The 55,441-nt window shown below is 66.8% G+C and carries 54 protein-coding genes (1 of these 54 cut by a window edge); 26 read left to right on the top strand and 28 right to left on the bottom strand.

The features are described 5' to 3' along the window. The 10 genes from B2W22_RS06310 to B2W22_RS06355 form a co-directional block, all read right to left on the bottom strand. The coding region (locus B2W22_RS06310; protein WP_286936660.1) for an amino acid ABC transporter ATP-binding protein at positions 1–590 on the bottom strand (590 nt) is incomplete at its 3' end. Positions 591–602: 12 nt separating this feature from the next. Further along, positions 603–1,292, bottom strand: coding sequence for an amino acid ABC transporter permease (locus B2W22_RS06315; protein WP_175122014.1), 690 nt, complete (start codon positions 1,290–1,292; stop codon positions 603–605). Continuing rightward, positions 1,285–1,974 (bottom strand): amino acid ABC transporter permease, encoded by a 690-nt coding sequence (locus tag B2W22_RS06320; RefSeq protein WP_286936661.1) that lies wholly within the window; start codon positions 1,972–1,974, stop codon positions 1,285–1,287. Before B2W22_RS06320 ends, B2W22_RS06315 begins: the two co-directional genes overlap by 8 nt. A gap of 123 nt (positions 1,975–2,097) precedes the next feature. Further along, a complete protein-coding gene (locus B2W22_RS06325; RefSeq protein ID WP_175121789.1) occupies positions 2,098–2,919 on the bottom strand; it encodes an ABC transporter substrate-binding protein in 822 nt (273 codons plus the stop codon). A 74-nt stretch (positions 2,920–2,993) separates the two neighbouring features. Then, on the bottom strand, positions 2,994–4,196 hold the full coding sequence (locus B2W22_RS06330; RefSeq protein ID WP_286936664.1) for an aminotransferase class I/II-fold pyridoxal phosphate-dependent enzyme: 1,203 nt from the start codon (positions 4,194–4,196) through the stop codon (positions 2,994–2,996). Beyond that, the gene (locus tag B2W22_RS06335) at positions 4,193–4,873 is read right to left on the bottom strand and encodes an RraA family protein (protein ID WP_175136690.1); all 681 of its coding nucleotides are present in this window, start codon (positions 4,871–4,873) and stop codon (positions 4,193–4,195) included. Before B2W22_RS06335 ends, B2W22_RS06330 begins: the two co-directional genes overlap by 4 nt. Before the next feature lie 157 nt (positions 4,874–5,030). Continuing rightward, entirely contained in the window at positions 5,031–5,966 is a 936-nt protein-coding gene (locus tag B2W22_RS06340) for a hypothetical protein (RefSeq protein ID WP_175121792.1), read from the bottom strand. A 27-nt stretch (positions 5,967–5,993) separates the two neighbouring features. After that, the gene (locus B2W22_RS06345) at positions 5,994–6,605 is read right to left on the bottom strand and encodes an LON peptidase substrate-binding domain-containing protein (RefSeq protein ID WP_175121793.1); all 612 of its coding nucleotides are present in this window, start codon (positions 6,603–6,605) and stop codon (positions 5,994–5,996) included. 13 nt (positions 6,606–6,618) lie between these two features. Beyond that, positions 6,619–7,026 (bottom strand): carboxymuconolactone decarboxylase family protein, encoded by a 408-nt coding sequence (locus tag B2W22_RS06350; RefSeq protein ID WP_175121794.1) that lies wholly within the window; start codon positions 7,024–7,026, stop codon positions 6,619–6,621. A gap of 85 nt (positions 7,027–7,111) precedes the next feature. Beyond that, complete coding sequence (locus B2W22_RS06355) at positions 7,112–7,456, bottom strand: GFA family protein (RefSeq protein ID WP_175121795.1); 345 nt, start codon at positions 7,454–7,456, stop codon at positions 7,112–7,114. A 121-nt stretch (positions 7,457–7,577) separates the two neighbouring features. Between B2W22_RS06355 and B2W22_RS06360 the strand changes: the two genes are divergently transcribed. Continuing rightward, complete coding sequence (locus B2W22_RS06360; RefSeq protein ID WP_175121796.1) at positions 7,578–8,006, top strand: VOC family protein; 429 nt, start codon at positions 7,578–7,580, stop codon at positions 8,004–8,006. A 16-nt stretch (positions 8,007–8,022) separates the two neighbouring features. Here B2W22_RS06360 and B2W22_RS06365 read toward each other — a convergent pair whose 3' ends face one another. Beyond that, positions 8,023–8,877, bottom strand: coding sequence for an IclR family transcriptional regulator (locus tag B2W22_RS06365; protein WP_175185415.1), 855 nt, complete (start codon positions 8,875–8,877; stop codon positions 8,023–8,025). A 135-nt stretch (positions 8,878–9,012) separates the two neighbouring features. Here B2W22_RS06365 and B2W22_RS06370 point away from each other — a divergent pair, with 135 nt between their 5' ends. Together B2W22_RS06370 and B2W22_RS06375 are read left to right on the top strand one after the other, a co-directional pair. Then, on the top strand, positions 9,013–10,674 hold the full coding sequence (locus tag B2W22_RS06370; protein ID WP_286936667.1) for a GMC family oxidoreductase: 1,662 nt from the start codon (positions 9,013–9,015) through the stop codon (positions 10,672–10,674). A 73-nt stretch (positions 10,675–10,747) separates the two neighbouring features. After that, complete coding sequence (locus tag B2W22_RS06375) at positions 10,748–12,088, top strand: MFS transporter (RefSeq protein ID WP_175121799.1); 1,341 nt, start codon at positions 10,748–10,750, stop codon at positions 12,086–12,088. 78 nt (positions 12,089–12,166) lie between these two features. Here B2W22_RS06375 and B2W22_RS06380 read toward each other — a convergent pair whose 3' ends face one another. Genes B2W22_RS06380 through B2W22_RS06390 form a run of 3 tightly spaced genes read right to left on the bottom strand, consistent with a single transcriptional unit; the run spans position 12,167 to position 17,986 of the window. Next, positions 12,167–13,603, bottom strand: coding sequence for an efflux transporter outer membrane subunit (locus B2W22_RS06380; RefSeq protein WP_218343635.1), 1,437 nt, complete (start codon positions 13,601–13,603; stop codon positions 12,167–12,169). A 3-nt stretch (positions 13,604–13,606) separates the two neighbouring features. Continuing rightward, positions 13,607–16,768, bottom strand: coding sequence for an efflux RND transporter permease subunit (locus B2W22_RS06385; protein ID WP_175185418.1), 3,162 nt, complete (start codon positions 16,766–16,768; stop codon positions 13,607–13,609). A gap of 39 nt (positions 16,769–16,807) precedes the next feature. After that, on the bottom strand, positions 16,808–17,986 hold the full coding sequence (locus B2W22_RS06390) for an efflux RND transporter periplasmic adaptor subunit (protein WP_175121802.1): 1,179 nt from the start codon (positions 17,984–17,986) through the stop codon (positions 16,808–16,810). 211 nt (positions 17,987–18,197) lie between these two features. On the opposite strand from B2W22_RS06390, the gene B2W22_RS06395 reads away from it, so the two are divergent. Continuing rightward, positions 18,198–18,749 (top strand): TetR/AcrR family transcriptional regulator, encoded by a 552-nt coding sequence (locus B2W22_RS06395; RefSeq protein WP_175121803.1) that lies wholly within the window; start codon positions 18,198–18,200, stop codon positions 18,747–18,749. Positions 18,750–18,794: 45 nt separating this feature from the next. On the opposite strand, the gene B2W22_RS06400 is transcribed toward B2W22_RS06395, so the two are convergent. The 3 genes from B2W22_RS06400 to B2W22_RS06410 form a co-directional block, all read right to left on the bottom strand. Further along, positions 18,795–19,805 carry an aldo/keto reductase gene (locus B2W22_RS06400; RefSeq protein ID WP_175136701.1) on the bottom strand — a complete coding sequence of 337 codons (1,011 nt, stop codon included), beginning with the start codon at positions 19,803–19,805 and terminating at the stop codon, positions 18,795–18,797. A 176-nt stretch (positions 19,806–19,981) separates the two neighbouring features. After that, entirely contained in the window at positions 19,982–21,034 is a 1,053-nt protein-coding gene (locus tag B2W22_RS06405; protein ID WP_286936669.1) for a serine hydrolase domain-containing protein, read from the bottom strand. A gap of 22 nt (positions 21,035–21,056) precedes the next feature. Further along, on the bottom strand, positions 21,057–22,253 hold the full coding sequence (locus tag B2W22_RS06410; RefSeq protein WP_286936670.1) for a pyridoxal-phosphate-dependent aminotransferase family protein: 1,197 nt from the start codon (positions 22,251–22,253) through the stop codon (positions 21,057–21,059). A 200-nt stretch (positions 22,254–22,453) separates the two neighbouring features. Here B2W22_RS06410 and B2W22_RS06415 point away from each other — a divergent pair, with 200 nt between their 5' ends. From B2W22_RS06415 to B2W22_RS06445, 7 genes are all read left to right on the top strand, one after another. Continuing rightward, positions 22,454–23,212, top strand: a complete 759-nt coding sequence (locus B2W22_RS06415) for a GntR family transcriptional regulator (protein WP_175121807.1) — start codon at positions 22,454–22,456, stop codon at positions 23,210–23,212. 23 nt (positions 23,213–23,235) lie between these two features. Beyond that, positions 23,236–24,822: an ABC transporter substrate-binding protein gene (locus tag B2W22_RS06420; RefSeq protein ID WP_286936672.1), complete on the top strand. Its 1,587-nt coding sequence runs from the start codon at positions 23,236–23,238 to the stop codon at positions 24,820–24,822. 63 nt (positions 24,823–24,885) lie between these two features. Continuing rightward, complete coding sequence (locus B2W22_RS06425) at positions 24,886–25,803, top strand: ABC transporter permease (RefSeq protein WP_286936673.1); 918 nt, start codon at positions 24,886–24,888, stop codon at positions 25,801–25,803. A gap of 1 nt (position 25,804) precedes the next feature. Then, positions 25,805–26,713, top strand: a complete 909-nt coding sequence (locus B2W22_RS06430; protein ID WP_175121810.1) for an ABC transporter permease — start codon at positions 25,805–25,807, stop codon at positions 26,711–26,713. Between the two features lie 2 nt (positions 26,714–26,715). Continuing rightward, on the top strand, positions 26,716–27,705 hold the full coding sequence (locus tag B2W22_RS06435) for an ABC transporter ATP-binding protein (RefSeq protein ID WP_286936675.1): 990 nt from the start codon (positions 26,716–26,718) through the stop codon (positions 27,703–27,705). Then, a complete protein-coding gene (locus B2W22_RS06440; RefSeq protein WP_105238663.1) occupies positions 27,702–28,682 on the top strand; it encodes an ABC transporter ATP-binding protein in 981 nt (326 codons plus the stop codon). The genes B2W22_RS06435 and B2W22_RS06440 overlap by 4 nt, the downstream gene beginning before the upstream one ends. Then, positions 28,679–30,079, top strand: coding sequence for a M20 family metallopeptidase (locus B2W22_RS06445; RefSeq protein WP_286936677.1), 1,401 nt, complete (start codon positions 28,679–28,681; stop codon positions 30,077–30,079). Before B2W22_RS06440 ends, B2W22_RS06445 begins: the two co-directional genes overlap by 4 nt. On the opposite strand, the gene B2W22_RS06450 is transcribed toward B2W22_RS06445, so the two are convergent. The 3 genes from B2W22_RS06450 to B2W22_RS06460 form a co-directional block, all read right to left on the bottom strand. Then, the gene (locus tag B2W22_RS06450; RefSeq protein ID WP_286936678.1) at positions 30,063–30,977 is read right to left on the bottom strand and encodes an MBL fold metallo-hydrolase; all 915 of its coding nucleotides are present in this window, start codon (positions 30,975–30,977) and stop codon (positions 30,063–30,065) included. The genes B2W22_RS06445 and B2W22_RS06450 overlap by 17 nt on opposite strands. Positions 30,978–31,060: 83 nt before the next feature. Further along, positions 31,061–32,017 carry an alpha/beta fold hydrolase gene (locus B2W22_RS06455; protein WP_286936680.1) on the bottom strand — a complete coding sequence of 319 codons (957 nt, stop codon included), beginning with the start codon at positions 32,015–32,017 and terminating at the stop codon, positions 31,061–31,063. A 141-nt stretch (positions 32,018–32,158) separates the two neighbouring features. Next, positions 32,159–32,908, bottom strand: coding sequence for a hypothetical protein (locus tag B2W22_RS06460; RefSeq protein ID WP_254594277.1), 750 nt, complete (start codon positions 32,906–32,908; stop codon positions 32,159–32,161). A gap of 117 nt (positions 32,909–33,025) precedes the next feature. Here B2W22_RS06460 and B2W22_RS06465 point away from each other — a divergent pair, with 117 nt between their 5' ends. Further along, positions 33,026–33,730 (top strand): hypothetical protein, encoded by a 705-nt coding sequence (locus B2W22_RS06465; protein WP_286936681.1) that lies wholly within the window; start codon positions 33,026–33,028, stop codon positions 33,728–33,730. 90 nt (positions 33,731–33,820) lie between these two features. On the opposite strand, the gene B2W22_RS06470 is transcribed toward B2W22_RS06465, so the two are convergent. Further along, positions 33,821–36,286 (bottom strand): mechanosensitive ion channel domain-containing protein, encoded by a 2,466-nt coding sequence (locus tag B2W22_RS06470; RefSeq protein ID WP_286936683.1) that lies wholly within the window; start codon positions 36,284–36,286, stop codon positions 33,821–33,823. Between the two features lie 375 nt (positions 36,287–36,661). Between B2W22_RS06470 and B2W22_RS06475 the strand changes: the two genes are divergently transcribed. Next, positions 36,662–37,636, top strand: a complete 975-nt coding sequence (locus B2W22_RS06475) for a Bug family tripartite tricarboxylate transporter substrate binding protein (protein WP_286936684.1) — start codon at positions 36,662–36,664, stop codon at positions 37,634–37,636. Between the two features lie 14 nt (positions 37,637–37,650). On the opposite strand, the gene B2W22_RS06480 is transcribed toward B2W22_RS06475, so the two are convergent. Together B2W22_RS06480 and B2W22_RS06485 are read right to left on the bottom strand one after the other, a co-directional pair. Then, complete coding sequence (locus tag B2W22_RS06480; RefSeq protein ID WP_286936685.1) at positions 37,651–37,959, bottom strand: hypothetical protein; 309 nt, start codon at positions 37,957–37,959, stop codon at positions 37,651–37,653. Positions 37,960–38,083: 124 nt separating this feature from the next. After that, positions 38,084–38,698, bottom strand: a complete 615-nt coding sequence (locus tag B2W22_RS06485) for a TetR/AcrR family transcriptional regulator (protein ID WP_286936687.1) — start codon at positions 38,696–38,698, stop codon at positions 38,084–38,086. 225 nt (positions 38,699–38,923) lie between these two features. Here B2W22_RS06485 and B2W22_RS06490 point away from each other — a divergent pair, with 225 nt between their 5' ends. Then, complete coding sequence (locus B2W22_RS06490) at positions 38,924–39,517, top strand: hypothetical protein (RefSeq protein ID WP_175185427.1); 594 nt, start codon at positions 38,924–38,926, stop codon at positions 39,515–39,517. 81 nt (positions 39,518–39,598) lie between these two features. On the opposite strand, the gene B2W22_RS06495 is transcribed toward B2W22_RS06490, so the two are convergent. The 3 genes from B2W22_RS06495 to B2W22_RS06505 form a co-directional block, all read right to left on the bottom strand. Next, the gene (locus tag B2W22_RS06495; protein ID WP_254594278.1) at positions 39,599–39,919 is read right to left on the bottom strand and encodes a hypothetical protein; all 321 of its coding nucleotides are present in this window, start codon (positions 39,917–39,919) and stop codon (positions 39,599–39,601) included. Next, positions 39,906–40,412 (bottom strand): DUF523 domain-containing protein, encoded by a 507-nt coding sequence (locus tag B2W22_RS06500; protein WP_286936689.1) that lies wholly within the window; start codon positions 40,410–40,412, stop codon positions 39,906–39,908. The genes B2W22_RS06495 and B2W22_RS06500 overlap by 14 nt, the downstream gene beginning before the upstream one ends. 145 nt (positions 40,413–40,557) lie before the next feature. Then, positions 40,558–42,519, bottom strand: coding sequence for an NYN domain-containing protein (locus B2W22_RS06505; protein WP_286936768.1), 1,962 nt, complete (start codon positions 42,517–42,519; stop codon positions 40,558–40,560). 120 nt (positions 42,520–42,639) lie between these two features. Here B2W22_RS06505 and B2W22_RS06510 point away from each other — a divergent pair, with 120 nt between their 5' ends. The 11 genes from B2W22_RS06510 (at position 42,640) to B2W22_RS06560 (ending at position 52,500) form a co-directional block, all read left to right on the top strand. Beyond that, positions 42,640–43,215, top strand: coding sequence for a GNAT family N-acetyltransferase (locus tag B2W22_RS06510; RefSeq protein WP_286936691.1), 576 nt, complete (start codon positions 42,640–42,642; stop codon positions 43,213–43,215). A gap of 180 nt (positions 43,216–43,395) precedes the next feature. Then, positions 43,396–44,331, top strand: coding sequence for a motility protein A (locus B2W22_RS06515; protein ID WP_286936693.1), 936 nt, complete (start codon positions 43,396–43,398; stop codon positions 44,329–44,331). Beyond that, complete coding sequence (locus B2W22_RS06520; protein WP_286936694.1) at positions 44,328–45,416, top strand: OmpA family protein; 1,089 nt, start codon at positions 44,328–44,330, stop codon at positions 45,414–45,416. Before B2W22_RS06515 ends, B2W22_RS06520 begins: the two co-directional genes overlap by 4 nt. Before the next feature lie 146 nt (positions 45,417–45,562). Further along, the gene (locus tag B2W22_RS06525) at positions 45,563–45,949 is read left to right on the top strand and encodes a hypothetical protein (protein ID WP_286936696.1); all 387 of its coding nucleotides are present in this window, start codon (positions 45,563–45,565) and stop codon (positions 45,947–45,949) included. Continuing rightward, complete coding sequence (locus B2W22_RS06530) at positions 45,946–46,137, top strand: helix-turn-helix transcriptional regulator (RefSeq protein ID WP_286936697.1); 192 nt, start codon at positions 45,946–45,948, stop codon at positions 46,135–46,137. The genes B2W22_RS06525 and B2W22_RS06530 overlap by 4 nt, the downstream gene beginning before the upstream one ends. A gap of 94 nt (positions 46,138–46,231) precedes the next feature. Continuing rightward, complete coding sequence (locus B2W22_RS06535) at positions 46,232–46,585, top strand: YciI family protein (protein WP_286936699.1); 354 nt, start codon at positions 46,232–46,234, stop codon at positions 46,583–46,585. 440 nt (positions 46,586–47,025) lie between these two features. Beyond that, on the top strand, positions 47,026–47,439 hold the full coding sequence (locus tag B2W22_RS06540) for a YciI family protein (RefSeq protein WP_175121830.1): 414 nt from the start codon (positions 47,026–47,028) through the stop codon (positions 47,437–47,439). Between the two features lie 41 nt (positions 47,440–47,480). Next, positions 47,481–47,888, top strand: a complete 408-nt coding sequence (locus B2W22_RS06545; RefSeq protein ID WP_175121831.1) for a VOC family protein — start codon at positions 47,481–47,483, stop codon at positions 47,886–47,888. Further along, positions 47,885–49,183 (top strand): RNA polymerase sigma factor, encoded by a 1,299-nt coding sequence (locus B2W22_RS06550; protein WP_175121832.1) that lies wholly within the window; start codon positions 47,885–47,887, stop codon positions 49,181–49,183. The genes B2W22_RS06545 and B2W22_RS06550 overlap by 4 nt, the downstream gene beginning before the upstream one ends. Positions 49,184–49,282: 99 nt before the next feature. Continuing rightward, on the top strand, positions 49,283–49,930 hold the full coding sequence (locus tag B2W22_RS06555) for a TetR/AcrR family transcriptional regulator (RefSeq protein WP_175121833.1): 648 nt from the start codon (positions 49,283–49,285) through the stop codon (positions 49,928–49,930). Further along, positions 49,927–52,500, top strand: coding sequence for a PEP/pyruvate-binding domain-containing protein (locus B2W22_RS06560; protein WP_286936702.1), 2,574 nt, complete (start codon positions 49,927–49,929; stop codon positions 52,498–52,500). The genes B2W22_RS06555 and B2W22_RS06560 overlap by 4 nt, the downstream gene beginning before the upstream one ends. A gap of 6 nt (positions 52,501–52,506) precedes the next feature. Here B2W22_RS06560 and B2W22_RS06565 read toward each other — a convergent pair whose 3' ends face one another. Together B2W22_RS06565 and B2W22_RS06570 are read right to left on the bottom strand one after the other, a co-directional pair. Further along, positions 52,507–53,985 carry a sensor histidine kinase gene (locus B2W22_RS06565; RefSeq protein ID WP_175121835.1) on the bottom strand — a complete coding sequence of 493 codons (1,479 nt, stop codon included), beginning with the start codon at positions 53,983–53,985 and terminating at the stop codon, positions 52,507–52,509. Beyond that, positions 53,982–54,701: a response regulator transcription factor gene (locus B2W22_RS06570; protein ID WP_175121836.1), complete on the bottom strand. Its 720-nt coding sequence runs from the start codon at positions 54,699–54,701 to the stop codon at positions 53,982–53,984. Before B2W22_RS06570 ends, B2W22_RS06565 begins: the two co-directional genes overlap by 4 nt. Before the next feature lie 141 nt (positions 54,702–54,842). On the opposite strand from B2W22_RS06570, the gene B2W22_RS06575 reads away from it, so the two are divergent. Beyond that, positions 54,843–55,441, top strand: partial view of a cytochrome b/b6 domain-containing protein gene (locus B2W22_RS06575; RefSeq protein WP_286936704.1) — the 5' portion only. Its footprint extends 121 nt past the window's final position; 599 of the gene's 720 nt are visible here — the first part of the coding sequence; it begins with the start codon at positions 54,843–54,845; the stop codon falls past the right edge of the window.

The following is a 55,441-nucleotide window of genomic DNA, read 5'->3' on the forward strand; positions in this document are numbered from 1 at the left end:
CCCATTTCATGCGTCACGCACACCATCGTCATGCCGTCCTTGGCCAGGCCCTTCATCACCTGAAGCACCTCGCCCACCATTTCCGGATCCAGCGCGCTGGTCGGCTCGTCGAACAGCATGACGGGCGGTTGCAGCGCCAGCGCGCGCGCGATCGCCACGCGCTGCTGCTGCCCGCCGGACAGCGATCCCGGATAGGCATCGATCTTGTGCGCCAATCCCACACGGTCAAGCAGGCTGCGCGCCAGCTCCACGGCCTCCTTGCGGGGCTGCTTGCGGATGTTCACGGGCGCGAAGATCACGTTTTCCAGCACGCTCATGTGCGGAAACAGGTTGAACTGCTGGAACACGAAGCCGATCTTCTGGCGTAGCGCATTCAGGTTGGCGCCCTTGCCGTAGATGTCCGCGCCGTCGATCAGGATGCGGCCCTTTTCGATGGGTTCCAGCCGGTTGATCGTGCGGATCATCGTGGACTTGCCGGACCCCGACGGTCCACACACCACCAGCACCTCGCCGCGCGCCACCGACAGGTCCACGTCCTTGAGCACATGATGCTCGCCGTACCACTTGTTCACTTTCTCGAGTTTGATCATGTTTTTGTTCCTTTAAGCCATGGCCCGCGTGCGGCGGATGCGCAGGTCCAGCCAGCTCAAGCCACGGCTCAGGCTGAAGCACACGATGAAGTAGATGATGGCCAGAATGCCGAACACCTGCAGCGGCTGGGTCAGCACCAGGTTGTTGACCTGGTTGGCGGCAAACGTCAGCTCGTTGACGCTGATGACGTAGCCCAGCGAGGTTTCCTTGACGGTGGACACGAACTGGCTGGTCATGCTGGGCAGCACGTTGAACAGCGCCTGCGGCAGCACCACCTTGCGCATCGTCGTCCAGTAGCCCACGCCCAGCGAGCGCGAGGCCTCGATCTGCCCGCGCGGCACCGCCTCGATACCCGAACGGATGACCTCGGACAGGTAGGCGCTTTCGTACACCACCAGGGCAAAGATCAGCGTCCAGAAGCCGCTGACCACCTGGCCGGTGATCTTGGGCACCACGAAGTAGGCCCAGAAAATCAGCATCAGCAGCGGCATGCCGCGCACCACATTGACCAGCGCCTTGCTGGCCGTGCGCAGCCACCCGTAGGGACTCACCCGGGCCAGCGCGATCAAGAGCGCCAGCGGCAGGGACATTGCCAGACCCAGCGCGGCCAGGATGAGCGTCAGGGCCAGTCCGCCAAGCGGACCGTTGGGGTATTGGCCCACCAGCAGCGTGGGCCAGTATTGCATCAGGAGATCAAGCACCATTGCCTCCGCGGTTCAGACGATAACGGGCGTAGATGCGAGATCCGAGCGCCATGATGAGGAACGATCCCAGCAGGTACATGATCGTCGCCGCGCCGAAGGTGGCGAAGGTGCGGTAGGTCTCGTTCTCGATTTCCCGCGCCTGGTAGGTCAGCTCCATCACGCCGATCGCCATGGCCACGCTGGTGTTCTTGAAGAGCAGCAGCGCGCGTCCGACCAGCGGCGGAATGGAGATGCGCAGCGCCTGCGGCACGATGACAAAGCGCATGCATTGCAGGTAGCTGGCGCCCAGCGCGCGGGCGGCCTCGAACTGGGTGCCGGGAATGGCGCGCAGGCCGCTGCGGATGTCTTCGGCGATGTAGGCGGCCGACCCCAGCGCCAGCGCGATCGCGGCCAGCGACATTTCGGCGTTGTGCGCATACAGCCACATGCGGAATCCTTCGGGCAGCAGCTCGGGCATGCCGAAGTACCAGAACAGCACCTGCACCAGCAGCGGCACATTGCGGTGGTATTCCACATAGGCGTCGACCACCCAGCGGCATGGCGCCAGGTTTGTGGCGCGCACCACCACCAGCGTCACCGCGATGGAAAACGCCATCACCCAGGCAACAAGAAACAGTTGCACGGTGACCGCCATGCCGCTGAGCAGCAGCTGGTATTGGGAAGCGTCTAGAAAGCTCATAAACCTGTCAATCTCCTGCGTTCGGGCGCGCAACGCCAAGCATCACGGCTTCCCGCGCATCGCCTTGCAAGACGCGGGAAGCCGTGACGGATACTGGCGAACGGCAGCGCTCGGGTCGGCCCCTTAGCCGGCGATCGGGCCGATCTTGAAGCCGCGCTCCAGCTTGTAGGGGGTGTCGGGGCCAAACCACTTGTCGAACAGCTTGGCTGCCGCACCCGAGGTTTCGGCCTCGTCCAGCGCCTGGTTCACCGTTTCCAGGAATCGCGGCTCGGACTTGCGCACGCCCAGGCCCCACGGCTCATCGAACACGGCCTTGCCGATAACAGTGACGGGCGCGGTGGGCGGGCTTTGCAGCACCAGTCGCGCCAGCACCAGCTCCGACGCAAACTGCGCGTCCACCTTCTTCTGCTGCAGCGCCAGGTACGTGGCCGAGCTGTCGCCGTAGCCGATGACCTGCGACTTGTCGAGAATGCGCTTGATCTCGCGCTCGGAGCTGGAACCCTTGGTCGCGCCGATGCGGCGGCCGTTCAGGGCTTCGATCGAGTCCAGGCCCGAATCCTTGCGCACCATCAGCTTTTGCGGGCTGACGTAGTACGCGTGGCTGAAGGCGATCTGCTGCGCGCGGTCGGGCGAATAGCCCAGGTTGGCCGCCAGGATGTCCACGCGCCCTTCGTTCAGTTCCGGCACGCGCGCCGCCACCGACAGCAGCTTGTAGTTGACCTTGACGCCCAGCTTGTCGGCGACGAGCTTGCACACGTCCACGTCATAGCCCACCAGCTGGCGCGTCGCGCCGTCCTGGAAGCTGAACGGCTGCGACGTGCCCAGCGTGCCGCAAACCAGCTCGCCGCGCGCCTTGATGTCGTCAAGCTGGTCGGCGTGGGCAATTCCGCCCGCGGCCAGCGAAGCCAGGGCCAGGCTGGCGGCGATGAGAGTGTGACGCTTCATGGTTCATTCCCCTTGAATGGTTGTTAGGTGTACAGACTGGCGATGACGCCGTATGGGTGCGAAAGCGTGGCCCGTCAGGCCAACTTGGCGCAGGCCTCGCGGATGGCCGCGCATCCCTGCCGGATATCGTCCAGCGAGGCGGCAAACGACAACCGGAACGTGCCGGGCGCGCCGTAGGCATGGCCGTCGATAACCGCCACGCCGGCTTCGCGCAGCAGGTAGTGCGTGAGGTCCGTGTCGCTGGCGATCACGTCGCCGGCCGGCGTCTTCTTGCCCAAGAGGCCCGAGCAGTCCGGAAAGACATAGAACGCGCCCTGCGGCACGACGATGTCCAGGCCCGGCGCGCCGGACAATTCGGCGATCGCCAGGTCGCGGCGCTCGCGGAATACCTTGGCGAACTCCACGACGCAGTCCTGCGGACCCGTCAGCGCTTCCAGCGCGGCCGCCTGGCTGACCGACGAGGCGCCCGACGTGCTTTGCGACTGCAGGATCGCCATCGCCTTGATCAATTCGTCGGGACCGGCGCCGTAGCCGATGCGCCAGCCCGTCATGGCATAGGCCTTGGATACGCCATTGACGACCAGCGTGCGGGCGGACAGTTCCGGCGCCACTTGCAGCGGATGCACCGTCGGTTCGCCGGTGAAATTCAGGCGCGCGTAGATGTCGTCGGTCATCAGCCAGACGTGCGGATGACGCGCAAGGACCTCAGTCAGACCACGCAGTTCGTCCGCGCTGTAGACCGAGCCCGTCGGGTTGCTGGGGGCATTCATCATCAGCCACTTGGTGCGAGGCGTGATGGCGCGTTCCAGGGCCTCGGGCGTCACCTTGTAATCGGTGGCGGGCGACGTTTCCACGGCCACCGGCACGCCGCCGTTGACCAGGACCATGTCCGGGTACGACACCCAGAACGGCGCGGGGATCAGCACTTCGTCGCCGTCGTTCAGCGTCGCGGCCAGGCCATTGAAGATCACCTGCTTGGCGCCGGTGCTGACGATGACGCGCGACGCCGGGTATTCCACGCCGGTCGCTTCCCGCAGATGGACGGCGGCGGCCTTGCGCAGGGCCACCGTGCCCTGCGCCGGCGGGTACTTGGTTTCGCCGCGGTTCATGGCGGCGGTGGCGGCCTGGCGGATGTGTTCGGGCGTCGAAAAATCCGGTTCGCCGATGGTCAGGTCGATGATGCGGCGGCCCTGCTCGCGCAGTTCCGCAATGATGGCGCGCGCGGCGACGCTGGGCGACAGCTTGATGCGCTTGATGCGGTCGGCAACGATGCTCATTTTGCCGCTCCCATCTTTTCCGCCAGCGTCTTTTCCAGCCACGGCTTGGTGTACGTGCCGGCGCGCAGCTTTTCCTTGGCCACGGCTTCGTCGGCTTCCTTCTTCAGCGCCAGCGCCAGCACGGCGCTGGCGTGTTCGGCGGGAATCACCACCACGCCGTCGGCATCGCCCACGACCACGTCGCCGGGGTTGACCACCTGGCCGCCGACCGACACGGGCACATTGATCTCGCCCGGGCCGTCCTTGTAGGGCCCCTTGTGCGACACGTCGCGCGCAAAGCAGCCGAATTCGCCCTGGGCGAACACGTCCGCATCGCGCACCGCGCCGTCGATCACGAAGCCTTCGATGCCGCGCGACTGCGCATCCATCATCATCAGTTCGCCAACCAGCGCGTTGCTGGTGTCGCCCGAGCCGTCCACGACGATCACGTCGCCCGCGCCGCCCAGCGAAATCGCCTTGTGGATCATCAGGTTATCGCCCGGACGGGTCTTGACCGTGAGGGCCACGCCCACCGTGCGGCGTGCGCCGTTATGCAGCGGACGCAGGCCCGACACGCCGTACAGGCGATTCATGCAGTCGCTGATCTGGGCCGAGCCGATGCTGGCAAAACCGGCCAGCACGTCGGCGGCGACGGCCGTCTCGGGCCGGGAAAGAATGCGATATCCGATGGGATTCATAAGGAAAGTCAGGTGTGAATGCAGGAAGCGTTGAAGCGAACCTGCATTACAAAGCCGCGCAAGCCTTTCCTCAAAACGATATAAATTCCCAGCGATCCACGAATTTTTTTCGTGGATTATGCGGTTTAAGGGTTATCCCTTATTCCTGCATCAATGCTCAATCATCCCCGCTGCCGGATCCGCTGCGGGCTTCCGACAACGCGACAGTCAGGTGCATGACCTTCTTCTTGAGCTGATCGCGTTCATCGGTCAGCTTGGCCAGCAACTGGCGCAGCCGCGCGATTTCCGCCGGCATGTCCGCGATGTTTTCAATAGGTTCTTCCGGCGGCGCCTCGCGCGGCGGCGGCGCCTTGGCCTGCCGGACCTCCCGGGCGGCCTGCTGCAGCTCCTTGCGCCCGCCTGCAACGGCGGCGGTCTGCCGCTCGGCCGGCAGCGACGCCACGGCCGCCGCGGCGTTGATGGAGATGGCGCCTTCCTTCACCGCACGCACCAGTTCCGGCGCCGCGGACTTCTGGATCTTTTCGATCTGATTGAGGGTATTGCTGCTGATGCGGGCGGCGCGCGCCAGCGCCTGGCGGCTGGGGACGGCGGGCTTCCAATCGGGATTGGCATGCCCGCGCATCGGCGCGGCGCTGGCCCCGGGCGCGTCCTCGTCCCAAGGCGGGGAATCGTCCGCCGGCCCACCGTCGGCCGGCGTACCGTTGACCGGCGATCCTTGGCCGCCGCCGTCCAGCCCACCTTCGGCCGCACCGCCCGCTTCCGGGCCGGTGCGCGCCAGCAGGATTTCCTTCTTGCGAAGCGCCAGCACCCCGCGCTGGAAGTCCGACACGCTGCGCCGGCCCAGATGGTTCTCGATCATCCACAGATGCACGTCGTCCATGGACTTGAAGTGCGGATGCTGAATCGTCTGGAACGGGATGTTGTGTTTGACGCAGATGGCGTAACGGTTGTGCCCGTCGATCAGCAGGTCGCCCCACAGCACCAGGGCGTCGCGGCACCCCTCGGCCAGCAGGCTGCGCTCCAGCGCGGCGTGTTCGTCCTCGGTCAGCGGGTCTATATAGGCACGCAGGCCTTCGTCTACTCTGATTTCCATGGTGTCCAAATAAAGTCGGGCGGCGCCCTACGCCAGCCCCTGTCCGCGCAGCACGTCCTGGATCGCGGCCAGGCGCGCCACGGGGTCCGTCAGGCCCAGCAGCGTTGCCTTGTCGTCCGGAGGCAGCGGCAAGAGTTCGCACCAGCGGTTTGCCACCCAGCCGCAATCGTCCAGCCGGAACGGCGGCGCCAGCGGCATTCTTTCGGCGGGCACGCCGTCCTGCTGCCACTGCGCCACCAAGCGCCCCAGCGCATCGGCGCTGGCCTGCATGGCCGCGGGCACCGGCGTGGGCGGGTCATCGGCAATGGGCTCGGCCTCGCCCATCCAAAGGCCGTATTTTGCCACCTCGCTGGACCGGAGCCGAAAGCGCGAGGTGCCCCGGCACCGGATTTCCAGCAAGGCCGGCATGGGCGCCTCCCAGGTTTCGACCCGCGCCATGGTGCCCACGGGCGACAGCGTCTCGACGCCCTCGGGCGAGCGGACCTCGCTGCCGGCCAACAGGCCCACGATGCCGAACTCGGTGTTGTCGGCGATGCTGCGCCGGATCATGTCCAGATAGCGGACCTCGAAGATGCGCAGATGCACCACGCCCGCGGGAAACAGCGCATTGGACAGCGGAAACAAGGGAATCAGCGACATGGCCGCCTCCTGGTCATTTCACGTGGAAGGCATCGTCCACGGGCACCTGCAGGGCCGTCGCCAGCGCGTTGGTCTGCGACGCCATCGCCATCACCGCCAGCAGTTCGGCGTGCTGGCCATCAGTCATGCCTTTGGCCCGGGCCGAGGCCGTGTGGGAATGGACGCAATACGAGCAGCCATTGGCGGTGGACACCGCGATGTAGATCATTTCGCGCACCAGCGGCGAGAGCTCGCCCTCGGCCATCATCACCGTCTTGAGCTGCTCCCAGACGCTGCGCATCCGCGGGGGATCGTTGGCCAGCGCCCGCCAGAAGTTGTTGACGAAGTCCGACTTGCGCGTGGCGCGGATGTCCTCGAACACCGCCCATGCCTCGGGACTTCTGCGGATCTCGTCATCGCTCAGCAGCCTTACCGTGCTCATTGCACCGCTCCATCGTGAAAAAACACATCGGACCACCGCATCGCGGCGGCCGCCTTTTGACCCGTCCAGGAACGCAGCCGGCCGCTCAAGTGTTTCGGCCGTCGTACGGAATGCGGGTCAGCGAATTCAGGTCGACGTTTTCCAGGCAACGCACGTTGACCGCCGCCGTTTCCTTGCCTTCTGCGCCGACCCCGAACCCGAAGGGCGCACAGCCGCAGTTGGCGCAGAAATGGTGCGAGATCACGTGCTTGTTGAAGGTGTACGTCGACATGGACTGCGAGGACGACGTAATGCGCAGCGCGGCGCGCGGCACGAACCACAGCAGATAGCCCTTGCGGCTGCAGTGCGAGCAGTTGCATTCCAACACCTGCGACACATCGCCATCGACTTCATAGGCGATCTGCCCGCAGTGGCAGCTTCCTTGTTGCATGGATTGTCTCCCGGCCGTAATCGGATCAGACTCCCATCATAGGCCTGCCCCGCCCGCCTTGCCCATGCGGACGCACCGCACCCCAGCCCCAACCCCACCCCCGGCCACGCACGGAGCCATCATGCCCCAGTTATCCGCATACCTCAGTTTTGACGGCAACTGCGCCGAGGCCATGCGCTTTTACGAACGCGTGCTGGGCGGCCGCCTTGACGCGCTGGTCCGCTACGCAGATGCACCGCCCGATGCGGCCATGCCGGTGCTGTCGGACGAGGACGCCGGGCGCATCATGTACGCCCGCCTGACGCTGGACGAACAGACCTTGCTGGGCAGCGACGCCACTGCCGGCCATCCCTACCCCGGCAATCGCGGGGTGGCGCTGGCGCTGGTCTATCCCACCGTGTCGGATGCGCATCGCGTGTTCGAGCACCTGGCCGAAGGCGGCAGCGTCACGATGCCGCTGCAAAAGACTTTCTGGGCCGAAGCCTACGGCGCGCTGGTCGACCGGTATGGCACGCGGTGGATGGTAAGCGGCGGCCGCATGAGTCACTGAGCGCCCCGCACCCTTCCTAACCGCCCGGCCGGTGCGCCGCCAGCACGTCGTGCAGCGACTGCGCGGCGCCTTGCAGCACCGGCACCGCGCGCAACAGATCGTCCAGCATCACCCGCGCGGTCGGCGCGTGGCAGGCCACCGCCGCCACCACGCGGTCCTCGCCGTCGCGCACCGGCACCGCCACCGCGCTCATGCCGCGCACGAACTCCTCGTTGTCGATGCCGATGCCGCGCACGGCCAGCCGCTCCAGCTCGGCGTCCAGCTTGGCCGGGTCGGTGAACGTGCGCGGCGTATTGCGCGTAAGCGGCAGGCGCGCCAGCACGTGGCTGCGCTCCAGGCGGTTCATCGACGCCAGAAACAGCTTGCCGCTGGCCGTGCAATGCATGGGCACGTGGCTGCCCACGGCAAAGAACAGGCGTAGGGGCTCGGACGTCTCGACGCGTTCCATGTAGACGACCTGATCGCCGTCCGGCGCGGTCAGGTTGCACGTTTCGCCCAACGTGCCCACCAGCTTGGTCAGCACCGCGCGGCATGCGCGCGTGAAGGCGCTGGCGCGCAGCGTGGCCAGCGCCAGCGATGTCGCCTGCGGACCCGTCACGAAGCCGTTTTCAGTCGGGGTGGCGGCCACAAAGCCCGCGCGCTGCATGGCGGCCAAGAGGCGCATCAGCGTGGTCTTGGGCATGTCGAGCCGTTGCGCCAACTGCGCGAGCGTGGGCGGATGCTGCGCGCGGGCCAGGTGATCCAGCACCAGCAATGCCCGCAGCGAACGGGCGGCTTCCTGGTGCCCGCCGCTGTCATCGGACCGGCCGTCGGCCGCCTGTTCCGATGCTGCACTGCGATTTTGAAACCGACGCTGCATGTTCTGTTCCATTTGTCTGCCCCAGCGCGTGTTGTGCTTTGTTCTGTGTGCGCGCTTCCTAGAATCGCCTCAGATGCCGGCCTGGTCCGCATTGCGGAGCGCGAGCCGGTCGGACCTGCCGAACAATATAAGGGAGACCGCGCGGATATGTCCGATACCGTCGATTACATCGTGGTGGGCGCCGGCTCGGCCGGATGCGTGATGGCGAACCGGTTGAGTGCGGACGGCGCGCACTCGGTGTGCCTGCTGGAGGCCGGTCCCAAGGACACCTATCCGTGGATCCACATTCCGATCGGCTACGGCAAGACGATGTTCCACAAGGTGGTGAACTGGGGCTTCTACACGGACCCGGATCCCAACATGCTGGACCGGCGCATCTACTGGCCGCGCGGCCGCACGCTGGGCGGCTCCAGCGCCATCAACGGCCTCATCTACATCCGCGGCCAGCGCGAAGACTACGACGCGTGGGCGGCGGCCGGCAACGCGGGCTGGGGCTGGGACGACTGCCTGCCGTGGTTTCGCAAGCTGGAAAACAACGACCTGGGACCCGGCCCCACCCGCGGTACCGAGGGTCCGCTGAACGCCACGTCCATCAAGACGCCGCATCCGCTGGTGGAAGCGCTGATCGCCGCCGCGGGCAAGCTGGGCGTGCCGCACGTGCGCGACTTCAATAGCGGCGACCAGGAAGGCGTGGGCTATTACCAGCTGACCACGCGAAACGGCCGCCGCTGCTCCACCGCCGTGGCTTACCTGCGCCCCGCGCAGAGCCGCCCCAACCTGCGCATCGAGACCGATGCGCACGCGATGGCCGTGCTGTTCGAAGGCAGCCGCGCCTGCGGCGTGCGCTACCGGCAAGGCGGCCAGGTCCGCACGCTGCGCGCCCGGCGCGAAGTCGTGCTGTGCGCGGGCGCCCTGCAATCGCCGCAACTGCTTCAGCTATCCGGCGTCGGGCCCGCCAGCCTGCTGCGCGAGTTCGGCATCGGCGTCGTGCGCGACCTGCCCGGTGTGGGCGAAAACCTGCAGGATCATCTTCAGATCCGCCTGATCTACGAGACCACCCGCCCCATCACCACCAACGACCAGTTGCGCAGCCTGACCGGCCGAGTGCGCATGGGGCTGCAATGGCTGCTGCTGCGCAGCGGTCCGCTGGCCGTGGGCATCAATCAGGGCGGTCTTTTCTGCCGCGTCGATCCGGCCAGCCGCACCCCCGACACCCAGTTCCATTTCGCGACCCTGTCCGCCGACATGGCGGGCGGCAAGGTGCATCCGTTTTCCGGCTGCACCTATTCGGTGTGCCAGTTGCGCCCGACCTCGCGCGGCCGGGTGCGCCTGCGCAGCACGGACCCGTTCGAGGCGCCGTCCATGCAGCCCAATTACCTGTCGACGGACCTGGACCGCCGCATGGCGGTGGCCGCCGTGCGGTATGCGCGCCAGGTCGCCGCGACCGAGCCGCTGGCCGGCCTGATGAAACGTGAGTTCCGGCCCGGCCCGGACGTGCACACGGACGACGAGATCCTGCACTTCTGCCGCGAATATGGCGCCACCATCTTCCACCCGTCAGGCACGGCGAAGATGGGACCGCGCAGCGATCCGCTGGCCGTCGTGGACGAGCGCCTGCGCGTGCACGGCGTGTCGGCGCTGCGCGTGGTGGATTGCTCGATCATGCCCACGCTGGTTTCGGGCAACACCAACGCGCCGGTCGTGATGCTGGCCGAGCGCGCGGCGGATTTCATGCTGCAGGACGTGCGGCAGGCGCGCGCGCAAGTCCTGCACACGCCCCCCCGGATGGAGATGACGGACCCCGGCTAGGAAACCCATATCGCAGACAGACCCGGCCGCGGCAGCGCAGATTGCCAGGCCGACCCACCAAAGGAGACTGGACATGGCCAAGCAAAACGAAGCGGCGGTGCGCAAAGTCGTCACCGCCTCGCTGATCGGCGCCACCATCGAGTGGTACGACTTTTTCCTGTATGGCGTCGTCGCCGGCATCGTATTCAACAAGCTGTACTTTCCCACCGGGGACCCGCTGGTCTCGACCATGCTGGCGTACACGACGTTCGCCGTCGGCTTCGTCACGCGCCCGCTGGGCGGGCTGATCTTCGGCCACTTCGGCGACCGCATCGGCAGAAAGAGCATGCTGGTGATGACGCTGATGATCATGGGCATCGCGACCTTCCTGATCGGTCTGGTGCCCACGTACGACATGATCGGCATCTGGGCGCCGATCCTGCTGCTTCTTTTGCGCGTGTTCCAGGGCATCGGGCTGGGCGGCGAATGGGGCGGCGCGGTGCTCATGGCCTATGAGTACGCGCCGCCGGAGAAAAAAGGCTTTTACGCGTCGTTGCCGCAGATCGGTCTGGCGATCGGGCTGTGCCTGGCGTCGGGCACGGTGGCGCTGCTGTCCGTTCTGCTGACCGACGAGCAGTTCATGGCGTGGGGATGGCGCATCGCCTTCCTGGCGTCCGCCGCCATGGTGGCCGTGGGCATGTACATCCGGCTCAACATCAAGGAAACGCCGGAGTTCACGGCAGTCAAGGCGCAGAATGCCGAAAGCCGCATCCCGTTCATGGACATGATGCGGCGCTATCCCGGCAACGTCGTCAAGGGCATGGGCGCACGCTATATCGACGGCGTGTTCTTCAACGTCTTTGGCGTGTTCTCGATCTCGTTCCTGACGCAGTCGGTCAAGATCACGCGGACCGAGGCGTTGATCGGGGTGATGGCGGCGGCGCTGGTGATGTGCTTCTTCATCCCCTTCTTCGGCCGCCTGTCCGACCGCATCGGCCGCACGCGCGTGTACTTCTGGGGATCGCTCATCACCGCCGCGGCGTCGTTCCCCGGCTTCTGGATGATGATCAACAGCGGCGGCAACGTGATGCTGATCTGGCTGGCCATCATCATTCCGTTCGGGATCCTGTATGCCGCCATCTACGGCCCGGAGGCCGCGCTGTTCTGCGAGCTTTTCGACGCCAAGGTGCGCTACACCGGCATCTCGTTCGTCTATCAGTTCTCCGGCATCTTCGCGTCCGGCATCACGCCCATCATTGCCACCGCCCTGCTCAAGACGGGCGGCGGGCAGCCGTGGCTGATCTGCCTGTACGTGCTCTTCGCGGGCGTGGTGTCGGCGTTCTGCGCGTGGCTGATCGGGCGCGGCAAGCAACCGGTGGAACTGGACGGCGCGGGTCAGCCGTCCATGCCGCGGGCGGGGCTGCGCAAGGCGTAGCCGGCGGGCGGGCCCCGATGGGCGGTGCGCGCAGGGGCCCGGGCCGTCGCCGTTCGGGTTCGGCGCGGCCCGCCCCGCTCAGTCCAGCGCTGCCTGCGGCGGCTGCTGGGCCGGCCAGCCGCCACCCAGCGCCTTGAACAGCGTCGCCAGCGCCGCCTGGCGCTGGGCGCTGACGTCGATATAGGCGATCTGATCCGTGTACGCGCTGCGCTGCGCGTCCAGATAACGCAGATGACTGTCGACGCCGCCGCGATAGCGCGCCTCGGACAACTGCATGGCGATCTGGCTGGATTGCGCCAGCGCCAGGCGCGAGGCCTCTTCGCGGCGCAGCGTCTCGGTGGCCACCAACGCGTCGGACACCTCGCGGAACGCCGTCTGGATCGTCTTTTCATACTGCGCCACGGCGATGTCCTTGCGCACGGAAGCCAAATCCAGATTGGCCACATTGCGCCCGCCGGCAAAGATCGGCAGCGTGATCTGCGGCGTGAACGACCAGGCGCGCTGCCCGGATTCGAACAGGCCCGACAGGTCCGCGCTGGAACTGCCGAACAGCCCGGTCAGCGAAATGCTGGGAAAGAACGCCGCCCGCGCCGCGCCGATGCTGGCATTGCGCGCCTGCAACTGATGTTCGGCGGCCAGGATGTCGGGGCGGTTTTCCAGCAGCGCCGACGGCGCGCCCGCCGCGATCTCCTGCACCAGCATCGGGGCATCGGCCGTGCGCGCCGGCAGGTACGGCGACAGGTCGCTGATCCCCACCAGCAGGCCGAGCGCATTCCCGGCCTGGCGGACCTCGCGGTCCATGCGTTCCAGTTCCGCGCGCGACTGCTCGGTCAGGCCCAGCGCTTCCTGGTAGTCCAGCGCGGTGGCCGTGCCCGCCTGGCGGCGCTTGACGATCAGTTCCAGCGACGACTCGCGGCTGGCCAGCGTCTGGCGGGTGACATCCAGGCGGCGCTGCGCGCTGTCGCGGGCCACATAGGCCTGGATCACCTCGGCCACCAGGCTGATCTGCGCGCTGCGCGCCGTGGCCTCGGTCGACAGGTACTCCTGCAACGCCGCGTCCGACAGGCTGCGCACGCGGCCGAACAGGTCCAGTTCAAAGGCGGTGAGGCCCAGGCCGGCCTGGTAGCTGCTTTGCACCGCCGACTCGCCGGTGGTGTTCAGGTCGCCGGGGACGCGCTGGCGCGTGCCCGTGCCCTGCGCATCGATGCCGGGCAGCCGGTCGGCCCGCGTGATCTGATACTGCGCCCGGGCCGCCTCGATGTTGAGCAGCGACTGGCGCAAGTCGCGATTGTTGGCCAGCGACAGCTCGACCAGCTTGCGCAAGGCGTCGTCGGTGACGAAGGACTGCCAGTCCAGCGTCGCCGCCGCGGATTCGCCGGGGCCGGTCGATGCCAGGCTCCAGTTGTCACCGACGGGGGACGCCGGACGTTCGTAGACGGGCGCCAGCGAGCAGCCCGCCAGCGCCGCGGTCAGCAGCAGCGTGGACATCCGCAGGGGAAAGAAGGTCTGCAACATGAATTACTCCTGCACCGTGCGCGGCGTGGCATCGGGGGTAGGCGAGGACTTGGGAGAGTCTTTGCCCCGCTTGCGCTGCACCAGCGACAGCACCCACACGAAGAAGATGGGGACGAAGATCACGCCCAGCAGCGTGGCGGTCAGCATGCCGCCGATCACGCCCACGCCCAGCGCGCGCTGGCTGGCCGCGCCCGCGCCGGAGGCCAGGGCCAGCGGCACGACGCCCAGGATGAACGCCAGCGACGTCATGACGATGGGACGGAAGCGCAGCTTGGCGGCCTGGATGGCGGCGTCGGCCAGCGAATGCCCCTGTTCGCGCAGGCTCTTGGCAAACTCCACGATCAGGATGGCGTTCTTGGCCGCCAGCCCGATGATGGTGATGAGCCCCACCTTGAAATACACGTCGTTCGGCATGCCCAACACTGTCACCGCCAGCACCGACCCCAGCGCGCCGATCGGCACGATCAGCATCACGGACGCCGGAATCGACCAGCTTTCATACAGCGCAACCATCAGCAGGAACACCACCAGGAACGCCAACGCGAACAGCATGGGCGCCTGCGACCCGGCAAACTTCTCCTGGTACGACAGGCCCGTCCACTCGTAGCCGATGCCTTCCGGCAGCCCCGCCACGATGCGCTCGATCTCAGCCATCGCCTGGCCGGTACTGCTGCCGGGCATGGCGTCACCCGCGATCTTGAAGGCCGGGTAGCCGTTGTAGCGGGAGATCTGCACGGGGCCGTTCTCCCAGTCCGTCTTCACGAACGCGCTCAGCGGAACCATGCCGCCCGTTTTGTTGGGCACGTTCAGTTGCAGGATGCTCTCCGGCGTCATGCGGTCACGTACGTCAGCCTGCACCACCACGCGCTGCAAGCGTCCTGCGTTGGCAAAGTCATTGACCGTGGCCGACCCATAGGCCGCCGAGATTGCCGTGCTGATGACGTCAAAGCCCACGCCCAGCGCCTCGGCCTTCTCGCGGTCGATGTCCAGGCGCAACTGCGGCGCGTCGGCCAGGCCTTCCATCATGGCGTAGGCGATCACGGGCGAGCTGTTGGCCTGCGCCAGCAGCTGGTTGCGTGCGTCGGTCAGCGCCGCACGGCCCAGTCCGCCCCGGTCCTGTAGCCGCAGCGCGAAGCCGCCCGAATTGCCCAGGCCTTCGATGGGCGGCGGGTTGACGGCCATGACCGCGCCGTCGTCGATCACTGCAAATTTCGCGTTGACGCTATCCGCCACGTCGGTGGCCGATTGGCCCTCGCCGCGCTCGGACCAATCCTTGAGCGTGGGGAATGCAATGCCCGCGTTCTGGCCAGTGCCCGAAAAGCTGAATCCCATGACGGTGAAGGCGTCGCCCATCGCGTCCAGCGACAGCAGGTGCTGTTCGACGTCGGCCACCACCTTGTCGGTGCGCATGTGCGTCGCGCCCGGCGGCAGTTGCACGTCAACGATGACGTAGCCCTGGTCTTCCGGCGGAACGAACGATTCGGGAACGCGCACGTACAGCACGGCCAGCACCGCGACGATGGCCGCGTAGATGACCATGTAGCGGCCCGTGCGGCGCACCAGGCGCGTATTCAGCGCCTCGAAGCGGCCCGTCAGGCGGTTGAAGACGCGATTGAACCAGCCGAAGAAGCCCTTCTTTTCGTCGTGATGGCCCTTGGGGATGGGCTTGAGGAACGTGGCGCACAGGGCCGGCGTGAACGTCAGGGCCAGGAAGCCCGAGAACAGGATCGACACGGCCAGCGACAGCGAGAACTGCTGATAGATCACGCCGACGGAACCGCTCATGAAGGCCAGCGGCAGGAACACGGCAGACAGCACCAGCGTGATGCCGACGATGGCGCCGGACACCTGCTCCATGGCCTTGACCGTGGCTTCGCGCGGCGACAGCCCTTCCTCGGCCATGATGCGTTCGACGTTCTCGACCACGACGATGGCGTCGTCCACCAGAATGCCGATGGCCAGCACCATGCCGAACATGGTCATCATGTTGACCGAAAAGCCCAGCACCGACATCACTGCAAACGTGCCCAGCAGACATACCGGCACCACGATCGTCGGAATCAGCGTGTAGCGGAAGTTCTGCAGGAACAGGAACATCACCAGGAAGACCAGCACCATCGCTTCCAGCAGCGTGTGCACCACCTTCGTGATGGCTACGCTGACGAACTTGGACGTGTCGAACGGCACCGAATATTCAACGTCCTCGGGGAACGAGGCCGACAATTCTTCCAGGCGCGCGTTCACGGCCTTGACCGTGTCGATGGCGTTGGCGCCCGGCGCAAGCTGCACCGCCGCACCCACCGACTTCTTGCCGTTCAGGCGTGTTTCGAAGTCGTAGCTCTGGCGTCCCACTTCCAGACGCGCCACGTCGGCCAGGCGCACGGACGAGCCGTCCGGGTTGGCGCGCAGCACGATGCGCCCGAATTCGTCCGGATTGTCCAGGGTGCCCTTCACGGCCAGCGTCGCGGTCAGCTCCTGCTCGGGCGCGCCGGGGCGGCTGCCAAAACTGCCGGCCGGCACCTGCACGTTCTGCGCGGCAATCGCGGCGTTCACATCTGCCACCGACAAGCCCAGGCCCAGCAGCTTCTGCGGGTCGATCCACACGCGCATGGCGGCTTCGGCGCCGAAGAACTGCACCTTGCCCACGCCGTTCACGCGGCGGATTTCGTTATTGATGTGGCGTGCGGCGTAGTCGGACAGGCCGACCACGTCCTTGTTCGCGTCATCGCCCTTGTACGTCAGGGCGTAGATCATCAGGAAGTTCGAGCTGGCCTGCTCGACCTGCAGACCCTGCTGCGTCACGGCAGACGGCAGACGCGCCTCGGCCTTCTTGATGCGGTTCTGCACGTCCACCTGCGCCAGGTCGGGGTCCGTGCCCGGCTGGAACGTGACGGTGATTTCGGCGCTGCCGCTCGAGCTGCTGGACGACTCGTAATACAGCATGTTCTTCGCGCCGTTCAGCTCTTCCTCGATGACGCTGGTCACCGAATCGACCAGCACCGTCGCGGACGCGCCCGGATAGGTGGCGGCGATGGTCACCTGCGGCGGCGCGACCACCGGAAACTGCGACACGGGCAGCGACGGAATCGCCAGCAGCCCCGCGAGCGAGATGAAGATGGCCACCACCCAGGCGAAATTGGGGCGGCCAATGAAAAACTTGGACATGGTCTAACCTCGGATTTGCGCGCGATTCATGAGGGCCGCTTATTGCTTGGCGGACGCGGCGGCACCGCCGGCGGCGGCCACCTTGGGCTCGCTCACGGGCGTCACGCTGACTTTCTGGCCAGGCACGGCGGCGCTGACGCCGCCCACGATCACCCGGTCGCCGGCGGCAAGGCCTTCGGTGATGTGCCAATCGCCGCCGCGCATCGTGCCGGTCTGCACCGCGCGGGTCTCCACGACGTCGTCCGCGCCGACCACCAGCACCTGCGGCTTGCCATCGGTGCTGCGCGTGACGGCGCGCTGCGGAACCAGGATCGCTTCCGGATCCACGCCCTGGTGCGTGCGCACCCGGACATACATGCCCGGCAACAGCAGCACGTCAGGATTGGCGAACTCGCCGCGCAGGGCCACCTGGCCGGTGCTGCGGTCCACGGCAATGTCCGAGAACAGGAGGCGCCCTTCGCGCTGCTGGTCGGTGCCGTCGATCGTGATGGAGATGCTGGCGCCCTCGCCTTCGCCCAAGCTGCCGTTCTGCATGGCCGCGCGCATGCGCAGCATGTCGCCGACGGGCTGGTTGAAGTCCACGTAAACCGGGTCCAGTTGCTGGATCGTCGCCATCGGCGTGGCCTCGTTCTGGCCCACCAGCGCGCCTTCGGTCACTTGCGCACGTCCGATGCGGCCCGAAATGGGCGCCTTCACGGTGGCGTAGTCCAGATTGAGCTGCGCGGTCTCGACATCGGCCTGGGCCGAGCGGCGCGCGGCCAACGCGCTCTTGAGCGTGGTGTTGGCCGTGTCGAAATCCTGCTGACTGACGGCTTCGATCTTGACCAGGGGCGTGTAGCGCTTGACCACGGCCTGCGCGTCGGACACGGCGGCCTGGGCCTTGGCCAGCTCACCTTCCGCACGTGACAAGGCCGCCTTGAACGGCGCCGGGTCAATGCGGAAGAGCACGTCGCCGGCCTTGACGTCCGCACCTTCCACGAAGTTGCGGCTCAGCACGATGCCGGCCACGCGGGCACGAACCTCGGCCACGCGCATGGGTTCGACCCGGCCGGGCAGCTCGCTGATCAGCGTGTAGCGCTGGGGCTGCACTGCCACCGCCTGGACCGGACGCGGCCCCGCCGCCTGCGGCTCACCGCCATCGGACCCGCCGCAACCGGCCAAGACGATTGCCGTCGCCAACACCGCCAGGGGCAGCCGCCATGCTTGATTGACCTTCATTCACTACCCCCGCGCTGCGCGTTTTGAATTCAAAGAGACGCCGATGCTACCTGAAAGGACGATTTGAATCAATATTGATTCATTTGCTGCTTTCAGGCTTAAATCTGACGACTCACAAGTCTTTACTTGATAAATTCGCGGAAGTTTGTACAAAGTGAATCGCCCGTGATCCAATACCGGCCCAGGGATAACCACAAATGGGGAGGAGGCAATGTCTGAAGAGGCAGGCCACGAACGGCTGCTGGTCGCGTTGGCGTTGGCGATGGTGGATCAGCCGCGCGCAACCTTGCAGGAGCTGGCCAAGGCGGTCGGCGTCAGCAAGGCGACCTTGTACCGGTTCTGCAAGACCCGGGATCAGCTGGTGCTGCGCCTGATGACGCATTGCGCGCAGGTCATGAAGCAGGCACTGGCGGATTCGCACCTGGACACCGCCCCGCCCCGCACGGCGCTGCGCAGCCTGATCGAACAGCACCTGGCGCACAAGGAATTGACGGCGTTCCTGATCTACAACTGGAAGCCCGACACGGAACTTGAGCCGGACATCATGAACAGCTGGTCCGGCTATCAGGAAACCCTGGATGCATTCTTTTTGCGTGGTCAGCGCGAAGGCGCGTTCCGCGTGGACATGACCGCCGCCGCGCTCAGCGAACTCCTGATCGGAATCATCACCAGCATGGTGGACGCCGAGCGGCGCGGCCGGATTGCGCGGATGGGCATCGCGCAGGTGGCCGAACAGATGATGCTGCACGGCATCTCGGCCTAGCCCGCGGTTGTGCGGAAGTGACGCGGAGCGAGGCCCCGCGCCTGTTTACGCTGCCGTCACCGGACGGCCATAAAACGGATAGTTCGGATCGTTGTAGCCGTGCGCCGAGGCATGGCCCGGCGTCACCCACTCGTTCACGACCGTTTCGTCCTCGGGCGTGATCGTCACGTCCAGCGCCGCGTAGTAATCGTCCATCTGCGCCAGCGTACGCGGACCCGCGATAACGGCAGTGATGACCGGATTGGCCAGCACCCACGCCGTTGCGAAATGGCCCGGCTGCACGCCGCGCGCGGCGCTGTGCTGCACCAGCTTTTGTGCGATCTGCAGCGATTCCTCGCGGAATTCGGTCGCCAGGATGCGGCGGTCGCCGCGTCCGGCGCGCGTATCCGCCGCGGGCGCCTGTCCCGGCAGGTACTTGCCCGTCAGCACGCCGCGCGCGATCGGGCTGTACGGCACCACGCCCAACCCGTAATGCTTGCATGCCGGCAGGATCTCGACTTCGGGTCCGCGGTTCAGCATGTTGTAGTACGGCTGGCACACCACCGGTTGCGGCACGCCGAGTTTTTCGCATAGACGCATCACCTCGGCGATGCGCCAGCCGCGAAAGTTCGACAGCCCGAAGCTGCGCAGCTTGCCCGCGCGGATCAGGTCGCCCAGCGCCCACAGCGCTTCTTCCAGGTTTTCTTCGTGGTAGTCGCGATGCAGGTACAGGATGTCCATGAAATCCGTGCCCATGCGCGACAGGCTCTGCTCCACCCCGCGGATCAGCCACTGGCGCGAGTAGTGCGCCAGATTTGGTCCCTTGCCGACGGGATTGCCGATCTTGCTGGCCAGCACCCAGTCGTGGCGCTGCCCCTTGAGCAGCTTGCCCACGACCTCTTCCGACCGGCCCTCGTTGTAGACGTCGGCGGTATCGATGAAATTCAGGCCGTGATCGCGTGCCGACGCAACGATGCGCGCCGCTTCGTCATCAGGCGTCTGCTCCCCGAACATCATCGTGCCCAGGCAGAGCGGCGACACCCGGAGATTGCTGGTTCCCAGTCGGCGGTAATTCATGGCGTGGTTCCTTGATCGGATGAAGGGATAAGGCGTGGCCGCGCGTCACCGCGCAGCCGAACGCCACATCTTGCCCGAAAAAACCTGACATGCCGCAAAACCCGGACGAGGATTGGGGTGTCAGACACCGGAATCGGTCTTACTGGTGTCAGACACCGGAATCAGTCTTACCGGTCTTAGACACCCGCTTCCACCGCCGCCAGGATCTTCCCGAACAGCGCGTCCGCATGAGCGGAATTCAGCCAGCGCACGATCACGACCATCTTGCGTTCCGGTTCCACCCACGTGAACGAGCTGCCCGCGCCCACGCCGAAGAAGCTGGACGACGGCACGCTGGGAAACACCTTGCCTTCGTGGTTCAGCCAGATCAGATAGCCGTAGTACGGGGCGATGTCGCACGGGGTGCGCATCGCCTGCAGCCATTCGCGCGACAGGATCTGCTTACCATTGGCCTGACCGTCGTTCAGCAGCATCTGGCCGATCAGCGCCTGGTCCTTGGCGCTGATGGACATGCCGCCGCCCCAGTGCGAGCCGCCGGGCACCGACGGCATGCGCTGGCCGTCGATCTCGACCCAGGCATTGTCGTAGCCGACCCATTGCCAATCCTCGCTGCAGCCGATCGGCCGCGTGACGGCCTCGCGGAACACTTCCGGCAGCGGCTTGCGGAACAGATGCAGCAACGCGTACGACAGCTGATTGATGCGGACGTCGTTGTATTCCCAATACGTGCCGGGTTCCTGCAGCGGACGCGCATCGCCCTTCTTGCCGTCGGGCGGTACACCGAACGTGACGGCGCGATAGCGGTCCGCCTGGTCCGACACGCCGAAGCGTTCGCCTTCCCATTCGCTGGTCTGCTGCAGCAGATGGCGCCACGTGATCGACGCATTGCGGCCTTCGTCAAAGCCGATGCCCGGCACGCGCTTGCCGACGGGTTCGTCCACGTCCGGCAGCAGGCCGCGGTCATGCGCCACGCCGGCCAGGATGGCCAGGTACAGCTTGGCGACGCTGAACGTCAGGTCGGCGCGGTCCGGCTCGCCCCACTCGGCCACCGTCTTGCCGTCCACCACGACCACGCCGGACACCGGCCCGCGGTCATGGATGGGGCCGAGCAGGCGGTTCCAGGGCGGCGGATCGTTCAGGTGCACGCCGAAATTGCCTTTGACGCTGCGGTCCCAGGTCGATTCGTGGTCGTTGGCGAACTGGATCGCCTGCTGCATGAGCGTATTCATCGGTTCCCTCGTTGTTGTGTGTTCATTGCCCCGCACGTTCCGGCACGCGGGTCAGGTATTCCATGGCCGCCTGCAACCCGCCCGAGCGGTGCGGGACGCCGGCCGCTGCCAGCCCCATCTCCACGCCCGCCAGCGTGCCGCATAGCGTCAGATCGTTGAAGTGGCCCAGATGGCCGATGCGGAAGATGCGGTCGGACAGCTTGCCCAGCCCCTGCCCCAGCGACATATCGAAGCGGTCCAGGATGACCTTGCGCAGCGCGTCGGCGCTATGGCCTTCCGGCATCAGCACGGCGGTCAGCGCCGGGCTGTGCGCGGCCGGGTCCACGCTCAGCAGCTCCAGCCCCCAGCCCGCCACCGCCAGGCGCGTGGCGCGGGCATGGCGTTCGTGACGCGCGAATACCTGCGGCAGCCCTTCAGCCGCCAGCATCGCCAGCGCCTCGTGCAGGCCGTACAGCAGGTTGGTCGACGGCGTATACGGAAAGTACCCCTTGGCATTGGGCCCGAGCATCTCGCGCCAATCCCAGTACGACCGCGGCAGAAGCGCGGTCTCGGCCGCCGCCAGCGCGCACGGCCCCACCGCGTTGAACGACAGGCCCGGCGGCAGCATCAGGCCTTTTTGCGAACCGGCCACCGTCACGTCCACGCCCCATTCATCGTGGCGGTAGTCGATGGAGCCCAGCGAAGAAATCGTGTCGACCATCAACAGCGCCGGATGACCGGCCTGGTCGATGGCGGCGCGCACCGCGGCGATGTCGCTGGTGACGCCGGTGGAGGTCTCGTTGTGCACCACGCACACGGCCTTGATGCGGTGCTGCGAATCTTCCGAAAGCCGCGCGCCAATCACGCCGGCATCGACCGGATGACGCCAGTCGCCCTCGATGTAATCCACTTCCAGCCCCAGCCGCCCGGCAAGCTTGCGCCACAGGCTGGCGAAGTGGCCGGTCTCGACCATCAGCACACGATCGCCCGGCGACAGCGTGTTGACCAGCGCAGCCTCCCACGCGCCGGTGCCCGACGCCGGAAAGATCACGACGGGCGACTCGGTCTGGAAGATGTGCTTCAGGCCCGACAGCACCGCCTTGCCGAGTTCACCGAACTCCGGTCCGCGGTGATCGATAGTGGGCAGGTCGATGGCGCGCAGGACCCGGTCGGGCACGTTGGTGGGACCGGGAATCTGCAGGAAATGCCGGCCGGACGGGTGGGTGTTCAGCGTGAGCATGCGTGGCCCCAATGTGGACGGTTTGTATACCAAGGCAGCTTTGCGCGGCGGTCAGGCAGCGCAGGGCGGCCTGGCGGACTTGCGGCATGCGTCACTCTATCCCATTGTTTTTACGTCGATAACCTAGGGTATACACCCATCAAAACCGCAGCAAAGACAGGTTTATAGTCTGCGAAAACAAGGGGAATTTTTGTATACCAATGCGCAGCGATCCTAGCTTCTCGCCGGATCATGCCGAGGCCGTTGCCTCGTCCGATCTCACGCCCGATTCCGCGCCGACAGCCGCTCGCGCCGTCGGCGACGGGCGCACGCTGGCGGGATCGGCGGCCGGATCGCTACGCGAACGCATCATCCAGGGCGAGTTCCCGCCCGGCACCCGGCTGAACGAACGCGCCCTGTGCGACCTGCTGGGCGTGTCGCGTACCCCGCTGCGCGAAGCGTTCCGCCTGCTGGCCGCCGAAGGCCTGGTGCAGATCGAACCGAACCGCGGCGCGCAGGTGGTGGCGCTGTCGGACGCCAATATCCGCGAGGCCTTCGAAGTGATTGGCGGCCTGGAGGCCATGTCGTGCCGGTTTGCGTGCGAGCGCGCAACGGACGTCGAGATCGCCGAGATCCGCGCGCTGACCTACGAAATGATGGCCAGCCACGCGCGCCACGATCTACCGACGTACTTTCGCGTCAACCGCGAGATCCACGAACGCATCAGCCTGGCCGCGCACAACAGTTTGCTCAAACAGCTTTACGACGCGCAGAACGCGCGGATCCAGAACCTGCGCTTCGTCTCGAACGAAGACCGGCAGAAATGGGATCTGGCGATGCGCGAACACATAGAAATGGCGGAGGCCCTTGCCGCGCGCGACGCGGACCGGCTGGCAGCCATCATGCGGCAGCACCTGCAGCGCAAATGCGACGCGGCGCTCAAGAGCCGGAGCGAGACGATAGATACGCAACACATGTAGTGTCATCAAGAGGAGCCTTCACCATGGCTGATAGTCGCTTCACACCTTGCTGCTTCACCCCCGCTACCCCTGCGCTGTCCTCCCGCCGTTCCACGCCGCTCAAGGCCCTGGCCGCCGCCCTGCTCGCCTGCGCCGCGTTCGCCACCCAACCGGCGCTTGCCGGCAAGAAAGACGACACCCTGCGCATGGCCTACGACCAGGCGCCGGAAAGCGTCGACCCGTACTTCAACAACGTGCGCATCGGCGTCATCATTGCCGCCAACGTGTGGGACACCCTGCTTTACCGCGACCCCGTCACCAATGAGTACAAGGGCCAGCTTGCCAAGAGCTGGAAGCAGGTCGACGACAAGACCATGGAGTTCGAGCTGCGCGAAGGCGTCAAATTCCACAACGGCGAAGAGTTCGACGCAGACTCCGTGGTCTACACGCTGAACTACGTGGCCGAGCCGAAGAACAAGGCGGTCACGCAGCAGAACGTGTCGTGGATCGACAAGGTCGAGAAGATCGACAAGTACAAGGTGCGCCTGACCACCAAAGAGCCCTTCCCCGGCGCCAAGGAATACCTGTCCACCACGGCCGCGATCCACCCGGCGAAGTATTACCAGGAAGTCGGCCCCAAGGGCATGAACGCCAAGCCCGTGGGCTCGGGTCCGTACAAGGTCGTCGACTACCAGCCCGGCAAGTCCATCACGCTGGAACGCAACGCCGACTACTTCAAGGATTCGCCCAAGGCGCAGCCCAAGATCGGCAAGGTCGTCATCCGTTTCATCCCCGACCGCCAGACGCAGATGGCCGAGGTCATCTCGGGCGGCGAAGACCTGATCATGAGCGTGCCCAAGGACCAGGCCGAACAGCTGGGCGGCATGCCGAACCTGCAGATGGTCACGGGCAACACCATGCGCATCGTGTTCATGCAGATGAACATCCTGGAAGGCACGCCCGCGCCGCAGCTGAAGGACGAGCGGGTGCGCCGCGCGATCATCCACGCGATCGACCGCGAATCGATGCTCAAGAACATCGTGGGCGAAGGCGGCGGGCTCATCAACACCATCTGCACGCCGTCGCAAGTGGGCTGCACGCAGGAAGGCGCGCCGACCTACAAGTACGATCCCGCGCAGGCCAAGAAACTGCTGGCCGAAGCGGGCTACCCGAATGGCTTTGATATCGACATCGTCGCGTACCGCGAACGCAACCAGACCGAAGCCATCATCAACTACCTGCAGGCCGTCGGCATCCGCGCCAAGCTGAACTTCCTGCAGTACGCCGCGATGCGCGACATGATCCGCGCGAACAAGGCGTCGCTCACGCACCAGACGTGGGGCTCGAACCTGGTGAACGACGTGTCGGCGTCCACGCCGGTGTATTTCGCCTTCGGTAGCGACGACATCACGCGCGACCCGAAGGTGCGCGACCTGCTCAAGAAGGGCGATACCACCATCGAACCCGGGCCGCGCAAGGCTGCCTACAAGGAGGCGCTGGACATCATCGCGGAAAAGGCCTACGCCGTTCCCCTGTGGACGCTGCCCGCCTACTACGTCGCCACCAAGGACGTGAACTTCAAGCCCTACTCGGACGAGCTGGTGCGCTTCTGGGACATGAGCTGGAAGTAAGGCGCGGTCTGCGCCGGGCGGGCTTCGCAAACGCCCGGCGCTGCTGAACAGAGAGGAAGTCCTATGCTTTATTTCACGCTGAGGCGCCTGGGCCTGGCGGCGCTGGTGGCGCTGACCGTGTCGATCCTGGCGTTCCTGCTGCTGCACCTGTCGGGCGACCCGGCGCTGGCGCTGGCCGGCGAAGGCGCGCGGCAGGCCGACATCGACATGATCCGCAAGACCTACGGCCTGGACCGCCCGATCATCGTCCAGTACGCCGACTGGCTCTGGCACATCCTGCAGGGCGACTTCGGGACGTCGGTGTACTTCAAGACCGAGGCCGGACCGCTGATCCTGTCCAAGCTGGCGACCACGCTGAAGCTGGGCATGGCGGCGCTGGCGTTTGCGCTGTGCATCTCGATTCCGCTGGGCGTGCTGGCCGCGCTGTACAAAGGCAGCCTGATCGACCGCGTCTGTCTGGCGATCGCCGTGCTGGGCCAGGCGCTGCCGAACTTCTTCTTCGCCCTGATCCTGATCATGCTGTTCTCGATCTCGCTGCGCATCCTGCCGGTGTCGGGCAGCGGCACGTGGCAGCACTTCGTCATGCCTGCGATCGCACTGGGCTATTACATCGCGCCGGCGTTCATGCGCCTGATCCGCGCCGGCATGATCGAGGTGCTGAGCGCCGACTACATCCGCACCGCGCGGGCCAAAGGGCTGCCCGCCCGCAAGGTCATCTTCAAGCACGCCCTGCGCAACGCCATCGTGCCGGTGGTCGCGCTGGCCGCCGTGCAGCTGGGCTACCTGCTGGGCGGCTCGGTGGTCATCGAGACCATCTTCGCGCTGGACGGCCTGGGGTATCTGGCCTATCAGAGCATCACGTACAAGGACTATCCGGTCATGCAGCTGATCGTGCTGCTGCTGTCGGTGCTGTATGTGCTGCTGACGCTTGCCGCCGATGTGGCCAACGCGTGGCTCGATCCGCGCATCCGGGTGTCCTGACATGAACACGCCTACGCTCACCCCCGCCACCCCCGCCGCGGCCCCGCTGGAACTGTCCGCGTCCACGCTGCGCTGGCGCCGCCTGCGGCGCAACAAGGCGCTGCTGGCCGGCGGCGGCATCCTCTTCGTCATCGTGCTGATCGCGCTGCTGGCGCCGTGGATCTCGCCCCACGATCCCTATTTCCAGGATCTGGCCTACCGCACCGCCCCGCCCGTCTGGTACGAAAAAGGCACCTGGCTGCACCCGCTGGGCACCGACCAGCTGGGACGCGACTACATGTCGCGCCTGTTCTACGGCGCACGTATCTCGCTCTTGATCGGCATCAGCGTCGCGCTCATCTCGGGCCTGATCGGCACGGCGATGGGCATGGCGGCCGGCTACTTTGGCGGCAAGGTCGACATGGCCGTGTCGTTCCTCATCACCACGCGCCTGTCCATGCCGGTGATCCTGGTGGCGCTGGCCACCGTGGCCATCGTCGGCGGCTCGCTGTGGGTGGTGATCCTGGTGCTGGGCCTGCTCAAGTGGGACCGCTACGCCGTCGTGATGCGCAGCGCCACGCAGCAGGTGCGCTCGCTGGAATACGTGGCCGCCGCGCAGGCCGCCGGCGCCAGCACCTGGCGCATCGTCTGGGGCGAAGTCCTGCCCAACGTCGTGCCGCAGCTCATCGTGATTGCCACGCTGGAAGCCGCCAGCGCGATCCTGCTGGAAGCCTCGCTGTCCTTCCTGGGCCTGGGCGTCCAACCGCCGCTGCCGTCGTGGGGCTTGATGATCTCCGAGGCCAAGGCCTACATGTTCTTCTCGTTCTGGCTGATCGCCATTCCCGGGTCGGCGCTGGCGCTCTTGATCTTCGCGATCAACCTGGCCGGCGACGGACTGCATCAACTCCTGACGCCTGAAGAGAGGGCCTGAGCATGAACGGCACCGATATCGTCCTGGACGTCCAGGGACTGACCGTCGACATCGCCACGCCACGCGGGCCCCTGCACGCGGTGCGCGACGTGTCGTTCCAGGTCAAGCGCGGCGAAACGCTGTGCCTCGTGGGGGAATCGGGCTGCGGCAAGTCCATGACCTCGCTGGCCATCATGGGTCTCTTGCCCAAGGCCGCCCGGCGCAGCACGCGCCGGCTGGCGGTACTGGGCGAAGATCTGTCAAAAGCCCGCGGGCGGCGCGTCAACGCGTTGCGCGGCAGCAAGATGGCGATGATCTTTCAAGAGCCCATGACGGCGCTCAACCCCGCCTACGCCATTGGCGAACAGCTCACCGAACACTACATCCACCACTGCAAGGCGAGCAGCCAGCAGGCGCGGGACCGCGCGGTGGAACTGCTGGAAAAGGTCGGCATCGCTTCGGCCGGCCAGCGGCTGGGGCAATATCCGCATCAATTGTCCGGCGGGCTGCGCCAGCGCGTGATGATCGCGATGGCGCTCATGTGCGGTCCCGAACTGCTGATCGCCGACGAGCCCAGCACCGCGCTGGACGTCACGATCCAGGCGCAGATCCTGCGGCTGCTGGCCGACTTGCAGGCCGAACTGGGCATCGCGATGGTGCTGATCACGCACGATCTGGGCGTGGTTGCGCGCATCGCGCGGCAGGTGGCCGTGATGTATGCGGGACAGATCGTCGAGGAAGGCCCCGTCGCCGACATCTTCGCCACGCCGCATCACCCCTACACGCAAGGACTGCTGGGCTGTATCCCCGTGCCCGGCCGCACGGCGCCGGGCGAAGCGCTGGGCACCATTCCCGGTGTCGTGCCGTCGCTGGTGGGCGACTTGCGGGGCTGCGCCTTCGCCGACCGCTGCCGCTACGCGCAGGCGCAATGCCGGCAGGCCGTTCCCATCCACGGCCAGGCCGCTGGCCAGCAATGGCGCTGCATCCTCAGCACCGAAGGAGTTCCGGCATGAGCGCGCTGCTGCAAGCCGATGGCGTCAGCCGCCAATTCACGGTGCGCGCCGGGATGTTCCGCCCGCGGTCCACGCTGCACGCGGTCAATGGCGTGGACCTGGCCGTCGACCGTGGCGCGGTGCTGGGCATCGTGGGCGAGTCCGGCTGCGGCAAGTCCACGCTGGCACGCATGCTGCTGGGGCTGACGCCGCCGACCGAAGGCGCCATCCGCCTTGACGGGCAGGACATCCGGCAGATGGACCGGCGCGCCCTCGCCCGCCGCGTGCAGCCCATCTTCCAGGACCCGTACTCGTCGCTGAATCCGCGCCGCTCGATCGCATCCATCGTGTCGCTGCCGCTGGAGGTGCACGGCATTCCAAACCCCAAGATGCACAAGGCGATCGACATGCTGGAGCGCGTCGGCCTGCCGCCGCGGCTGGCGCACAACACGCCCGGCCAGCTGTCCGGCGGCCAGCGCCAGCGCGTGGCCATTGCGCGCGCGCTGGTCATGCAGCCCGAGCTCGTCATCTGCGACGAACCCACCTCCGCGCTGGACGTGTCGGTGCAGGCCCAGATCATGAACCTGCTGATGGACCTGCGCCGCGACTTCAACCTGACGTATGTGTTCATCAGCCACAACCTGGCGGTGGTCGAACACATCGCCACCCACGTGGCCGTGATGTACCTGGGCCGCGTGGTGGAATCCGCGCCCACCGCCCGCCTGTTCCACGACCCGCGCCATCCCTACACGCAGGCGCTGCTGGCGTCGGTGCTGACGCCCGAACCCGGACTGGGCATCCCCGACATGGGGCTGGGCCTGTCGTTCCCCGACCCGCTGCACCCGCCGTCCGGCTGCCCTTTCCATCCGCGGTGCCAGCACGCGATGGCGCAATGCAAGACCGAACGGCCCGCATTGACCGTGCGGGAAGGCGCGCTGGTCGCCTGTCACCTCTATCCGCCCGTCCCCTCGACTTCCAATGGAGCCACCCAGCCATGACCCGCGCACACGCCATCGCCCAGGCGGAACACTGCTTTGATTCCGGCGCCTTCCGCACGCTGTTGGCGCGCCGCCTGGCGCTGCCCACGGAAAGCCAGAACCCCGAACGCGCCGCCGTGCTGGCGGACTATCTGCAGGACGAGATCCGTCCGGCGTTCGAGGCCCTGGGATTCACCTGCCGCACCCTGACGCATCCGAAGGCGCTGGCGCCGTTCCTGTACGCCGAACGCATCGAGGACCCGGCCCTGCCCACGGTACTGGGCTACGGGCACGGCGATGTGATTCGTGGTCTGGAAAGGGAATGGAAGGAAGGCCTGTCGCCGTGGTTGCTGACCGAGGCCGAAGGCCGCTGGTACGGCCGCGGCATTGCCGACAACAAGGGCCAGCACACCATCAACATGGAGGCGCTGCGGCTGGTGCTGGAGACGCGCGGCAAGCTCGGCTTCAACGCCAAGTACCTGATCGAGATGGGCGAGGAAACCGGCTCGATGGGGCTGCGCGAACTGTGCACCGAGCACCGCGACCTGCTGGCCGCCGACCTGCTGATCGCCTCGGACGGCCCGCGCCTGAGCGCCAACCGTCCCACCATCTTCCTGGGCGCGCGCGGCAGTCTGAATTTCGACCTCACGATCGAGGCTCGCGCCGGCGGACATCATTCGGGCAACTGGGGCGGACTGATCTCCAATCCCGGCCTGCAGCTGGCCCACGCGATCGCCAGCATCGCCTCGCCCGTTGGTCAGATCCGCATCCCGGAATGGGTGCCGAAGGAACTGCCGCCGGCCGTGCGGCGCGCGCTGGCCGACTGCCAGGTCGACGGCGGCACGGACGGCCCCGAGATCGAACCGGATTGGGGCGAGCCCGGTCTGTCGCCCGCCGAACGCGTGTTCGGCTGGTGTTCGTTCGAGGTGCTGGCCTACAAGACCGGCAACCCCGACACCCCCGTCAACGCGATCCCGCCGCGCGCCTGGGCGCGCTGCCAGTTGCGCTTCGTGGTGGGCGTCGACCCGGACGACCTGATTCCGGCCCTGCGCCGCCATCTGGACAGCCATGGCTTTCCGATGGTGCAGATCTCGCTGACCCGCGAATCCATGTTCCGCGCGACCCGCATCGACCCGGACGACGCCTGGGTGCGCTGGGCTGTGGACTCGCTGGAACGCACCTCGGGGCAGAAGACCGCGCTGCTGCCCAACCTGGGCGGCTCGCTGCCCAACGACATCTTCACCGACGTGCTGGGCCTGCGTACGATCTGGGTGCCGCACTCGTACCCCGGCTGCTCGCAGCACGCGCCCAACGAGCACCTGCCGCCGGAGCTGCTGCGGCAGGCGCTTGGGTTGATGACCGGTCTGTACTGGGACCTGGGCGCGGGCGGCACGCCGGAGATCAGAAGTCCCAGATGACCGGCACCCAACGGAACGCGTTGCCTTCCACGGCGACGCGTCCCACCGAGGGGAACGGCAGGTGCGCCGCCACGAGCAGACCCTTGTTTTCGGCCAGTTCGTTGAACAGCGCGAAGCGCACGCGGGCCGATTCCTCGGGGTCGTGTTCAAAGCCGTTGTGCCATTCGGGATGGTCGAAGGCCACCGGAAACACGGCATCGCCCGCAAACGTCAGGCGCTCGCCACCGGAGATCAGGTCGACGACACAGTGGCCGGGCGTGTGGCCCCCGGTATGGCGCACGATGACGCCCGGCGCCACTTCGTGGCGGTCCTCGAAGACGCGGATCTGATCGCGGTACGTTTCATAAAAGCTGGTCGCCGTCGAGCGCAGCACGGCGGGCACCGGCTTGGGCATGACCGTCTGCGAAAAATCCGGCGAGGTCCAGAACGCGACTTCAGTCGCATTGACGTGGATGCGCACATCTTTGCGCAGACGCTCCTTCACGCCGGGGACCAGCAGGCCGCCTACGTGGTCCATGTGCATGTGCGTGATGATGACGTCCGTCACGGACTCCAGCGGAATGCCCGCAGATTGCAGCCGCTGCGGGAACTGGCCCGCGCGCGGAAAGCCCGAGAACTGGCCGCCCAGCCCCGCGTCGATAAGGATGGTCTGGTCACCGCTGCGCGCGACCATCACGTTCAGCGGCCAGTCGAAGGCGTCCGGCGGCATGAACATGTGATCGAGCCAGTTGGCCAGATCGGCCGGATCGGCATTGGTGGCCATCGTCGACGTGGGCAGCGGCAACACGCCGTCGCTGACGACCAGCGCGTCGATATCGCCCACCTGCACGGCGTAGCGGGAAGGCACCAGATCGTTGGCCTGGTGGGTGATGGGGTCCAAAGTGTCTGCGGAAAACATGGCGGAATCTCCTTGAAGGCGGCCGGTTGGGCCGGCCGGAAACCGGCGCCCTCGCGCCGGGTCGTTGCGGGGCGGCGCGTGCGTCAGCCGCGCAGGAAAGCCAGCAGGTCAGCGTTGATGCGGTCCTGCAGGGTGGCCGTCAGGCCGTGCGGGGCGCCGGGGTAAAAGATCGCCTGCGCGTTCTTCACCAGACGCACGGCCTTCTTGGCCGAGTCGTGGATCGGCACGATCTGGTCGTCTTCGCCGTGCATGAACAACGTGGGCACGTCGATCTTCTTCAGGTCTTCGGTGAAATCCGTTTCCGAGAACGCCTTGACGCACTCGTAGGCGTTCTTCTGGCCGCTCTGCATGCTCCAGAGCCAGAACTGGTCCAGCTGGCCCTGCGACACCTTTGAACCCGGGCGATTGGCGCCGTAGAACGGCACGGCCAGATCCTTGTAGAACTGCGAGCGATCGCCCGCCACGCCGTCGCGGATGCCGTCGAATACCGACAGTGGCAGGCCTTCCGGATTGGCGGCCGACTTCAGCATCACCGGCGGCACCGCGCCGATCAGCACAGCGCGCGACACGCGCTTCGTGCCGTGCCGGCCGATATAGCGCGCCACTTCGCCGCCGCCGGTGGAGTGGCCCACCATCGCGATGCTCTTGACGTCCAGCGCCTCGATCAACTGCGCCAGATCGTCGGCGTAGGTGTCCATGTCGTTGCCGTTCGAAGGCTGCGACGAATGCCCATGGCCGCGGCGGTCATGCGCAATCACGCGAAAGCCGTTGCGCGCCAGGAAGTGCAGTTGTCCGTCCCACGCATCCGCGTTCAGCGGCCAGCCGTGCGAGAACGTAACGACCGGGCCGGCGCCCCAGTCCTTGTAGTACAGCGTCGTGCCGTCTTTGGTGACGAAGGTGTTGCTGTTCATGGGAGTGCTCCGTTGGGGTTGGGAATTGCGCTGCGGGGCTGCTTGTGCGCCGATGGCAAAGGCGCTGCCAGCCAGGAGCGCGCTGCCGGCAAGCAGCGTGCGCCGGGCGGCGTTATACGAGTCGTTCATGGGGATCCTCAAGGTCGGAAGAGACAGTGAGGGCATCGTAGGACTGCGCCCGCGAGCGCGGTAGACACGGCGCGGGAAGCACGATGTTGTGCGATGCGCACCAATGCCGGCGGGAGGTTGCCGGCGTGCGCGAGACAGGCGCTATTCGGGCAGCGCCGAATCCCGATACGCCACGGCGATCATCGCCGTCAGCACGAAGGTCATGGCGACGCACGCCACTGCGCCCAACACGCCCTGCAGCGCCTGCACGCCCACGTAGTCATACATCAGCGGGAGCAGATCGTTGGTGGCATGCGCGGCCAGGACCAGCAACACCAGGAACCCCAGCATCAACGGCCAGCGTGGATAACGCATCGCGGCGCGCACCGCGCCAAAGCCATATTCGCCGGTGACCGCGACGCGTGGCAGGCTTACGCCGTACACGGCCAGCCCGTACAGCACGGGCACCCACACCACCACCAGCAACGCGATCAGCACGCCGTAGAACAGCGGTTCGTTGGCGCCGCCCATCAGCATGTACAGCACATACGGCAGATCGCCGGTGGCGCGCGCAAGCGCCATGACGCCAACCACCAGTCCGCCCAGCAGCACCAGATGCCGGGCTTCCGGGTTGCCGCCACGCGGCGCGGCCGCATGCGCGGTCTCGCCAAGCAGGATGACCCGATGCCAGGCGTAGGTGGTGCGCGCGAGGGCGATCAGGCAGACGAGCGCCAGCGCGAGGATCAGCCAATCCACAAGCCCGTACAGCCGGGACGTCATCAGCGCAAACGGCAACGTCAGCATGAACACGGCCAGTGACCACGGCGCGGCGGCCAGCATGGCGCGGCCGTGCTGCCTGATGACGCCCACTGTCGCGGCGATGAAACGACCTGCTCCGGGTTTGCTGGACACGAGACTCCCTTGCTCAGAAATGATGGTGCTCGTTTATACCGCACGCAGCCTATTCACCCGATCCCCTGTCGCGTATCTCGGTTACCCTTGCGGACCTTTTCTTTCTACCGAGTCTTCATGAAGTCGCTTCCCCTCGCATTTGCTGCCCTTGCCACCACCCTGCTGCCCACGCTGGCGCACGCCGCGTACACGCCCACCGAGATCGAACGGGCGGTGCTCGAGTACGGCATACGCGAAGAACATGATGCCTTGCTCCGGGCCGACTGGCGCCTGCTGGGCCGGATGATGGACATATCGCGTGTGGACCCCGCGGATATCTCGGACATGTACGCCAAGGGTCCGACGGACAAGGCGCCGGCCGTGATCGAAGATTCCTTCGTGTTCAAGGCGACGATCGATGCGGCAGCGGCGAAGGCCGGCGTCGTGACGTTCGCCGGCACCCGCGGGGCCACCGTCCGCGCCACGCTGCCGGCAGGCGCGCAGCCCGCCAACGACCTGATGTTGACCTGCGCCAAGCTGGCTTTTGCCGATGGCGTCGCCACGTTCTCGCAGTGCCAGAACTGGACGCCCGTCGCCGAGAAGACCGTTGCGGATTTTCGCGCCGACATCGCCGAATTCCTGCAAGGCAAGCCCGCGAAGAAGTACGTGGCCAAGTTCGTGATCGACTACTTCGTCGTCGCCGGCGACATGCCGGCCAAGGCCGGCTGCCCCGACGACCGCAAGGCCTGCGACCAGGCGATCCGCAAGACCGACATGACGCGCGCTGGCTATGCGGCCGTAACGGAACGCCTGAACGCCGCAGGCGTGCAGACCGGGCGCTAAGCCTTTCAGGCCATTCCTGCGTGCCCTCCATTGCGGGCGCGCAGGCAGCCGCCACACGGGCGGCGCCCAGCGTCACTAGTCCCGAGGCGTTCAGCTGCGGCCGGGCTCCGTCCTGGCCGCAGCGGCGTTGGCCTGCGTTTCAGCCTGTACTTCGGCCTCCGCCTCGGCCTCGGCCCGAGCCTCCAGCTCATTGCCCAGCACCTCGGCCGAATCCTCGTTGCTGGCTTCCGGCTTCAAACGGCGGCGCGTATGGCCCGCGGCGCGCGCGCTGTCGCCCTCGTCCGCGCGCTCGGCCTGCACGTGCACATTGGCCGCAGGCGCGTAGCCGCGCTTGTCCTGACCGAAGTAGACCACCGTGTGCGGGTACGGCAGCTCGATGCCCGCGGCGTCGAAGTGCTTCTTGAGCAGGCGGTTGTAGCCGCGCTGCACCGCCCACTGCATGCCCGGCGTGGTCTTGATGAGGATGCGGATGGTCACGCCCTTGTCGTTGACCGCCGTGACGCCCGCCACCGTCATGTCTTCCAGGATCTCCGGTCCAAGCACCGAATCGGTCATCAGCTCGGCAAACGCCGCACGCAGATGCTCGATGGCGTCGTCCACGCTTTCGCGGTGGGCAATCGTGTATTCGCCCAGGTGATACGAGAAATCGCGCATGTGGTTGGCCACCACGTCCACCGACGAGAACGGCACCAGATGGTAGCCGCCGTCCAGCGTGCGGATGCCGACCGAGCGGATGGTCATCTTCTCGACCGTGCCGAACACGCCGGCCACCTGCACCACATCGTTTTCGTTCATCCCGTTCTCAAGCTGGATGAAGACGCCGGTGATGATGTCCTGCACCAGCTTTTGCGCACCAAAACCGATGGCCAGACCGACCACACCAGCACCCGCGATCAGCGGGCCGACGTCGATGCCGATCTGCGACAGCAGCACCATCAGCGTCATCGTTACGATGACGATCAGCGCGGCGTTGCGGAACAGCGCCAGCAGCGTGCGTTCGCGCGCGCTGGGCATGCCCCGCTCTTCGCTTTGGCTCAGGCGATGCTCGATGATGCTGGCGATCACCGTCCAGGCCAACATGGCGATCATCAGGACGATCACGATGTTCAGCACCACCTTGATCGCGGCGGCGCCCGCGTCCGACGCCAGCCAGCGCGACAGGTCAAAGGCCTGCCACGCGTCCAGGATCAGCAGCACGATGATGATGCGGATGATCCAGCCAACCACCTTCAGCGCAGCCGGCACGTACGCGTTGACGCGTGCCTCCAGCAGCGGCAAGCGCCGCCGCAGGTCATCCGACAGGCGGATCGGCTTGGCCAGCACCGCGTTCAGCAGCAGGATCAGCAGGCTGCCCACGCCGATGACCAGCAGCGTCTGCGCCGTGGCGCGCGCCATGAACGGCAGCGCATCGGTCGGGTCGACCTGGCTGACCACAAGCAGGATCGTGAAATAGAGGATGCCCAGCACGTGCCAGATGCGCGACAGCAGCCGCAGCCGGGATCCCATGAATGTGGCCGCGCCCGCGGCCCGGCGGTCCAGCCGTTCGCGGACGGCTTGCCGGTTATGCCAGATGACGCGCACGGCGTAGATGTACACCGCCAGCATGATGAGCATCGTAGTCAGCCGGCCCAGCGCCGGCGACAGCGCTGCCGCCATCACGGGTCCGACCACCAGCGTGCCGTAACCGGCCGCGGCCACGATACGCACCAGCCACGCGTTCCAGTACTTCGCCAGTTCGTCCGACATCGGCAAAAGGCGCAGATGCGGATGGCGCACCGCGAACACCGTGCGGATCAGCACCTTCACAATCTCCACCGCCACGAAGGCCTGCAGGAACAGCGAGGCCAGTCCATCCAGCGTGCCGCGCCCCGGCGTGCTCCACAGCGCCGCCGCGCCGCCTGCCATGGCGGCCAGCAAGACGACGGCGACGTCGATCGCCAGCGCACCCACGATCGCGCCCGCGCGGCGGGTCAGCACCTTCATGGACGCCGGCTTGCCCCGGACGGGGGCCGATCCGGTTTCGCAACCGTGCTCGGCCACCCAGCGGTCGATCCGCGTATAGATGCGCATGGCGATCATGCGCAGCAGGATGAAGGCGATGATGGTGGCCGCGGCAGCCAGCGCCAGCGGCAGCAACGCGCTGCGCGCCGTGCCGCTGTCCATGCGCAAATTCTGGCCCGAGGCCAGCGCGCGCATGTCGTCAACGCCCTGCCCCATGTCGGCCGCGACCCCGGTCAGGAACTGCTGAACGCCATTGGCCATGCGCTCCTGGAACGTCGGCTCGGCGGGGGTGGCGGGCGTCTGTTTCGCCGTCGCGGTCTTGGCTGGCGCTGCGCCAGCGGCGGCCGGTTTGTCACTGGCCGCCTGCGCGCGCAGCTGGTCGATCAGGGCTTGGCGCGCTTGGGGGTTGTCCAGCAGATCGGCCAGCGCGGCGGGCGTCAACGCCGAAGCCGCGGGGGCCGGCTCAGCCGGCGGTTCGGCCGCCGCGGCCGGGGTCAGCAGCGGGAATGCGGCGGTGGCCGGAGCGTGCCAGAGGATCGATAAACAACTCAACATCGCCGCCAGCAGCCAGGCCGCCAGCCAGGGCCTTTCCCGTCTGCGCCGCCAGGAGACGGCGGCATGGTGGCGGGAGGGAAGGGATCGGGATGCTGTCGTTGCGGATCGAACCACTAATAAATCTCCTGTGCGATCAGGGCATGGACGCCATAGGTAAAAAGAGAAGCCGGCGACTGCGGGAGACCCGGCTTGGGCAAAGGGCACATGATAAAGCCCCTGCTCTGTCCCCTTTAGCGGCGGCCTGCTCTTATCGCTGGAAGCAATAAACAAGCGGCGATTAATTCGTTGGTCCGGACGGCTTGAGTGTTTAGAGTCCAACGCCGCCATGCCCGCGCCGCATTCCGACAGGCGCGCGCCCAACCACGAGTCCGCTTCATGACCATCCGATTCCAAGCTGCACGCCGCAACACCCTGCTCGCCCTTGCTCTGGCCGTCACCGGCATGGGCGCCGTGCAGGCCGACCAACGCGTCATCCGCATCGTCGTGCCCTACGGCACCGGCGCAGTCCAGGACACCATCGCCCGCGCGATCGGCGACGAACTGGGCCGCGCGTTGGATGCCTCCATCGTGATCGAAAACCGCGCCGGCGCCGGCGGCACCGTGGGCACCGCCCAGGTCGCCCGCGCCAAGCCCGATGGCAACACCCTGGTGCTTGCCGCAGCCAGCCACAACATCGCCGGGTATCTGTATAAGAACCTCAGCTACGACCCCTACAAGGACTTCACGGGTGTCGCCTACATCGGCAACACCGGCTACATCATCCTTGCGTCCGCCTCGCTGAACGCCAAGAACACCGCGGAATTCATCCAGGCCGTCAAAGCCAAACCCGGCGCTTACGATTACGCGTCGGCCGGCAACGGCAGCGCCTCGCACCTGGGGATGGCGTCGTTCCTGACCGCCGCCGGCGCGCAGATGCAGCACATCCCCATGAAGTCCACCGGCGACGCCGTGACCGAACTGCTCGCCGGCCGCGTCCAGGCCGTCACCGCCGCCACCATCGGCGTGACCGCCTATCGCAACGACCCGCGCGTCACGTTCCTGGCCTACACCGGCAAGACCCGTTCACGCTTCGCGCCGGATCTTCCCACCGTTGCCGAAAGCGGCCTGCCCGGCTACGCCTTCGATTCGTGGCTCGGTTTGCTCGCCCCGGCGGGCATCGCAGCCGCGGACCGTGACCAGATCAATGCCGCGGTCAACAAGGTGCTGGCCGATCCGAAGGTGCAAGCGCGATTGGCTTCGCTGGGCGTCGAAGCTGAAGCCAAATCCGCGGCACAGTTTCAGACGCTGCTGAAGGCGGATTTTGAAGCGGCAGGAAAGGTGGTGAGCGCTTCCGGGGCGCGGGTGGAGTAGACCCTGATTCTTCGTTAAGCCAAGGTGTCGATCAGGTGTTGATGCGGATCAGCACCCGAAGCCACCGGTCCGGTTTCGGGTCGCACGGGGCAAGGCTTTACCGGTTCAAGGGTGTACACGATCTGTTCCACGACATTGGTCATGGAACAGCGGGCTTCAAAACGTGCCTGTTCGTCCAGATCCCGATAGGCCGGGAAATAGAAGAACGAAATCTTGCGGATCTTGAATTCGATGCCCAATTCGCTATTGGCCGAATAGCGCAGGCCCCAGTGGGGACAGCTGGGGGTCTGATACTGATTCTTGGGCAAAAACAACCATCCCACGGACACTGCAGGAAGCGTAGCCACATTTTGTGACGCCTAAGCGATCACATGATGCATCCCACTGCAGGGGGCCGTCGTCCTCACACGCCCGGTTGGCGCCCAGGCGGATGATGCAAAGGACGTTTCAAGCTTCGGGTCGCCGACGCATCCCGTCGAGCAATAAATCCGTAATGAACTCCGCCACCGCCTGCTGCCTGGCCGCGTCGGGCATCAGCCGGGCGAAACGTTCGATGATGGCAATGAGCGACTGACCGAACCACTCGGGCGAAATCTCCGGGCGGAATAGTCCCGCCTGCTGCTCCGACCGGACGTTCTCGGCGATCAGGATCACCAGCTCGTCTTTCAGCGCCTCGGCCGCGTCGGCCTGGAAGAAGCCGATGCGCGTGAGATTTGGGTCTTCCTGCAGGATGGCAAGCAACGTCCCGATACCCTGCCGGATGCGGTTGACCAGCGCTTCGCCCTGCAGGTGGCCCGGCAGGCGGGCCTCGCTGATCGCCCGGCGCAGCCGCTGCGCGAATAGCCCCACCAGCTCGTCGTAGGCCGCTTGCTTGCTGGTGAAGTATTGATAGAACACGGGCTGGGTCACGCCGGCGCGGGCAACGATGTCGCTGACGCGGGTGTGCTGGAATCCCCGTTCGGCGAATTCGGCCGCGGCGACGGCCAGGAGTTGTAGCCGGGTGCGTTCGCCCTTGGTGAGGCGCCTGTCCTGCGATGCCGAAGTGGGTAGTGCCATGCTCATCGCGGAAAAATACTACCTATCCTCGCTTTCCGCCACTGCAACAAGCGCACATTGCCACACTCCACTCCAGGCGGCGGTTCTTCCTTAGCGTCTTGTCACAGTACTGAAATCAGTTGAAATCCCCGTATCGCTTGAGACACCTAATCCGCGCGCCCCAGCAGTAAAGTACGTCTATCGTCCGGCGGCTGGCACAGTGCCGCCGCCGGATGGCTCAGGAGCAAGATCATGAAGCGGTTTACAGGCCGGGTGGCCATTGCGGCGTTGGCGCTGGCGGTTGCTGGTGCGCCGGCAGTGGCTGGCGGGCGTGGCGGAAATTGGGGCGGCCATGGAGGGGGTTATGGCGGCGGCTATCACCACTATCACGGCGGCGGTGGAAGCAGTTCCAGCGGCTGGTGGATCGGCGGCGCCTTTGCACTGGCGACGGTCGGACTGCTGCTGGCGGCCAATTCGGGGCCGTCCTATGTGCAGACCGGGGTTTACTCATCGGGGGTGGGCTACACGAGCCCGCCGCTGTACGCCGCGCCCGTGTACGGCACGACGGTCTATGAAGCCGCGCCGGTCTACACCGCCCCGGTTTACGAAGCGCCGCCCGTTGCCTATTCCACACCTGTGCCCCAGTACGCGCCCGTACAGTACGAGTCCGCGCCCCCCGTCAATGTCGCCCAGGCGAACGCCACTACCGACTGCCAGCGTTGGGCCATGAACCAGAGCGGTTACGATCCTGCCACCATCACGCAGTGGACCACCCAAATCATGGTGGATTCGTATAACCGCGCGCTGGATTCCTGCATGACCAGCCGCGGATATCGCGCCAACTGACAGGCGTGATCGCGGGTGTATCCGGCTGGCCTGACGCGACGGCGCGCACGTGCAGCATGCCGGCGCGCCGGCCGCCGCGCTTCAGCGGCGCCAGCCGCGCCAGGCAAACATCACGCCGACGGCCAGGAGCAGACCGGCCGGCAGCACCCAGACAAAACCTGAGTCCGTATAGACGACCTGTTCAATAGGATCGTAGTAGCGGCCCAACTCGTTGAATTCCCACCGCAGGTACTGCGCGTACCAGGCGTAGAAGCAGACGGCGGACAGGGCCAGGCTTATCAGGGCGGCCACGCGGGCAAACACCACACTGCGATGGGTGCGAACGGCCCCCTTCCAGGCCAGGTAACCGCATCCGGCCACCCCGGCCAACACCATCCAGCCGCCAACCTCAGCGAGCATCATCCGCCTCCAGTTCGGCCAGGAATGCCGCCGCTTCAGCCCATTGATGCTCGCTGAAGACGTGCACCCCCGCGCCGCGCAGCAATTGCGCGGTCACGCCCATGCCGGGCTGACGGCGGCCCGCGAAATGGCCGTCGTAGACGTAACTGCTGCCGCAGGACGGACTGCCCTCTTTCAGGACGGCCATACGAATACCTCGCGCTTGCGCTGCCGCCAGCGCCTCGTGCGCGCCGCGCACGAAAGGCGCCGTCACGTCGTCGCCCGTCACCGCCACGACACGGGCACGGCCCGCCAACACCGAAGCGGCGTTTTCGCCCGGGTCGATCTCCGCCGGGGGCCGCGGGATCGGCATGCCGCCCGCCACCTCGGGACAGACGGCCACGACACGGCCTTCTTCCCGCCAGCGCGCCAGGATGGCATCGCCATGGGGCACGCCGCGTCCGTCGTAACGCACGGGGTTGCCCAGGAGGCAGGAACTGATCAGAACACGATGCATGGGCAGGTGAAATCGGTGGATGAGCGGCCGCGGGCGGCGCGGCCAGGCGGGTGACACGAGCCGGCCCCGCAAGCAAACGGCGCACAAGGCGCCGTCTGAAGCGTTCGTCAGCGCTGACTGACGGCGGGCCGGGCCGATCGCGACGTCAAGCCGCGTCGGCTTTCTTCGCGGTCTTGCGCGGCGCCGTTTTGCGGGCCGTTGTCTTGCGCGCCGCTGTCTTGCGCGCCGGTTCAGGGGCCGGGGCGGTCTCGGCGGCGGGCGCCGCCGGCGTTTCCGCTTGGGCCGACGGGCTCTCCGATTTGGATGGCGCCTTGGCCGTGGTCTTGCGGGCACTGCGGGCGGGTTTGGCGGCGGACTTTGCGGAAGCAGCGTCGGAAGCGGTTTCGGAGGCGGCCCGGGAAGCCACATCCGACCGGGATCCGGCGGCCGATCGCGGCGCGCCGGCGAAGGGATCTGGCGCCTCGCCCCGGCGTTCGCGTTCGGTGTTGGCCGGCGGCGCAACGAACGTCCACTCGGCCACATTCACTACCGGCGGCGGACCGGAAACCAGCGCCGACTGCGGCGGCGGGGGCACCGGACGCTTGAAGGCAGGTGGAGCCACGTCTTCGCGCTGGCGAGCCGGCGCCTGCCCGTCGGACGACGTCTGCCTTTCGGACGAAGCCTGCCTTCCGGACGAAGCCTGCCCCTCGGACGAAACCTGCCTTTCGGACGACGCCTGCCCCTCGGATGAAACCTCCGCGCCGGACGAACCCTGCCGTTCCGCCTGAGCCCGCCCTTCGGACGCCCCCTGCCCTTCAGAAGCCCCCCGCCCCTCGACCGAACCTCGCGGCTGACCGGCGTCTTCCAATGACTCGGCATGACTCGACGGCCGGGCATCATCACCCGCCCTCGCGCCCCGACCACGGCGGCCCGAGCGACCCTGACGGCCGTTATCCGACTGCCTGCCGCTGCGCGCCTGCGGCGAGCCGCCGGCAGCATCGCCGCCAGCAACCTGACCCGGCGTCTCCAACACATCCACTACGGTGCCCTCTTCCGTCTGCTGCGGCGCGTCGGGTTGTTTCCACGCATCCGCAGCCTCGGCGAATCCATCCGGCGAGGCGGTCACGGCATCTTCCCGCTCAGTGCCTTCGCCGTGCGAGCCCGCCGTCCGGCCGCCCGCCGTCTTGCGTCCGCCACGCGATTTACGTGTGTTCCGGCCACCAGTGACCGGCGCGTCAGTGGCATCGGCCACCCCATCTGCCGCCCCGCCATGCGCCTCGCCAGCCTGGTCAGAGGATGCCTCGCCCGAGCCATCACGATAGACATACGTACCCGACTTCTCTTCGCGCCCGACCTCCAGGAACCCGCGCGACTGCGCCTCTTCCAGCAGATTGCCGAACGCGCGGAAGCCATAGTAGGACTCGTTGAAATCCGGTTTGCGGCGCTTCAAGGCGTCTTTCAGGGCCGATGCCCAGATCTTGCCGCTGTCGCCGCGTTCGGCCATCAGCGCATCGAACGTCTCGACCACCATCTCGACCGCGCGCGTCTTGCGGGCGTCCTGCTCTTCCTTGCGGCGGCGCTCCTCGTCCGGCGAGCGGCGCTGGGCGCTAACGCCGCGGTTGTCGCGGCGCGCCTCGGCGGTGCGCTGGCCTTCACGGGCCAGATCGTCATAGAAAATGAATTCGTCGCAGTTGGCGATCAGCAGGTCGGACGTGGACTGTTTGACGCCCACGCCGATGACCTTCTTGTTGTTCTCGCGCAGCTTGGAGACGAGCGGTGAAAAGTCGGAGTCGCCGCTGATGATGACGAAGGTGTTGACGTGGGACTTGGTGTAGCAGAAGTCCAGCGCGTCCACGACCAGGCGGATGTCCGCCGAATTCTTGCCGGACTGGCGCACGTGCGGGATTTCGATCAGCTCGAAATTGGCCTCGTGCATCGGCGCCTTGAATTCCTTGTACCGCTCCCAGTCGCAATAGGCCTTCTTGACCACGATGCTGCCTTTGAGCAGCAGGCGCTCGAGCACCGGCCGGATGTCGAACTTCTGGAATTTGGTGTCGCGCACACCCAGCGCCACGTTCTCGAAGTCGCAGAAAAGCGCCATGCTGACGTTTTCGTTGGGGTTGTTCATGTTCTCTCCAATGCCGCGGTCGGAAGGCCAGGCCCAGGCAATGCCCGGCCTTACACCGCCAGAATTCGCCCATGATATACATTTCCGCTTGGTCTCCCCCTTCACCCACCGCGAGCCGCCATGACCGACACCCAACCGCCGCCCGAACTCGTCACCGACCGACTGGTGCTGCGCCCCCTGTCCCTGGACGACGCCGACGCCATCCAGCGCACGTTTGCCCAATGGGAGGTCGTGCGCTTTCTGGCCGACAAGGTGCCTTGGCCGTACCCCGACGATGGCGCGCGCCAATTCCTGCAACACGCCGCCCTGCCCGCCATGCGCCGCGGGACGCAATGGCACTGGTCGGTCCGCACGCGGGCGCAGCCTGACCAACTGATCGGCGTCGTCAGCCTGATGGACGACGAGCCCGGCAATAACCGCGGCTTCTGGCTGGATCCTGCGCATCAAGGGCGGGGTTACATGACCGAAGCCAGCGCGGCCGTCACGGCCTACTGGTTCAACGTGCTGGGCAAACCGGTGCTGCGCGCGCCCAAGGCCATCGCCAACACCGCGTCGCGGCGGATCTCGGAAAGCAGCGGCATGCGGCTGGTGGGCACCGAGGAACGCGGCTTCGTCAGCGGCCGGCATCCCGCCGAGATCTGGGAGATCACCCGCGAGGAATGGTTGGCGCAGCAGGACGCCCCGCGGCAAGCCTAGGCCGTCCCCGATTTGCGCCCGCGAATCGTCGACGCGCCGCCCGCCTGACTGCCCGATTAAGCCGGCGCTTACCGCCTATTTCGCCCCGCTTTCCGGCCAATTGACCTGCGCTTGCGCTGGCTAGAATTCCCGACAATCCGGCATTCCGCGCGTGGGATGCCATGTTTTCGGGCAAGATCCATGAATCCGTCTACCGTCATCGGCGCCGTTGTCGGCCTGCTCACCCTGATCATCGTGGTGGCACTGTCCGCCAACGACACCAGCCTGTACTTCAACCTGCCGGGCCTGGCGATCGTGCTGGGCGGCACCTGCGCCGCGCTGTTCATTGCGTACCCGCTGCAGGAAGTGGTGCGCGTGTTCAAACTGGTGCGCACGGTGTTCCGCAACGACCAGCACGACCAGCAGCGCGACATCGAGGAACTGGTGTCGATGGCGCAGCTCTGGATGAACGCCGACGTCCACAAGGTCGAGCACGAGCTCAAGAAGGTCTCGAACCCGTTCCTGCGCACGGGCGTGCAGCTCATCATCGACAACACGCCTGAAGACCAGATCATCGAACTGCTGAAGTGGCGCGTCGCCCGCCTGCGCGCCCGCGAACAGGCCGAGGCCCAGATGTTCCGCGTCATGGCCACCTTTGCGCCCGCCTTCGGGATGCTGGGCACGCTGGTTGGCCTGATCAACCTGATGGCCGTCCTGGGCGATGGCAGCATGCAGACCATCGGCCAGCAGCTGGCCATCGGCCTGATGACGACGTTCTACGGCATCCTGCTCGCCAACCTGATCTGCAAGCCGATCGCGCTGAAGCTGGAACGCCGTACGGCGCGTCGTGTGGAATCGATGAACATGGTGCTGCAAGGCATCTCGATGATGTGCGAGAAGCGCGGTCCGGCCATGGTGCGCGAGACCCTGAATTCCTTCGTCATGCACGTCGAAGACGAAATCTACGACGGCGGCGCCGACGCCAAGCCCAAGACCAAGACCAAGACCAAGACGGAAGGACAGGTCAAGCCCGGCGCAACCGCGCCGGCCGCCGGAGCGCCGGCCGCCGGATCGCCCGCCCGCGCCACCGCCGCCGCCTCCGTCTCCATCGCCCGCCCCGCTTCCGCGCGTCAATGAGCCTGATTTCCCCTTCCCTTGCGCAGCGGATCGAGCAGGCCCGCCAGGCGCAACTGCGCGCGCAGAAGGCGTCCGCGGCGAGCGCCTGGCGCCCTAGCGACAGCGACCGCCAGGACCGCTATGCGCGCTGGCACGTCGAAGACGCCGTCGAGCAGGATTCCGAGAACTGGCTGCTGAGCTATCTGGACCTCATCACGCTGCTGCTCGCGATGCTGGTCGTCATGCTGGCCGCCGCCATGTACGGCGGCGGCTCCGGCAAATCCGGCCAGCCCGTCGAGCTGGTCGGTACGCTGGGCGCCAGCGGCCTGCCCAAGTACGACGGCGAGTATTCGGAATTCGAAACCGTGCAGATCCCGGCAAGCTGGTCCGCGCAGCCCACGCCCGCGCCGGCCCTCGCCGCGGCCGCGCCCGCGCTGGCCGAAGACGAAGTCGTGGTGGCTGACGCCGCCCCGCCGCTGACCGCCCCGTCCAAGGAATCGCTGGGCCTGGCGGATCTGGGCAATTCGGTGGACGTGATCGTCAACGAGCAGTCGGTCAGCTTTCGCATCAGCAACGAACTGCTGTTCGCTTCCGGCCAAGCCACGCTCAGCACCGCGGGTCTGGACGTGATCAAGCGCCTGGCCGGCATCCTCAACAAGAACGACTACCAGGTCTCGGTCGAAGGCCACAGCGATCCCGTGCCGATCCTGACCAAGCAGTTCGCGTCGAACTGGGAGTTGTCCAGCAGCCGCGCCACCAGCGTCTTGCGCGAACTGGTGCGCGATGGCGTGACGCCGCAGCGGCTGCGCGCGGTGGGCTACGCGGAAACGCGGCCGATCGAGTCCAACGACACGGCCGCCGGCCGCGCGGCAAACCGCCGCGTCGAGCTCATCATGGACATCACGCCGCCGCAGGCCAAGACCGCCGCCGCCCCGCAGGCGCCCGCCGCGGGCAAACCGGCCACCGCGCCACAAGCGGCCGCCCCCGCGGGCACACCGTCCAAGCCGGCGGCAACGCCCTCCACGGCGAAGGCGGCCACACCGGACGCCAAAGCGCCTGCGAACGCCATGACGGCGCCCGCGCCCGCCACCCCGGCGCAATCCTGATCCGCGATTCCTTCCCTTGAAAAAACCGGCGCAAGCCGGTTTTTTATTGCCCGCTTGCCGCATTTTCGTGATGTAAAGGACGCTTGACATACCGCCTCCCGGCCGCCAGAATGTCAAGCACGCTTTACATCAACAAGGGCATTCCCATGAATCAACTCCAGGCCAAGCGCCGCTATTTCAAGGAACTGGGCTTCTCGATGGCGCTGTATGCCGTACTTCTGGCCGGCGCGCTGCGGCTCAGCCTCGACATGCGGCCCGGCGCCCTGCGCACCGTCGTGCTGCTCACGCCCATGCTGGCGTTTCTGCTGGCGCTGCGAGCCGTGGTGCGCGCCGTGCGCCAGTCCGACGAATTCGTCCGCAAGACCACGCTGGAACATCTGGCGATCGCCGCCGCCGTCACCGCCGGCGTCACGTTCACGTATGGCTTTCTGGAAATCGCCGGCTTTCCCAAACTGAGCATGTTCGTGGTCTGGCCGCTGATGGGCGGCGTCTGGGCGTTCACCACCATCGTCGACACGTTGCGCCATCGATGAAAAACTGCATCCGCGAACTGCGTGCCGAGCGCGGCTGGAGCCAGGCCGCGCTGGCCGAACGGCTGGACGTCTCGCGTCAGACCGTCAACGCCATCGAGACCGGCCGATACGACCCGAGCCTGCCGCTCGCCTTCGCCATCGCCCGCGTGTTTGACACATCCATCGAATCGATCTTTCAGGAAGGCTAAGGCGCAATTTCCGGCATGGCGCCGACGCGGGGATCGGCGTTAACCTAGCGGACCCGCCGTTCGCGGCGACCGCAGTCCCCAAGCGGGAGTCACCATGCCCTACATGCTGCTGATCGTTGAACCGGTGGGCCAGCGCGCCCAGCGCACGCCCGAGGAAGGCCGCGAGGCCTATGCGCAGATGGTGCGCTACGCCGAATCCCTGCATTCGCGCGGCCTGCTCACGCGCGCCGAATCCCTCAAGTCCGATGCCGAAAGCGTGCGCCTGCGCGTGCGCGACGGGGACCGTCAGCTGATGGACGGCCCCTACGCCGAGGCCAAGGAAATGATCGGCGGCTTTTTCCTTCTGACGTGCGAGTCGCGCGAAGAAGCGTTGGCGCTGGCCGCCGAATGCCCCGCCGCGCAGTGGGCCACGGTTGAAGTCCGGGAGTTGGGGCCCTGCTTCATGTAGGCGAGTGACGGCCTTCGCAAATGCGCGGGGCCAGACCGGCCCTGCTTTCCCGGCCGGCCGCCGTTACATCAGCAATTGCCCTTTTTGGCCTGTCCAGGCGGACAGAAGCCGCCCCGGCCGCCGCCGTCATGCGGATCGACGACCACGGAGCCTTGCGGCGTGTACACGGCACAGCCGGACAAGACGGAGACGATGAGGGCAAGACTGCACAGAACTTTCATGGTGTTGCTTCAGGGTGGTTAAAGACGCTGCGAGTGTATGGGACACGCCTGCAACAAGGCCTGGACCTTCGTAACCGGGTGCTAGGCGCCCCAGACACCCCGGCTGACTCAGTATTTACCCTAGGCACGCTTTGTTGTTGTCGATCCACCGCCGCGCCGTTCGTCGTACCTGTACAAGCGCCCCTTTCGGCCTTGCTATCCCTCCCCTGGAGACCTCAGATGCGATTCATGATCATCGTCCGGGCCACGCCCGACAGCGAAGCCGGCAAGATGCCGGACGACAGCCTGCTTGCCTCGATGGCGACCTATCACGAAGCCCTGGTCAAGGCCGGCGTGTTGCTGGACGCCAACGGCCTGCACCCGACGTCCAAAGGTTGGCGCGTGCGGTACGACGGCAGCGGCGAACGCAAGCTGCTTGACGGGCCGTTTGCCGAAACCAAGGAACTGATCGCCGGCTACACGATGATCCAGGTGCGCTCCCGGGAAGAGGCAATGCAGTGGGCGATGCGCTTTCCGACGCCCTTTCCCGGCCAGGACTGCGAGATCGAGGTGCGCCAGGTATTCGAGCTGGACGACTTCGAGCCCAGCAAGGAAGTCGAGCGCTTCCGCCAGATGCCGACGCCGAACGTCTGATTTCCCTGCGCACCACCCCGAACAATCAAGCGAGACACGCCATGCACAAGCAGATCTTCGTCAACCTGCCCATCAACGACATGCAGAAGTCCCAGGCATTCTTCAAGAAACTGGGCTACAGCTTCAATCCCGACTTCACCAACGACCAGGGCGCATGCATGGTCGTCGGCGACAACCTTTACGTGATGCTGCTGGTGAAGGATTTCTTCCAGAGCTTTACCGGCAAGCCGGTGGCGGACGCCACGCAGACCACGGAAGTGCTGGTCTGCCTGTCCTGCGAAAGCCGAGCCGAGATCGACGACCTGGTGGCGCGGGCCGTCGCCGCGGGCGGCACGGCGCCGCGCGCGCCGCAGGACCACGGCTTCATGTACGCGCACGGGTTCGAGGACCTGGATGGGCACATCTGGGAGTTCGCCTACATGGTTCCCGGCGAAGCGACCGGCGCATGACGCAGGCGGCCACGCATCGCGCCATCGAGGCGGTCTGGCGGATCGAGGCCGCCAGCGTCATCGCGGGGGTGGCGCGTCTGGTGCGCGACGTGGGGCTGGCCGAAGAGCTGGCCCAGGATGCGCTGGTTGCGGCGCTGGAGCGCTGGCCCCAGACGGGCGTGCCGGACAATCCCGGAGCATGGCTCATGACCACCGCGAAGAACCGTGCGCGTGACCGGCTGCGGCTGGATGCGCTGCACACCCGCAAGCACGAGCAGATCGGCCACGAGCTGGAAGCCTTGCAGGCCGACGTGGAGCCCGACTTCGTCGACGCGCTGGATGCGGCGCGCCAGGACGACATCGGCGACGATCTGTTGCGGCTGGTCTTCACCGCCTGCCATCCGCTGTTGTCCACCGAGGCCCGCGTGGCGCTGACGCTGCGCCTCTTGGGCGGGCTGACGACGGCCGAAATCGCGCGCGCGTTCCTGGCGTCGGAATCGACCATCGCGCAGCGTATCGTGCGGGCCAAACGCACGCTGTCCGCCGCCAATGTGCCCTTCGAGGTGCCCTCGGCCGCCGACCGCGCGCCGCGTCTGGCCTCGGTGCTGGAAGTCATCTATCTGATCTTCAACGAAGGCTATTCCGCGACCTCGGGCGATGACTGGATGCGGCCGGGCCTGTGCGACGAAGCGCTGCGCCTGGGCCGCATTCTGGCGGAATTGACGCCGTCGGAGGCCGAGGTGCATGGTCTGGTCGCGCTGATGGAACTGCAGGCGTCGCGCCTGCATGCGCGCACCGATGGCCAGGGCCGGCCGGTGCTGCTGATGGAACAGGACCGCCGCCGCTGGGATCCGCTCTTGATCCGGCGCGGGCTGGCGGCGCTGGACCGGGCCGATGCGCTGGGCGGCGCGCGTGGGCCCTATGCGCTGCAGGCCGGCTTGGCTGCCTGTCACGCGCGGGCCCGTACGCCCGGGGAAACCGACTGGATGCGGATCGTGGCGCTGTACGATGCGCTCGCCCAGGCGGCGCCGTCGCCCGTGGTGGAGCTGAACCGCGCCGTCGCGATCGGCATGGCCTTCGGCCCGCAGGCCGGTCTGGATCTGGCAGACCAGTTGGCGGCGGAGCCCGCGCTGGCGAACTATCACTGGCTGCCCAGCGTGCGCGCCGACCTGCTGGCCAGGCTGGGCCGCGAGGCCGAAGCCCGCGCCGAGTTCGAACGCGCGGCCGGCATGACCCGCAACGCCCGCGAACGCGAGCTGCTGCTGGGGCGCGCGCGGGAAATGACTGGGGAATCGGGCGACGTCAGCGGCGATTGAGGGAGCCGGACGCTGCCTCGAGCCCGACCGCCTGTTCAAAACATCCAATTATTAGACGACGTATAATTTTTAACGTCGTTTAATTATTTTGGTTTGATCATGCCCGACTCCCATCTCCTCCTGCCCGGCGCGGACCCCACCGACATCGGCCGCCGCGAACGCAAGCGCCAGCAGACGGTGGACAATCTGACACAGACCGCCTGGCGCCTGTTCGAAGCCCTCGGTTACGACGCCGTCACGATGGAGCAGATTGCCGCGCAGGCCGACGTGTCCAAGGGCACGCTCTACAACCACTTTCCCGTCAAGGAGGCGCTGCTGGCGCAACGCTTCCACGGCGAGCTGGCCGGGTCGCTGACGACGCTATGGCCCGCGCTTCAAGCCCTGCCCACCTTCGCCGAACGGCTGACGCGGCTGCTGCACGCATCGGCGGATTGGGCCGAATCGCACCGCGCTTACCTTGGCCCTTATCTGCGTTACCGCTTCGCCTCCATGCAGGCGGGCACGCAGAACGACGAGCGCCATTCGCGTAGCGGCCTGCACCGCGTGTTTGCCGCGCTGATCCAGAACGCGCAGGCCGCCAACCAGGCCCGGTCCGACATGAACGCCGAACTGCTCGCCCATCATCTTCAGTTCCTTTACCTGGGCGCCCTGCTGCGCTGGCTGGACCAGCCCGGCGCGTCGCTTCAGCAGGAATTCGACGCCGCCATCACCCTGTTCGTGCACGGTATTGCCGGGAGCGCGGAATGACCGCCTTGGTGCTGGACTGGCCGGCCGCGGCGCAGGCCGGTCCGCAAGCGGCGGGCGGCAAGGGCTGGCAATTGGGCCGCATGGCGCAGTTTGGGGTGCCGGTGCCCGACGGCTTCGTGCTGGCGGCGCAGGCCAGCGCCGGGCACCGGCCCGGTCAGGACGTGCCGCCGGCCGTCACGCAAGCCCTGCGCCAGGCGTTGCACGAACGCGGCTGGCTGGACCGTCCCCTCGCGTTGCGCTCGTCGGCGCCGCAAGAAGATTCCGCCGGCGCGTCGTTCGCCGGCATCCATTTGTCCTGTCTTAACGTGCGCGGACCCGATGCCGCCGTGCAGGCGCTTAAGCGAATCTGGGATTCGCTATGGACGCCGCAGGCGCAGGCTTACCGGCAGCGCCTTGGCCTGCCGATCGACGGCGCGGGCGGCATGGCGGTCGTCGTCATGCCGATGATCGAAGCACAGGCGTCGGGCATCGCCTTCACCATCGACCCCGCCACGGGCCGCCACGACGAGATGGTCATCCACGCCAACTGGGGCCTGGGCGAATCGCTCGTGAACGGCGAGGCGGACGGCGATGACTACCGCCTGCGCGAAGACTATCTGCGCCAAGCCTGGCCGGTCGTCTCGCGGCGCATCGGCACGAAACGTCACGCCACGCAGCCCGCCGCCAGCGGCGCAGGCACACAGTTGACCGACACGCCCGCCGCCCGCGCTGCGAAAGCCGTGCTGACCGACGCGCAGGCTGAGACTCTGGGCGACATTGCGCGCGACGCTGCCCGCGCATTGGACTATAGCGGCGCGGCGTACGACCTTGAATGGGCCTGGGACGGCGACCGGTTCTGGATCGTGCAGGCACGCCCGGTGACCGCGTTGGCGCGCCACACCTATCCCGCGCTGCAAGACCAGCCGGATTACTGGTCGCGCGGCAACACCCGCGAGGTCCTGCCGCAAGCCATGTCAGCCCTGGAATGGGACGCGGGCCGCGTCATGGCCCAGCGTATGCTGACCTGCGGCTTCGAGTTGAGCGGTTACCGCACGCTCCCCGGCGTGCCGCTCGCCGCACTGTTCCAGGGGCGCGCCTATCTGAATGCCTCGGTCATCCAATGGGTCGGCCATGACGCGCTGGGCGTCAGTCCGCGCGACATGAACGCGTTGCTGGGCGGCCCGCAGCCCGAGATCCGTGTGCCGCCGGTCACCGCCATGCAGCGGCTGCGGCACGGCCTGCGCATCGTGCGCTATCTGCGCCGGGCCGCGCCGCTGCGCCGCCAGGCCGCCACCGATCTGCCCCGGCTTCTGGCCCGCGCCCAGGATTGGCTGGACGCGCCGCTGCCCGCCTCCGACGCCGCGCTGGGCGCGCAGTTGCGCGAACAGTTCCAGACCGTCCTGGCCGCGGACCAATTGTTCTTCCTGCAGGGTTCAGGCGGCGGTGCGCTGTCCAAGCTGCTCGACATGGTGGAAAAAGCCGTGCCCGGCGAAGGCCACGCGCTGACTGCCGCGCTGATGGCGGGCGGCGATCCCAGCGTCACGGCGCAGCAGGGTTATGCGCTCATGGCGCTGGCGCAATTGGCCGAGCAGGACGCCCAGGCGCTCGCGTGGCTGCGCGCGCCGAACCGCGACGATGCCGCGTGGGCAACGGCATTGCCCAAAGACAGTTCGTTCAGGAACGCCTTTGCCGACTTCCTGCATCGCTACGGCCACCGCGCCGTCTACGAGAGCTATCTGCGCAATCCGCGCTGGCGCGAAGCGCCCGGTTATCTGCTGGACAGCATCCTGAACCTGATCGGCGCCGATCCCGCCGCCCTGCGCGCCCGTCAGGACGACGCCGCGCGGCAGGCATGGCAACGCGTGCGCCGCGCGTTGCGGTTCTGGCAGCGCCTGCTCGCCGCCAAGCTGCTCGCGGCATCCCGCCTGGAAGGCAACCAACGCGAAGCCGCGCGCAGCGTGCTGGTGGCATATCTGGCCGCGGCCCGCAAGCACGCGCTGGAATTGGGACGGCGCAACGCTGGCCCGGACGGACTGGCGGATGCCGACGATGTGTTCCATCTGAACGCGGCCGAGCTCTTCGCGCTGGCGGACGGCCGGATAGACGCCGCGGCGCTGGGACGGCGCGCCGCGGCCCGGCGCGCGCAATTGCAGGCCTGGACCGCGCTGCCGGACCTTGACGTCATCACCGAATTCGCAAGCCAGACCACGCCGCCGTCCCAGCCGCAACCCCGGTCCGGAGCGGCCGCATCGCGAGATTCGTGGCGCGGCACCCCGGTGGCGGGCGGACGCGCACGCGGCCGCGCGTTCGTGGCGCGCACGCCGGACGAAGGCCTGTCCATGCCCGCCGGCGGCATTCTGGTCGCGGCGTCTTCCGACCCCGCGTGGACGCCCCTTTTCCTGCGTGCGGGCGCTGTCGTCATGGAGGTCGGCGGCTATCTGTCGCACGCCGCCATCGTGGCGCGCGAATTCGGCGTGCCGGCCGTCGTCAGCGTCCACGGGGTTCTGCAAGGGGTCGCCACCGGCGACATGCTGGAAGTCGATGCCGTGAAAGGCGTCGTCACCCGGCTGCGGGAGGAAGCTCCGGACTGAACCCGCCTACCCTTGTGTCGCCGTCGCCAGTTCAAACTGAAACACCGCCCCGCCCCCTGCTGCGTCCACCAGCCGGATCTCGCTCTGGTGCAGTTGCAGAATCCGCTGCACGATGACCAGTCCCAGTCCGCCGGCCTCGCCCGGCCCGCGGTTCAGCGCCGACGCCCGCGTGAACAGCCCGGCGCGCAACGCCTGCGGAATGCCCGTCCCTGAATCGCTGACCTGGACCTGCACCCGGTTGCGCGACAGGCCAAGTTGCAATGCAATCTGTCCGCCCGGCGGGCTATGCCGGATCGCGTTGTCCAGCAGGTTCGTCAGCACGCGTTCGATCAGTCCCAGGTCCGCGCGCACCGGCGGCAGCGCCTGCGCAATGTCCGTGGTCAGATGCTGCTGACGCGCCTCGGCCGCCAGCTCGAACTTTTGCATCACGTCCTGCACCAGCTCCGGCAGCGAAAACGTCTCGGGTTCCAGGCGCACCAGCCCGGACTCCAGCCGCGCCAGTTCGAAGAGTTCCTGCGCCAGCCGGCCGACCTTGCGGCTTTGCGCCAGCGCGATGTCCAGATAGCGGCGGCGTTCGGCGGGATCAAGCGTCTCGTCCTTCAGGCGCAGCGTTTCCAGATAGCCATGCAACGACGTCAGCGGCGTGCGCAGGTCGTGCGAAATGTTGGCCACCAGATCTCGGCGCTGCTGGTCCTGGCGCGTCAGCTCGCGCCACTGATCCGAGATCCGCCGGCCCATTTGCGCAAACGTGCGCCGCAGCACCGCGATCTCGTCGCCGTTGCGCGCCGCCTGATCGGCCGGCTGTTCCAGAGCGGCCAGCGCCTGGCCGTCGTCGCCGTCAAAGGCGCGCACCGCGCGCGTCAGCGACCGCAACGGCCGCGTGATGAGCGCAAACGCCGCCAGCCCCGCCACCAGCCCCAGCAAGGCCACCAGCGCAATCGACCACAGCGTCGTGCGCAGCACCGACGTGCGCGACACGTCCATCGCCAGCGCATCATGCGCCTGGCCCTGCAACACCACGTAGACATACCCCTGTTCGCGGCCATCCACGCGCACCGGCGCCGCGCTGAACACCTTTTGCGCGTCAAGGCTGCGCGGATCATCGCCCGTGATGGGCAGCATGCCGCCGGCCAGCAGGCGCTTGACCGGCGCCAGGTCGACGCGATCACGCTTGATCTGTCCGGGCGGCGCGGCGTCGCCGACGATGCGGCCATCGTTGGACAGCAGATAGACCTCGACCGCCGGGTTCACCGTCATCAGCATGTCAAACATCGAGCGCACGGCATCCGGCTTCCAGCCGCCGGCGTCCATCAGTTCGGTGGACCCCGCGATGTGTTGCGCCAGGCCGCTGGACAGCCGCTGCACAACCTCCTGCTCGTAGCGCGAGTTTGCCGCGATCTGCAGCCACGCGGACGCGCCGCAGCACGCCAACAGCAGCAGCGCAAACACGCCGGACAGGCGCTGGGTCAACGTGAATCGCTTCATGGCTGCACCCCGGGCGCCGCCGCAAACTTGTAGCCGCGGCCCCACACCGTCAGGATGCGCTGCGGGTTGGACGGGTCGGCCTCGATCTTGGTGCGCAGCCGGTTGATGTGGGTATTGACCGTGTGCTCATAGCCTTCGTGCTGATAGCCCCACACCTGATTCAGCAGGTCCATGCGCGAAAACACCTTGTCCGGATGCCGCGCAAAGAAATGCAGCAGATCGAACTCGCGCGGCGTCAGGTCCAGCCGGCGGGCGTCGACATCGACCGTGCGGGCGATCGGATCGATCGACACGCCATGCACGGCCAGGCTGCCGGCGTCCTGGCGCGCGTTACGTTCGATGGCATCACTGCGGCGCAGCAGCGCCCGCACGCGCGCCACCAGTTCCAGCATCGAGAACGGCTTGGCCAGATAGTCGTCCGCGCCCAGTTCCAGGCCCAGGATGCGGTGCACCTCGCTGGACCGGGCGCTGGTGATGATGATGGGGATGTAGCGCGCCATCGCGCGTGCCCGCTTGCAGATTTCCAGGCCGTCGATGCCGGGCAGCATCAGGTCCAGCACCAGCGCGTCCCAGCCGCCTTCTTCAAGCAGGCGCATGCCCGCGTTGCCGTCGGCCGCGTGCTCGACCGCGTAGCCCTCGTCGCGCAGATGCAGGCGCAGCAGTTCCGCGATATGGGCGTCGTCTTCAACTATCAGTACGCGGCGGGGCGTATCCATGGGCAACCTGGGGCGTGATCAATGCGCCTATTGTCGCCAATCGGCGCGGGGCAAAGTTAACGATTAATTTAACTTTGCGTGAGGACTTCGGTATGGGCCAGGAGGAAGAATGCCTCCATCGACAGCCCACCGGAGACCGCCATGCTGGCCCGACCCGCCCTCAACAATACGCCGCTTGCCCCGCCGGTGTCCGCGCTGTCGCCCGCCGCGCCACCGTCCACCGCCCCCGAGTCCGACGCGAAAAAACGGACCAGCCAGCCGGCGCCTCCGGCTATTTCTCCCGTCATCCACCCCCGCTGGCTGCGCGTGACGCACTGGTTGAACGCGCTGGCCGTCGTCGTCATGGTCATGAGCGGCTGGCGCATCTACAACGCCGCGCCCTTTTTCGATTTCACCTTTCCCAACGGCATCACGCTGGGCGGGTGGCTGGGCGGCGCGCTGCAATGGCACTTTGCGGGCATGTGGCTGCTGTTTGCCAATGGCCTGCTCTACCTGGCGCTGAACGTCGCCACCGGCCGCCTGTGGCGCAAATTCCTGCCGGTCAGCCCCGGCGGCGTAGCGCGCGACCTGCTGGCCGCGCTGCGCGGCAGGCTCTCGCACGCCGACCCGCGCCGCTACAACCACGTCCAGCGCCTGGCCTACCTCTTCGTGATGGCCGACATCGCCGTGCTGATCCTGTCCGGACTCGTGCTGTGGAAGTCCGTGCAATTCGACCTGCTGCGCGACCTGATGGGCGGCTA

It is taken from the genome of Achromobacter sp. UBA4530 (assembly GCF_002388205.1).
Lineage (GTDB): Bacteria > Pseudomonadota > Gammaproteobacteria > Burkholderiales > Burkholderiaceae_B > Achromobacter > Achromobacter animicus.

Excerpts from the sequence above, each read along its gene's own strand:
- B2W22_RS06400 (WP_175136701.1), bottom strand. The coding sequence starts at position 19,805 with ATGAATTACCGCCGACTGGGAACCAGCAATCTCCGGGTGTCGCCGCTC.
- B2W22_RS06445 (WP_286936677.1), top strand. The coding sequence starts at position 28,679 with ATGACCCGCGCACACGCCATCGCCCAGGCGGAACACTGCTTTGATTCC.
- B2W22_RS06465 (WP_286936681.1), top strand. The coding sequence starts at position 33,026 with ATGAAGTCGCTTCCCCTCGCATTTGCTGCCCTTGCCACCACCCTGCTG.
- B2W22_RS06540 (WP_175121830.1), top strand. The coding sequence starts at position 47,026 with ATGCGATTCATGATCATCGTCCGGGCCACGCCCGACAGCGAAGCCGGC.
- B2W22_RS06470 (WP_286936683.1), bottom strand. The coding sequence starts at position 36,286 with ATGTTGAGTTGTTTATCGATCCTCTGGCACGCTCCGGCCACCGCCGCA.
- B2W22_RS06385 (WP_175185418.1), bottom strand. The coding sequence starts at position 16,768 with ATGTCCAAGTTTTTCATTGGCCGCCCCAATTTCGCCTGGGTGGTGGCC.
- B2W22_RS06535 (WP_286936699.1), top strand. The coding sequence starts at position 46,232 with ATGCCCTACATGCTGCTGATCGTTGAACCGGTGGGCCAGCGCGCCCAG.
- B2W22_RS06500 (WP_286936689.1), bottom strand. The coding sequence starts at position 40,412 with ATGCATCGTGTTCTGATCAGTTCCTGCCTCCTGGGCAACCCCGTGCGT.
- B2W22_RS06560 (WP_286936702.1), top strand. The coding sequence starts at position 49,927 with ATGACCGCCTTGGTGCTGGACTGGCCGGCCGCGGCGCAGGCCGGTCCG.
- B2W22_RS06455 (WP_286936680.1), bottom strand. The coding sequence starts at position 32,017 with ATGAACGACTCGTATAACGCCGCCCGGCGCACGCTGCTTGCCGGCAGC.
- B2W22_RS06485 (WP_286936687.1), bottom strand. The coding sequence starts at position 38,698 with ATGAGCATGGCACTACCCACTTCGGCATCGCAGGACAGGCGCCTCACC.
- B2W22_RS06365 (WP_175185415.1), bottom strand. The coding sequence starts at position 8,877 with ATGGAACAGAACATGCAGCGTCGGTTTCAAAATCGCAGTGCAGCATCG.
- B2W22_RS06565 (WP_175121835.1), bottom strand. The coding sequence starts at position 53,985 with ATGAAGCGATTCACGTTGACCCAGCGCCTGTCCGGCGTGTTTGCGCTG.
- B2W22_RS06375 (WP_175121799.1), top strand. The coding sequence starts at position 10,748 with ATGGCCAAGCAAAACGAAGCGGCGGTGCGCAAAGTCGTCACCGCCTCG.
- B2W22_RS06390 (WP_175121802.1), bottom strand. The coding sequence starts at position 17,986 with ATGAAGGTCAATCAAGCATGGCGGCTGCCCCTGGCGGTGTTGGCGACG.
- B2W22_RS06320 (WP_286936661.1), bottom strand. The coding sequence starts at position 1,974 with ATGAGCTTTCTAGACGCTTCCCAATACCAGCTGCTGCTCAGCGGCATG.
- B2W22_RS06410 (WP_286936670.1), bottom strand. The coding sequence starts at position 22,253 with ATGCTCACGCTGAACACCCACCCGTCCGGCCGGCATTTCCTGCAGATT.
- B2W22_RS06350 (WP_175121794.1), bottom strand. The coding sequence starts at position 7,026 with ATGAGCACGGTAAGGCTGCTGAGCGATGACGAGATCCGCAGAAGTCCC.
- B2W22_RS06495 (WP_254594278.1), bottom strand. The coding sequence starts at position 39,919 with ATGATGCTCGCTGAGGTTGGCGGCTGGATGGTGTTGGCCGGGGTGGCC.
- B2W22_RS06370 (WP_286936667.1), top strand. The coding sequence starts at position 9,013 with ATGTCCGATACCGTCGATTACATCGTGGTGGGCGCCGGCTCGGCCGGA.
- B2W22_RS06545 (WP_175121831.1), top strand. The coding sequence starts at position 47,481 with ATGCACAAGCAGATCTTCGTCAACCTGCCCATCAACGACATGCAGAAG.
- B2W22_RS06530 (WP_286936697.1), top strand. The coding sequence starts at position 45,946 with ATGAAAAACTGCATCCGCGAACTGCGTGCCGAGCGCGGCTGGAGCCAG.
- B2W22_RS06420 (WP_286936672.1), top strand. The coding sequence starts at position 23,236 with ATGGCTGATAGTCGCTTCACACCTTGCTGCTTCACCCCCGCTACCCCT.
- B2W22_RS06505 (WP_286936768.1), bottom strand. The coding sequence starts at position 42,519 with ATGAACAACCCCAACGAAAACGTCAGCATGGCGCTTTTCTGCGACTTC.
- B2W22_RS06345 (WP_175121793.1), bottom strand. The coding sequence starts at position 6,605 with ATGTCGCTGATTCCCTTGTTTCCGCTGTCCAATGCGCTGTTTCCCGCG.
- B2W22_RS06475 (WP_286936684.1), top strand. The coding sequence starts at position 36,662 with ATGACCATCCGATTCCAAGCTGCACGCCGCAACACCCTGCTCGCCCTT.
- B2W22_RS06520 (WP_286936694.1), top strand. The coding sequence starts at position 44,328 with ATGAGCCTGATTTCCCCTTCCCTTGCGCAGCGGATCGAGCAGGCCCGC.
- B2W22_RS06415 (WP_175121807.1), top strand. The coding sequence starts at position 22,454 with ATGCGCAGCGATCCTAGCTTCTCGCCGGATCATGCCGAGGCCGTTGCC.
- B2W22_RS06380 (WP_218343635.1), bottom strand. The coding sequence starts at position 13,603 with ATGTTGCAGACCTTCTTTCCCCTGCGGATGTCCACGCTGCTGCTGACC.
- B2W22_RS06340 (WP_175121792.1), bottom strand. The coding sequence starts at position 5,966 with ATGGAAATCAGAGTAGACGAAGGCCTGCGTGCCTATATAGACCCGCTG.
- B2W22_RS06405 (WP_286936669.1), bottom strand. The coding sequence starts at position 21,034 with ATGAATACGCTCATGCAGCAGGCGATCCAGTTCGCCAACGACCACGAA.
- B2W22_RS06525 (WP_286936696.1), top strand. The coding sequence starts at position 45,563 with ATGAATCAACTCCAGGCCAAGCGCCGCTATTTCAAGGAACTGGGCTTC.
- B2W22_RS06395 (WP_175121803.1), top strand. The coding sequence starts at position 18,198 with ATGTCTGAAGAGGCAGGCCACGAACGGCTGCTGGTCGCGTTGGCGTTG.
- B2W22_RS06440 (WP_105238663.1), top strand. The coding sequence starts at position 27,702 with ATGAGCGCGCTGCTGCAAGCCGATGGCGTCAGCCGCCAATTCACGGTG.
- B2W22_RS06325 (WP_175121789.1), bottom strand. The coding sequence starts at position 2,919 with ATGAAGCGTCACACTCTCATCGCCGCCAGCCTGGCCCTGGCTTCGCTG.
- B2W22_RS06425 (WP_286936673.1), top strand. The coding sequence starts at position 24,886 with ATGCTTTATTTCACGCTGAGGCGCCTGGGCCTGGCGGCGCTGGTGGCG.
- B2W22_RS06430 (WP_175121810.1), top strand. The coding sequence starts at position 25,805 with ATGAACACGCCTACGCTCACCCCCGCCACCCCCGCCGCGGCCCCGCTG.
- B2W22_RS06360 (WP_175121796.1), top strand. The coding sequence starts at position 7,578 with ATGCCCCAGTTATCCGCATACCTCAGTTTTGACGGCAACTGCGCCGAG.
- B2W22_RS06450 (WP_286936678.1), bottom strand. The coding sequence starts at position 30,977 with ATGTTTTCCGCAGACACTTTGGACCCCATCACCCACCAGGCCAACGAT.
- B2W22_RS06515 (WP_286936693.1), top strand. The coding sequence starts at position 43,396 with ATGAATCCGTCTACCGTCATCGGCGCCGTTGTCGGCCTGCTCACCCTG.
- B2W22_RS06555 (WP_175121833.1), top strand. The coding sequence starts at position 49,283 with ATGCCCGACTCCCATCTCCTCCTGCCCGGCGCGGACCCCACCGACATC.
- B2W22_RS06330 (WP_286936664.1), bottom strand. The coding sequence starts at position 4,196 with ATGAGCATCGTTGCCGACCGCATCAAGCGCATCAAGCTGTCGCCCAGC.
- B2W22_RS06570 (WP_175121836.1), bottom strand. The coding sequence starts at position 54,701 with ATGGATACGCCCCGCCGCGTACTGATAGTTGAAGACGACGCCCATATC.
- B2W22_RS06490 (WP_175185427.1), top strand. The coding sequence starts at position 38,924 with ATGAAGCGGTTTACAGGCCGGGTGGCCATTGCGGCGTTGGCGCTGGCG.
- B2W22_RS06510 (WP_286936691.1), top strand. The coding sequence starts at position 42,640 with ATGACCGACACCCAACCGCCGCCCGAACTCGTCACCGACCGACTGGTG.
- B2W22_RS06355 (WP_175121795.1), bottom strand. The coding sequence starts at position 7,456 with ATGCAACAAGGAAGCTGCCACTGCGGGCAGATCGCCTATGAAGTCGAT.
- B2W22_RS06335 (WP_175136690.1), bottom strand. The coding sequence starts at position 4,873 with ATGAATCCCATCGGATATCGCATTCTTTCCCGGCCCGAGACGGCCGTC.
- B2W22_RS06435 (WP_286936675.1), top strand. The coding sequence starts at position 26,716 with ATGAACGGCACCGATATCGTCCTGGACGTCCAGGGACTGACCGTCGAC.
- B2W22_RS06550 (WP_175121832.1), top strand. The coding sequence starts at position 47,885 with ATGACGCAGGCGGCCACGCATCGCGCCATCGAGGCGGTCTGGCGGATC.